Consider the following 57,221-nt stretch of genomic DNA (forward strand, 5'->3'; position numbering starts at 1 on the left):
CGGTGATGCGGCCGTCGAAGAACAGTCCGCGCTCCGGGTGGTCGGGATCCGCCAGCTTCACGGCGTCGCCGATCTTGTAGAAGCCTTCCTCGTCGAACGCAGCAGCGGTGATCTCCGGCGCCTTCCAATAGCCCGGCATCACATTCGGCCCGCGGACGCGAACTTCGAGCTTCTCGCCGGTGGGGACCAGCTTGAGCTCGGTGCCGGGAATCGGCACGCCGATATTGCCGGCGCGCTCGGCAAAGAAGTGGCAGTCGGTCGCGAGCGGCGACGTTTCGGTCGCGCCCCAGGCCGAGACCAGCGGGGCAGGGCGGCCGACCGTGGCCAGGCTCATCTCATTGAGCGCGTCCCACAGATTCTGCGGCAGCGCCGCCGCCGCATAGAGGATGCATTTCACGCCGGAGAAGAATTTCTTTCGCAGATCGTCGTCCGCCTTGAGCGCCGCGACCAGCATGTCGAAGCCGCGCGGCACGTTGAAGTAGATCGTCGGCACCATGCTCCTGAGATTGGCGAGCGAGGTCTCGAACAGGCCGGGCGCCGGCTTGCCGCCGTCGATATAGATCGAGCCGCCATGGGCGAGCACCAGGTTGAAATTGTGGTTGGCGCCGAAGGTGTGGCTCCAGGGCAGCCAGTCGACGATCACGGGGCCGCCTTCGACCTCGCCCAGGAAGGTCCACAACTGGCTTTTGGCCTGCTGGCTCATCGTCAGCATCCGGTGCGTGTTGATCACCGCCTTCGGCTGTCCGGTCGAGCCGGAGGTGAACAGCAGTTTCGCGATCGTGTCCGGCGTGACCGCGGCGAAGGCACGATCGACCTCCGGGCCGGGCTTCGTGTTGAGCACCACCTGCAACGGCACCGAGTTCGTCCCCTCGCCATCCCCGCTGATGATCACCGCGCGGTGCAAGCCGTCGATCGCCGCCAGCGCGCGGGCGAACGGGCCGTGCCGAGCCACGAAGATGACGCCGGGATCGAGCAGGCGGATCATGGCCCTGATCTTCTCGTGGTCGGTCGACATCAACGAGTAGGCCGGCGAGATCGCACAGACGGGAATGCCGACATGCTGCGCGGCGAGCGCCAGCACCGCATGCGCAATGCTGTTGTCGGAGAGGATCGCGAGCGGACGCTCGGCGCTGAGGCCGTGCGCCAGCAGCCACGCCGCGGCGGCGCGGACCTGCGTCAGCGTCTCGCCATAGGTGAGCCAGGTCCAGGTCTCGCCGCGGCGCTCGGCCAGGAATGTGCGGTCCGGCGCGCTGCGTGCCCAGTGCTCGAGCCATTCGCCGGTGCAACGGGCCGTGGGCTGCAGCTTCATGCGCGAGCGCAGAATGATCGCGCCGTCATCGCGCCTGATTGCCTCGATCGAGGGCGCGGCGAACATTGCAGGTTCAGAATCGAGGCGGCGCTCGGCGTTACCCATGGCGTGCCTCCGTCGCGTGAGCAGGAGCGCTGCCTGGCGATGTGGACGTCCACGATCCGATTCGGAAGGCGCCGCGATCAGCTGGGTTGCGCCGCCGCATTGCTGTCGCAGTGCTGGCAGCGCTCGTCATCGATGACGGCATGGCCTTTTCCTCCCACCTGTATTTGTTGTCCGCGAGACTAACAGAATAGTTGTAGTTTGCAATTATTGTGGATGTGACCAATTGCGACGGCTTGTGCTCGCGATGACATCGGTCTAGGCAGAAGCGTCTCATCCAGCGAGCCAGCATGTCCAAGAGCGCACGGGCGCAACCAGACGGAGCCGGGCAGGACGAGGGAATCCGCCTCGGCGAGCTCGAGAACCATCTCGGTTATTTCGTCCGTCGCCTGCAGCACTGGATCTTCCGCGACGCCAACGCGGCGCTCGCTTCTGTCGATCTCGACGTCATCCTCTATTCGATCCTGGAGACGATCGCGGCCAATCCGGGCGCGACGCAGATCGCCGTCGCCGGCGCGCTCGGCATCGAGCGCGCGCGCATGGTCGCGCTGCTCGACGATCTGCAGCAGGCCGGGCTGATCGTCCGCGCGCGGTCCGAGCAGGACCGCCGGGCGCATGCGCTCGGGCTGACGCCACGCGGACGAATGATCCTGAAGAAGGCCAATGCGCTGGTGGCCGCCCATGAGAAGCGCGTGGCGCGCCGGCTCGGCGCCGACAATTATCGCCGCGCGCTGGCGGCGTTGGCGCAGTTCGAGAGCGATTAGACGCAGACCGATTGGACTCTTCGCTGACGGCATTGTCGCGAGCCTCCTGCCGCACCAATGCGCATCGGCAACACGCAGCCAGCACGCGAACGCGGTACTGCGGTAAGTCTACCTCAAGGCAGGAAAAAGAAAAGATACATCCTTGGGGTGTTGCCCCGTAGGCGACGCCGCGCCCACGTCGGAATGGGATGCGAGATGCGCGGAGGAGGTCTCAGCTCGCCGCTTCCAGCCGCTCTTCCGTCAGCAGCCGCATTGCGGCGTCAGCGTCCATCGGCTCGCCGAAGGCGTAGCCCTGGGCGTATTCGCAGCCGAGCTGATAGAGCTCGACCGCATCGGAATCCGTCTCCGCGCCTTCCGCCACCACGTCCATGCCGAGGTCGTGGGCGAGTGCGATGATCGATTTGAGGATCACCGGCCGGGTGCCGCGCGCGGTGGTGCGGACGAAGGACTGGTCGATCTTCAAGGTGTCGAACGGGAAGCGCTGCAGATAGGCAAGCGACGAATGGCCGGTGCCGAAATCGTCGATCGAAAGCCCCACGCCGAGCTCGCGAATGCGGGCCAGCATCTGCGCGGCGTGCTCCGGGTTCTCCATGACCAGCGATTCCGTCAGCTCGATCTTGAGCGAGCCGCGCGCCACCGAGGAGCGCGCCAGCACCGAGCGGATGTCGTGGATCAGATCGTGGCGCAGCAGCTGGCGGGAGGAGACGTTGACGCTGGCAAAGATCGGTTCGCGCAGCCGCGTCGCGCGCTGCCATACCGAGAGTTGGCGTGCGGTCTGGTCGAGCACGAAGGTGCCGAGATCGACGATAAGGCCGATCTCTTCGGCAATGGTGATGAACTCGTTCGGCGACATCCGGCCGAGCTTCGGGTGATCCCAGCGCGCCAGGGCCTCGAAGCCGGCGATCGAGCGATCCTCCAGCCGCACGATCGGCTGGTACAGGATGGTGATCTCCTGGCGCTCGATCGAGCGGCGCAGCTCGCTCTCCAAGGTCAGCCGGTCGTTCTTGCGCGCGCGCATCGCCGGCTTGTAGACGTCGATGCGGTCGCCGCCGATGCGCTTGGAGTGATACATCGCAAGCTCGGCATCCTTGATGATGTCCTCCGACAGCTGCGTCTGCGGATCGGACAGCGCCAGCCCGATCGAGGCGGTCAGGAAGATCTCGCGCTCGTTGAAGGCGATCGGCGCGCGGATGGTCTTGCGGATCGTCTCGGCGAAGGCGGTGATGCGGGCGGGGTCCTGCTCGGACAACAGGATCAGGCCGAACTGGTCGCCGGCCAGCCGCGCCAGCGTGTCCTGGGGCTTCAGGATGCGCGACAGCCGCCGCGCCAGGGTCAGCAGGATGGAATCGCCGACCGCGATGCCGACGGAATCGTTGACCTGCTTGAAGCGATCGAGATCGATCACCATCAGGGTCGGCCGCAGGGTCGGCATCGTCTTGGCGAAATTGGCGACGGCGGCGAGACGGTCGATGAACAGCTTGCGGTTGGGCAGGCCGGTCAGGTTGTCGTGCACGCTGTCATGGAGCAGGCGCTCCTCGGCATTCTTGAACTCGGTGACGTCAGTCAGCGTGCCGACGACGCGCGAGACCTCGCCGTCAGAGCCGACCACCGGCCGTGCCTTCAGCGCGAACCACATGAAGTGGCCGTCGGGCGTGCGCAGCCGGAAATCCTGCACCAGGCGGCCGCGGCGCTGGTCGAGCACGCTGTCGAGCGCGGCGCGGAAGCGATCCTGATCGAGCGGATGCAGCACCTCGAGCCATTTCGCGGCCGGGCCTTCCAGCGTGCCGCGCTTGAGCCCGAGCAGGCTCTCGGTCTCCGGGCTGGTGAACACCTTGTCGGCGGAGACGTCCCAGTCCCAGATCAAATCGCCGGAGCCGGCCAGCGCCAGGGCGCGGCGCTCGACGTCGGAGACGATGCCGGTGGTGGCGCCGCCGCCGGCGAAGGCGTGCTGCATCACCGTGAAGCCGATCAGCATCACGATCAGCACGAGGCCGCCGAGCAAAGCCGGGCCGACGATGTCGTTGGTGACCTGGCCCGCGACCGTCATGCTGGCGGCGCCGACCCACACGGTCAGCAGGAACCAGGTCGGGATCAGCAGCACCGCGCGGTCGAAGCCGTGGCTGGAGAGATAGACGATCAGCGCGAAGCCGAGCACCGCGATCAAGAGCAGCGAGATGCGCGCGATGCCCGAGGCGACGGCCGGATCGAACAGCGCCACCGCGACCAGGGAGCCCAGGAAGAACAGCCAGCCCAGCGTGATGTGCGAGTAGCGCACGTGCCAGCGCGACAGATTGAGATAGGCGAACAGGAACACCAATAGCGTCGCCGCCAGGATCGCCTCGCCGGAGGCGCGCCAGACGCGCTCGGCATTGTTCGACATGTCCAGGACCTTGCCCCAGAAGCCGAAATCGACGCCGATATAGACCAGCACTGCCCAGGCCAGCGCCGCGGCGGCCGGAAACATGATGCTGCCCTTGACCACGAACAGGATCGTCAGCACTAGCGCAAGAAGTCCGGAGATGCCGATCACGATGCCCTGGTACAAGGTGAACGAGTTGACCTTGTCCTTGTAGGCCTCGGGCTCCCACAGATAGAGCTGCGGCAGCTTGTCGGTGCGCAGTTCGGCGACGAAGGTGACGACCGATCCGGGATCGAGGGTGACGCGGAAGACGTCGGCGGTCGGGCTCTCCTGCCGCTCTGGCAAATCGCCGATCGAGGGGGTGATGGTGGCGATGCGCGACAGGCCGAGATCAGGCCACAGCACGCCGGAGCCGACCACGCGGTAATGCGGCGCCACGATCAGACGGTCGAGCTGGTCGTCGGTATTGTTGGCCAGCGCGAACACGATCCAGTGCTGGCCGCCCTCACGCGCGCGCACCTCGATGCGGCGGACGATACCGTCGGTGCCGGGCGCGGTGGAGACCTGGATGCGGTCGTTCTCGCTGCGCTGGTGATCGAGGATGCCCGTCAGGTCAATGGCAGGCGCGTCGCTGCGAACGCTGACGGCGTCAACGGCCTGAGCGGGGGCAGCGGCACCACACATCACGAGGCCCAGCGCCACCATGGACGCCAGGCACCTGATCAGACGCAATGTCAAATCTCCGCGTTCGACACCAAACCACAGCGAAACAGTTCAAACTTAAAGCGACGTTCGCAAAGGATTTGGAGCCGTTCCAGGCACGGTTCAGATGTGCGCGATCATTGGCACGAAAGCGAGGAAAATCAAAGAGTTTCCAAACACGCTCTGTTTAGAGAGCGACTAGATTTCCAACACAATTTTGCCAATATGTTGGCTCGTCTCCATGCGTGCATGGGCTTTTGCTGCATCCACCAGTGGAAAGCTCGAGTCCATCAGGGGCTTGATGCGGCCCTCGCGCAGGAACGGCATCACCTTGGCCTCGATCGCCGCCACCATCGCCGCCTTGTCGGCATTGCTGCGGGGACGCAGGGTCGAGCCGGTGTGGGTGAGGCGCTTCACCATCAGCTTGACGAAGTTGACGGTGGCCTTGGGGCTGCCGAGGAAGGCGATCTGCACGATGCGTCCGTCTGTCGCCGCCGCGTCGTAATTGCGCTCGATGTAGTCGCCGCCGACCATGTCGAGGATGACATTGGCGCCCTTGCCGCCGGTCGCTTCCTTCACGACGGCGACGAAGTCCTCGGTCCTGTAGTTGATGGCGCGGTCAGCACCCAGCTTGACGCAGGCGTCCGCCTTGTCCTGCGAGCCAACCGTGACCAGCACCTTGGCGCCGAACGCCTTGGCGAGCTGGATCGCCATGGTGCCGATGCCGGAGGAGCCGCCATGCACCAGCAGGGTCTCGCCGTCCTTGAGGCCGCCGCGCTCGAATACGTTGTGCCAGACCGTCATCAGGGTCTCGGGCAGGGCGCCTGCCTCTTTGATGGACAGCGCCGCTGGCACCGCCATCGCCTGGGCGTCCTGTGCGATGCAATATTCGGCGTAGCCGCCACCGGCGACCAGCGACATCACGGCGTCGCCGAGCTTGTGCCGGACAGCACCTTCGCCGAGCGCCACCACTTCGCCGGCGACTTCCAGCCCCGGCAGGTCGCTGGCGCCGGGCGGCGGCGGATAGCTGCCGGAGCGCTGCGCGACATCGGGACGGTTCACGCCGGCGGCCTTCACCTTGATCAGGATCTCGCCCGGACCGGGCTTCGGCACGGGCCGGGTCTCCGGCTTGAGCACCTCGGGTCCGCCCGGCTGGCTGATGGCGACCACGGTCATTTGCGCGGGCAGCTGTTCCATGAGAAATCCTTAACGGAGTGATCAAGCGGGTGCTGCGGCGTGCTTAAGCCAGCCCGGGCCCCGCTGGCAACCGGGAGAGGGTGAAGATGGCAAACGAGGATGACGACCGGCCGCGCAAGGCCGTCTCGCACGAGATCGGCCAGGACCTGTCGATGCTCTCGGTCGAGGAGCTGACCGGCCGCATCGCGCTGCTGCGCGGCGAGATCGAGCGGATCGAGCAGGCCGTGGCCAAGAAGCGTGCTTCGCGCGACGCCGCCGCCAGCATCTTCAAGTCCTGACTCGTTCCGCGGCACGTGGAAATACGGTCGGCCAGTGGCCGACATGGCTAACGAAGTTTGAAAAATTTCCGCCATTTACGGTTGATTAAGCTTTCGCGTTTACAACCGGGACTGTCCTCGTTTGGACACCGAGTGGCTCCTGTCCACTCTGTTTGACGCCTCCCTGTTATCAACTTCAAAGCCGCCGGCAACGGCGGCTCTTTTTTTTGGGGCCCGGTCAGCATCGCCGGCCGTGAGAGGTTGTTAACCCATCCAACGACGATGAGGCGGCCGTCTGTCAGCGCGAGGAACGACGCGTGCCGGTCCGTCTTGAGAGACCGTCTCAGTCTTCCATCGGCCAATACCGGCACAAAGCTTGGGAGCGGCGGCTTGGGACAATGTCGTTCTCCGCCGACCGCACACTATTGCCGTGATTGTGTTTGCTAGTTGATCGCGTGTGGCGACTCAGCGCGATCAGCCGTGCTGCAGCCGCAAGTGGTACGAGGGCACGGTACGTCCCACGCCGTGGAAACCATAAAAGCCGTTGCTGCTGGACTCTCGAAACCGGCCGCGCAATGATTTGTTCATCATACCGGCGCGGTTGCCGGATTGCGTAATCAGTCGCGTATAAGAGGCGTTAACCATGTCGGACCGTTTGCTGGGCGATGGCGCTCTTGTTCAGTTCAATGAGCGGCTCACCAACTCAGCTGCATTCGGCGCGCTGTTCCGGGAAGGCATGGATCTGGTCGAGGAGACCGCCGCCTATCTCGACGGTGAGGGCCGTAACGAAGCCAAGGCGCTGGACCGGGCCGTCAGCCTGACCTACGCGACCGAGAGCATGCGGCTCACCACACGGCTGATGCAGCTTGCCTCCTGGCTGCTGCTGCACCGCGCGGTGAAGGAGGGCGAGATGACCCTCGGCCAGGCCAACCGCGAGAAGACCAAGGTCAAGCTGACCGCCGCCGATCCCGGCCCGGCCGATCTGCTCGAGAAGCTGCCGCAGCAGCTCCAGGACCTGATCGCCCGCTCGATGAGCCTGCAGGCCCGGGTGCGCCGCCTCGACGCCACCATCCATTCGCCGCCGCCGGACCAGAGCGCGATCGGCAATCCCCTGGTTCCGCATCTCAACCGGCTGAAGGCTGCGTTCGAACAATAAGCCGCAGACCCGCGGCTCGGCCTCGGCCGGGCCGACTGTTCACCGCAACACTCCGGTCCAAACAAAAAAGCCCAAACAAAAACGCCCCCGTTTCCGGGGGCGTTTTGCTGTGAGGGTTTGTCGAAGGGCCTTGGGGAGGCGCCTTCGGGGAGCCTCGGGCCGCGCGAAGCGGCCCCGCAGGCATCAATCCTTCTTGAGGAAGCCCTGGAACTTCTTCTGGAAGCGCGAGACGCGGCCGCCGCGATCCATGAGCTGCTGGGTGCCGCCGGTCCAGGCCGGGTGCGACTTGGGGTCGATGTCGAGGTTGAGCTTGTCGCCCTCTTTGCCCCAGGTCGAGCGGGTCTGGTACTCGGTGCCATCGGTCATTACGACCGTAATCGTATGATAATTCGGGTGAATGTCGGCTTTCATGGCAGATCCTAGCGAGTGATGCGAAGACATGACGCGGCGCAGCCGCGCCTGATCCTGTCGTCACTGAAGGGGGACAATTGGCGCGCTCTATAGCCCAAGGTCCCGCCCAAAACAAGCCAAGGTCGCCAAACAAGCCAGGGTCTCAGGTCTCTTACCTTGGTATGTTTCCGGATTTGCCAAGGCCGGTCCGGCAGGCCTATCACGACGTCAGATTGGATGAATTCTCAGGTGGCCCCAAGGTGATCGCATGAGTGCAGTGGAACGGCTTGACGAGCGGCAGAACGCTGGCCCCTCGGCGCAGGACGTGGTCGAGGATGCCGTCGCCGCCGTCGAGGCGCTGACCGAGCCGGATGCCCCGGCCCGCCGCTCCAAGCTGCGCCCGCTGCTCGCACTGGCTCCCTACATTGCCCGCTACCGTGTCCGCGCCTTCCTCGCTTTGATCGCGCTGACGGTCGCCGCGCTCACGACGCTGCTGGTGCCGGTCGCGGTCCGCCGCATGATCGATTTTGGCTTCACCCCGAAGGGCATCGAGCTGATCAACAGCTATTTCAGCGTCATGATCGCGGTCGTGGCCGTGCTCGCGCTGGCCAGCGCCGCCCGCTACTACCTGGTGATGACGATCGGCGAGCGCATCGTCGCCGACATCCGCCGCGACGTGTTCGCGCATCTGATGTCGCTGTCGCCATCCTTCTTCGATTCCGCGCGCTCCGGCGAGCTGGTGTCGCGGCTCACTGCCGACACCACCCAGATCAAGGCTGCCGCGGGCGCCTCGGTCTCGATCGCGCTGCGCAATCTGCTGCTGTTTGTCGGCGCAACGGCGATGATGGTGTTCACCAGCCCGAAGCTGTCGCTGTTCGTGCTGCTGGCGATTCCGCTGATCGTGCTGCCGCTGGTGGCGTTCGGCCGCTGGGTCCGCCGTCTGTCGCGCAATGCCCAGGACACGCTGGCCGATGCGTCGGCTTACGCGTCCGAGCTGGTCGGCGCGATCAGGACGGTGCAGGCCTATACCAGCGAGAAGCTCGCGGCGGGGCGCTTCGGCGGCGAGGTCGAGCAGGCCTATGAGGCCGCGCGCGTCTCGACCCAGGCGCGCGGCGTGCTCACCGCGATCATCATTTTCATCGTGTTCTCCAGCGTGGTCGCCATCCTCTGGGTCGGCTCGCACGATGTGCTGACCGGCAACATCAGCGCCGGCCGGCTTGGCCAGTTCGTGCTGTACGCGGCCTTCGCCGCGGCGGGCCTCGGCCAGCTCTCCGAAGTCTGGGGCGAAGTCTCGGCCGCCTCCGGCGCCGCCGAGCGGCTGTTCGAGCTGCTGCACGTGCGGCCGCAGATCACCGCGCCGGCGCATCCGACGGCGCTGCCGGAGCCGGCGCGCGGCGACATCGGCTTCGACCGCGTCAGCTTCGCCTATCCGAGCCGGCCCGATGTGCGTGTGCTCGAGGATGTGTCGTTCGCGATCCGCGCCGGCGAGAAGGTCGCAATTGTCGGTCCCTCCGGTGCCGGCAAGAGCACTCTGTTTCATCTCTTGCTGCGCTTCTACGATCCGGCCTCCGGCTCGATCGCGGTCGATGGCGTGCCGGTGCGCGCCGCCGACCCGCGCAAGGTGCGCGAGCGGATGGCGCTGGTGCCGCAGGAATCCGTGGTGTTCGCCGCAAGCGCGCGCGAGAACATCCGCTTCGGCCGTCCCGAGGCGACCGATGCCGAGGTCGAGCGCGCCGCCGATCTCGCCCATGCCAGCGAGTTCATCCGTCGGCTGCCGGAGGGATTCGAGACCCAGCTCGGCGAGCGTGGCGTGACCTTGTCCGGCGGCCAGCGCCAGCGCATTGCGATCGCCCGCGCCATCCTGCGTGACGCGCCGCTGCTCTTGCTCGACGAGGCGACCTCGGCGCTCGACGCCGAAAGCGAGACCCTGGTGCAGACAGCGCTCGAAGGGCTGATGAAGGACCGCACCACCCTGGTGATCGCCCATCGGCTCGCGACCGTGCTGTCCTGCGACCGAATCCTGGTCATGGACCGCGGCCGCATCGTCGAGCAGGGCACGCATTCGTCGCTGGTTGCGGCCAACGGTCTCTACGCGCGGCTGGCGCGGCTGCAGTTCGAGACCGTGTAGTTTCAGCAACACACGTGGGCTGCAGGCAACACCGCGAATTCTCGTCGCAGGGCCTGCAACCTTTCTCCAGCTTTGTACGTTCCCTGCGCGAAACTTCACGGCGCCATTCATGCTGTGGCGCCTATCGCACAGGATGAATCACCATGCCCTATCGCCGCGGCAGCTTTGCCCTCACGCCCCCGTCCTTCGTGATCTTCGCCATCGCACTCGTGCTCGCGCTCGTCGCAATGCTCGCCCACTACATGCACGCTTCGGTGCCGCTGCTGTCGGCCGCCCACGCCTTCGACGCGCTGGCGATCGCCTTCGTGGTGCTGACCATCGGCGTACTGTTTCGCGGCGTGTAGTTGGCATTCTCGGCTTGCTCGGTGTCGCCCCTGCGAACGCAGGGGCCCATAACCCCGGTCGACGATGTGGCGGGACAACCTCGCCACATCGTTCTTCGCGAAACACCTGCTGCGGCGTATGGGTCCCGGATCTGCCCTCGCTGCGCTCGGTTGTCGGGGACGACAGCGGTCGGTGGGGCCGTGTGCCCGGCCATCAACAACTAAGGCGTCCACGCCATGCGTAGCACAGGTCGACCCGACGTCGGGTTGACGTCCTCGCCGGCGTCGACGAAGCCAGTGCGCTTGTAGAAGCTAATCGCGCGCGCGTTGTCTTTGTTGACCAGCAACGTGATGCCGCCAGGAGACCGCTGCTTGGCAGCGTCAACAAGCTGTGTCGCAAGCGGTGAGCCCCAATGCCGCGGCGACACCACCAGCTGATCGAGATAGCCCGTTGCGTCGATCGTGACGAACCCGACCAGCGTGCCGTCGGTCTCCGCGACGATCACCTCAGCCTTCGGCACCAGCTCGCTCCGCCACCGCTCACGCCACCACGGCACCCGCGCGGCGAAGTCGATCGCGGGGTAGGCGAGCTGCCACGTCTGCTGCCACAGCGCGATCGCCGCGTCCTCGTCCTCGGCGCGATAGGCTCGCAGGGTGAAGGTCGACGTCACCGCTCCGTCAGCTTCAATTCGATGCGACGGTTGCGGCGGAAGGCCTCTTCCGTGTTCGCCGCGTCGAGTGGCTGGAATTCGGCGAAGCCGGCGGCGACGAGGCGCTGGGCGGGGACGCCGAGCGAGATCAGATATTGCACCACCGAGATGGCGCGTGCCGAGGACAGCTCCCAGTTCGACTTGAACACCGGGCTGTTGATCGGCCGGACGTCGGTATGGCCGTCGACGCGCAGCACCCAGGAGATCTCGGTAGGGATCTGCTTGTCGAGATCGACCAGCGCCGTCGCCACCGAGTTCAGCTCCTGCTGGCCCTCGGGCAGCAGCGTCGCCTGTCCGGTGTCGAAGAACACCTCGGACTGGAACACGAAGCGGTCGCCGACGACGCGGATGTCGGGGCGGTTGCCGAGGATCGCGCGCAGCCGGCCGAAGAACTCCGAGCGGTAGCGCGTCAGCTCCTGTACCCGCTGCGCCAGCGCGACGTTCAGACGCGAGCCGAGATCGGCGATACGGTTCTGCGATTCCTTGTCGCGCTTCTCGGAGGCGTCGAGCGCATCCTCCAGCGCGGCGAGCTGGCGGCGCAGCGCGCTGATCTGCTGGTTGAGCACCTCGATCTGCGCCAGCGCCCGCGCGGTGACCTGCTTCTCGGAGTCGAGCGCGCGATTGAGCTCGGTAGCACGGCCGGCGGCATTGCTGCCGGCATTGGCGAGGCCTTCATACAAGCCCTTGATGCGGTCGCGCTCCGCTTCGGCGTTGGAAAGACCGGCACGCAGCTGTGCGACCTGGTCGTCCAGCGACAGCTTGCCGAGCTTCTCCAAGGACAGCATCTCGTTGAGCTGCGCGATCTTGGCGTTGAGCTGCTCCAGCGCCTTGTCCTTGCCTGTGACCTCCTGGGACAGGAAGAACTGCACCACCAGGAACACGGTCAGCAGAAACACGATTGACAGAACGAGCGTCGACAGCGCGTCGACGAAGCCGGGCCAGTAGTTCATGCCGGAGTCGCCCCGGCGGGAACGGGCAAGCGCCATTCAGTGTCTCCTCGCTCGTCTCAAGCCAGCTGATCGAGAGGTCAACTCTTCTCCGGCTGCCGGGCCAGGCGCTCCAGCAGCCGCTTGATCTCGCGGTTCTGTTCGCCCTGGCCGTCGGCCCATTCGCGGATCATCTGCTGCTCGGTGCGCATGTGCGCGACCAGGCCCTGAATCGCCTCGGCGAGGTTGGCCATGGCCGCGGTGGCGCCGCGGTTGGAGCCTTCCTCCATCGCCGTGCGCAGCCGCTCGATGGCCACCGAGAGATCGGCGCTCGTGTCGCCGGTGCCGCCATATTCCCGAACCGTGCCGGCCAGCCAGTCCTCCAGGTCGGTATAGAAACGGTTCTGCGCCTGGCTCGACTGCAGGTCGAGGAAGCCGAGGATCAGCGAGCCGGCGAGGCCGAACAGCGAGGACGAGAACGAGATGCCCATGCCGCTCAGCGGCGCGGCGAGGCCGCCCTTGAGCGTGTCGAACAGCGCGCCGGCATCGCCGCCGACCTTGAGCCCGTCGATCACCTTGCCGACCGAGCCCACGGTCTCGATCAGGCCCCAGAAGGTGCCGAGCAGGCCGAGGAACACCAGCAGCCCGGTCATGTAGCGCGAGATGTCGCGGGCCTCGTCCAGGCGGGTGGCGATGGAGTCGAGCAGGTGCCGCATGGTCTGCTGCGAGATCGACATCCGCCCGGTGCGCTCACGGCCGAGGATGGCCGCCATCGGCGCCAGCAGGACCGGGTGGCGGGGCACCGCCAGGCCGGGATCGGCAATGCGGAAATTATTGACCCAGGAGACCTCGGGATACAGCCGGACGACCTGCCGGAAGGCCAGGATGACGCCGATCAGGAGCACAGCCCCGATCAGGGCGTTGAGGCCGGGATTGGCGAAGAACGCCATGATGATCTGCTTGTAGAGCACGATCCCGACCAGGCCGCACAGCACCAGGAAGACCAGCATCCGCACCAGGAAGATCCGGGGCGTCGACAATTTGGTCGGTTCGACTGACATCGCGGAGCGGGGAGGGGAGCCTTGAGGCATTGTCGATGACATCCGTTGCGGGGGACCGGTCCCGAAAATTCACTATGGCATAGCACGGTCGGGAGAACAGCTGCGAACGGCGCTCTCCTCATCCCTGCACGGAACCATGGCTGAAACCGGCGGGCTTCCGCGGCGTAGTTAGTCCCGTGGACCATTTCTAGCGGGAATGCCCGGGCTTTGTCATGACCGTCGTTGAATATCTGCAGGCGCTGCTGGCGCTGGCACTGGCGCTCTCCCTGCTCATGGCCATGGCCTGGGTGGTGCAGCAGCGCACCGGGAATTCCGGCTGGGTCGACACGATCTGGACATTTTCCGTCGGCCTCGTCGGGGCCGCCGGCGCGATCTGGCCCGTGGACGGTGCTGCCCCCAACGCGCGGCAATGGCTGGTTGCGATCCTGGTCGCGATCTGGTCGCTGCGGCTGGGCGGCCATGTTGCGGCGCGCAGCCGCGGCATCTCCGATGACCCGCGCTATGCCGAGTTCGCCCGGCAATGGGGCGATACCGCGCCGCGGCGGATGTTCGTGTTCCTGCAGCAGCAGGCCTGGGGGGCCATTCCCCTGGTGTTCGCGATGTTCGTCGCCGCTCATGTCCCTGCGCCCGAGCTGCGCCTGCAGGACTATCTCGGCATCCTCGTGCTGTTCGTGGGCATCGCCGGGGAGGGGCTGGCCGATGCCCAGCTCAAGGCATTCCGCACCGACCCGGCCAACAAAGGCAAGGTCTGCGACATCGGCCTGTGGCGTTGGTCGCGCCATCCCAACTACTTTTTCGAGTGGATGTGCTGGCTCGCTTACCCCGTCATCGCGTTGTCACCCGACAATCCCTGGGGGCTCGCCAGCCTGCTGGCGCCGCTACTGATGTACTACATCCTGGTCCACGTCACCGGCATCCCGCCGCTGGAACAACAGATGCTGCGCTCGCGCGGCGACCGCTACCGGGCCTATCAGGCGCGCACCAGCGCCTTCTTTCCCTTACCGCCGCGCAACGGAGCCACCGCATGAGCTTCATCTCGACCATCATTGGCGCCGCCGAGCGTGTGCCGCTGCCCGACGCCGTCATCCGCGCCGCGATCTACGAATTATGCGCGCGCACCGCGGCGCGGCTTGGCGGGGTCAATGCGATGGGCGATGCGGAGTTCGCCCGCCTGCTGACGACGCGCCCGATCGCGGAACATACCGACGCCGCGAACAGCCAGCACTACGAAGTGCCCGCCGCGTTCTTCGCCCGGGTGCTCGGGCCGAACCGAAAATATTCCTGCTGCTTCTACAAGGAGCCGGTCTCGACCCTGCAGGAGGCGGAGGAGGAGGCGCTGCGGCAGACAGTGGCCAATGCCGATTTGCAGGACGGCCAGAGCATCCTCGAGCTCGGCTGCGGCTGGGGCTCGCTGTCGCTGTTCATGGCCCGGCAGTTTCCCCATGCCAAGATCACGGCGGTCTCCAACTCGCACTCTCAGCGCCGTGCGATCGAGGAGATGGCGGCCGCGCGCGGCCTGCTCAATCTGCGCGTGATCACTGCCGACATGAACGCATTCGCGCCCGACGGCCGCTTCGACCGCGTGGTCTCGGTGGAGATGTTCGAGCACATGATGAACTGGCGCGAGCTGTTGTCGCGCGTCCGGTCATGGCTGGTGCCGGACGGCCGGCTGTTCATGCACATCTTCACCCATCGCTCCGGCTCCTATCTGTTCGACCGCAACGATCGCGAGGACTGGATCGCGCAGCACTTCTTCACCGGCGGCATCATGCCGAGCCACACCTTGATCCGACAGTTCAACGATCTGTTCGCGGTCGAGAAGGAATGGCGCTGGAGCGGCACGCATTATCAGCGCACGGCCAGGGACTGGCTCGCCAATTTCGACGCCGACCGCGAGCGCGTCCTCGGGACGCTGCAGCCGGTGTATGGCGATGACACCGCGCTTTGGATGCGCCGCTGGCGCTGGTTCTTCCTCGCAACTGCTGGCCTGTTCGGCCATGACGAGGGCCGCGAATGGGGCGTCAGCCACTATCGCCTGCGGCCGACGAGCTGATTAGGCGAACTGATGAGATCGGCCGGGAACAACAGCGGGATTCGCGTTTGACCGCGCGGAACCTGCGGGAACAGCGCCGCCACAATGCGCTCACAATCGGGTGAGCCTCAAAAAACTGTTTGAGATCAGCAGTCTAACGGCTGTGACATACGGCCGCCCGGTTGCTGCATTGCGTCGCAGCAGCACGCTTTTATGGTGCGGCCACGCTCGGCACCAGAATGGCGCCATGTCCCGGTCATCCGGTCGACTGCTTCTTAACATGATCGAGGGGCTCCATTGTCCACGACCCGTTTTCGCGCGCCGTTGCTCGGCACCGCATTGATATTCGTCGCGGCCCTGCCGCTCGCCGGCTGCAACGAAACCGCGCCGGCCCAGGCTTCGGCCAACGAGCAGGTCACCATTCCCGACGTCGGCATCATCACGGTCGAGCAGAAGGCGCGGGCGATCGTGCGTGAGCTGCCGGGCCGCATCGCGCCGACCCGCGTCTCCGACGTGCGGCCGCGCGTCTCCGGCATCATCGTCGAGCGGCTGTTCCGCCAGGGCAGCGAGGTCAAGGCCGGCGATCCGCTCTATCGCCTCGACCAGAAGCCGTTCGAGGTCGAGATCATGTCGAGCCGCGCCGCGCTCGCCAAGGCCGAGGCCGTGCATGAGCGCGCGGTGCAGCAGGCGAACCGCATCGCGCAGCTGTTCAAGGAGCGCGCGGCCCCCGCCGTGGAGAATGAGAAGGCGATCTCTGGAGAACGCGAGGCCGCGGCCGACATTGAGGCGCGCAAGGCCGATCTCGCCCGCGCCCAGCTCAACCTGGACTACGCGACCGTTCGCGCGCCGATCGATGGCATCGTCGGCGCGGCCCAGCTCAGCGAGGGCGCGATTGCCGTGCAGAACGAGACCTCGCTGGTGACGATCCAGCAGCTCGACCCGATCTATGCCGATTTCACCCAGTCGGTGAGCGAGCTCCACCGTCTGCGCCGCGCCTTCGAATCCGGCGATCTCGATCAGATCGCGCCGGATGCGATCAAGGTCCGCCTCGTGCTCGACGACGGCACGCCGTATTCGATTCCGGGCAAGCTCTTGTTCTCCGACGCCAAGGTCGATGCCGCCACCGGCCAGGTGACCTTGCGCGGCGAGTTCGCCAATCCGAAGCGCGAGCTGCTGCCGGGCATGTATGTCCGCGTCCGCATCGAGCAGGGCATCGACAGCGATTCCGTCGGCGTGCCGCAGCAGGCGGTGCAGCGCAACGCGGCCGGCGGCTCCGAGGTCTATGTGATCCGCGACGACAACCGCGCGATCGCGCGTCCGATCCGCACCGGTCCGGTGCAGGATGGCCTGGTGCTGATCACCGACGGCCTGCGCGCCGGCGACAAGGTCGTCGTCGACGGCTTCCAGAAGTTTGCCGCCGGCGACAAGGTTGCGCCGCAGGCCTGGACCGAGGTCAGCGCCGCGACGCAGCTCGAATCCAAATCGGCGTCGCGGTAAGTCCTGATGCCGAGCTTCTTCATCGACCGGCCGATCTTCGCCTGGGTCGTCGCGCTCTTCATCTGCCTGATCGGCGCGATCGCGATCCCGCTGTTGGCGGTCGCGCAATATCCGATCATCGCGCCGCCCTCGATCTCGATCTCGACCAGCTATCCCGGCGCGTCGCCGGAAAATCTCTACAACAGCGTCACGCGGCTGATCGAGGAGGAGCTCAACGGTGCCTCCGGAATCCTCAATTTCGAATCGACCAGCGACTCGCTGGGCCAAGTCGAGATCACCGCCAACTTCGTGCCGGGGACGTCGACCAACGACGCCTCGGTCGAGGTGCAGAACCGTCTCAAGCGCGTCGAGGCGCGGCTGCCGCGCGCGGTGATTCAGCAGGGCATCCTGGTCGAGGAAGCCTCCGCCGCGGTGCTGCAGATCATCACCTTGCAGTCGACCGACGGCAGCCTCGACGAGGTCGGCCTCGGCGACTTCATGATCCGCAACGTGCTCGGCGAAATCCGGCGCATCCCCGGCGTCGGCCGCGCCACGCTGTATTCGACCGAGCGCTCGCTGCGCGTCTGGCTCGATCCGGCCAAGCTGATCGGCTATGGCCTCACCGCCGACGATGTCACCAAGGCGATCGGCGCGCAGAACGCGCAGGTCTCCTCCGGCAGCATCGGCGCCGAGCCGGCCACGACCACGCAGCGCACCTCGGCGCTGGTGCTGGTCAAGGGCCAGCTCGATTCGCCGGACGAGTTCGGCGCGATCATCCTGCGCGCCAATGCCGACGGCTCGACGGTGCGGCTGCGCGACGTCGCGCGCATCGAGATCGGCGGTCTCAGCTATCAGTTCAACACCCGCCTCAACGGCAAGCCGACCGCGGGCCTCTCGGTGCTGCTGTCGCCATCCGGCAATGCGCTGGCGACTGCCAGCGCGGTCGAGGCCAAGATGAAGGAGCTGTCGCGCTTCTTTCCGTCCACCATCGCATATGAAATCCCCTACGACATCACGCCCGTCGTGAAGGCCTCGATCAAGCGCGTGCTGATGACCCTGGTCGAAGCCGTCGTGCTGGTGTTCGTGGTGATGTTCCTGTTCCTGCAGAACATCCGCTACACCATTATCCCGACGATCGTCGTGCCCGTCGCGCTGCTCGGCACCTGCGCCGCCCTGATGCTGGTCGGCTACTCCATCAACATGCTGACGATGTTCGGCATGGTGCTCGCGGTCGGCATCCTCGTCGACGATGCCATCGTGGTGGTCGAGAACGTCGAGCGCATCATGAGCGAGGAGGGGCTGTCGCCGAAGGAGGCGACACGCAAGGCGATGGGCCAGATCACCGGCGCCATCATCGGCATCACCCTGGTTCTGATGGCGGTGTTCGTGCCGATGGCGTTCTTCCCGGGCTCCGTCGGCATCATCTACCGGCAATTCTCGGTCACCATGGTCGCCGCCATCGGCTTCTCCGCGCTGCTCGCGCTGTCGCTGACCCCCGCACTGTGCGCGACGCTCTTGAAGCCGGTCCAGGCCGGTCACGGCCACGCCAGGACCGGCGTGTTCGGCTGGTTCAACCGCTTCATGGATGTCAGCCGCACCAAATACACCGGCGTGGTCGGCGGTGCGCTGAAGCGCACCGGACGGCTGATGATGATCTACGCGATCTTCATCGTCGGCCTGTCCTGGGCCTTCATCCAGCTGCCCGGTGGCTTCCTCCCGGTCGACGACCAGGGCTTCATCACGACCGACGTGCAGACGCCGGCGGATTCGTCCTACGCGCGGACGCAGGCCGCCGTCGAGGCGGTCGAGAAATATCTCGCCAAGCGCGCTGGCATCGACGACGTCACCTTCCTCACCGGCTTCAGCTATGCCGGCCAGGGCGTCAACACCGCGCAGGCCTTCATCTCGCTGAAGGACTGGTCGGAGCGCGGCAAGAACGACAGCGCCGCGGCGCTGGTCGCCGACATCAATCGCGATCTCGCTTCGCTCCGCGATGCCAAGATCACCGCGCTGCAGCCGCCGCCGATCGACAATCTCGGCAACTCCTCGGGCTTCAGCTTCCGCCTGCAGGACCGCGGCCAGAAGGGCTACACCGCGCTCGTTGCGGCCGCTGACCAGCTGATCGCCGAGGCCAATGCCAGCCCGGTGCTGCAGAAGGTCTATGTCGAAGGCCTGCCGCAGGGGCCTCAGGTCAATCTGACGATCGACCGCGAGAAGGCCGGCGCGTTCGGCGTGACCTTCGAGGACATCAACAACACGATCTCGACCAATCTCGGCTCGAACTACGTCAATGATTTCCCCAATCGTGGCCGCATGCAGCGCGTCGTGGTGCAGGCCGACCGCATCAGCCGCATGAATGCGGACGACATCCTCAACTACAGCGTCAAGAACGCTAGGGGACAGCTGGTGCCGTTCTCGTCGTTCGCGACCATCCAATGGGCCAAGGGACCGACCCAGATCGCGGGCTTCAACTATTATCCGGCGATCCGCATCTCCGGCGAGGCCAGGCCGGGCTTCACCTCGGGTGACGCGCTCAACGAGATGGAACGCTTGGCTGGCAAGCTGCCGCGCGGCTTCGGCTATGAGTGGACCGGGCAGTCGCTGCAGGAGAAGCTGTCAGGCTCGCAGGCGCCGCTGCTGCTCGGCTTGTCCGCGCTGGTCGTGTTCCTGTGTCTCGCCGCGCTGTATGAAAGCTGGACCATTCCGCTCGCGGTGCTGCTGACCGTGCCGCTCGGCATCCTCGGCGCCGTGGTTGCCGCAAATGTGCGTGGCCTCTCGAACGACGTCTACTTCACAGTGGCGCTGATCACGATCATCGGCCTCGCGGCGAAGGATGCGATCCTGATCATCGAGTTCGCTAAGGATCTGCGCGCACATGGCAAGCCACTGGTGGCAGCGACGATCGAGGCCTGCTCGCTGCGCTTCCGCCCGATCATCATGACCGGCCTCGCCTTCGTCTGTGGCGTGCTGCCGATGTCGATGGCATCAGGCGCCGGCGGCGCCAGCCAGCAGGCGCTCGGCACCAACGTGATGGGCGGCATGATCGCGGTCGTGATCCTGGCGCTCTTGATGGTGCCGGTGTTCTTCGTCTCCGTGCAGCGCGTGCTCGCGGGCGATCGGGAGAAGGCGGAGGTGACGGAGCGTGAGGCATATGGGCCGCCGGCTCCGGTGAAGCCGTAAAGGGGGCGTGACGCTTCGTGCAGTAGTTCGAGCCCCAATCTCGCCGCACCAGCGGTGCGCACCCCTCCCCCTTGCGGGGAGGGGTCGGGGGTGGGGGGTCTCCGAATTCCGCTCGATGCGATGAAATTCATCCCCATCGCGCGATGCACTGGATCCGGGTGAGCGAGAACGAACCCGTTTCCTCATGGGTTGGCGCACGAAGATGTGTGCCTTCCACGACATTCGGAGTTCGCGGACCCCCACCCCCGACCCCTCCCCGCAAGGGGGAGGGGAGCGCACCGCCGGTGCGGCGGACATGCTGCTTCAATCCGCGCGACTGGAGTTTCTCGACCCGTACATGTATGCTCCGCTGACCTGTAACGGGTACGGCATGTCGATGTTCGCTCGCAAATCTGCTCTCGCATTCGCGCTTGTCGCGCTTGGCTCCGGCGCTTCCACGGCTCAGGCCCAGTCCGGCCCCGTCAAATATTGGCTCCCCGGCTGGCCGGTCGGCTTCACCGAGTCCGGCAGGCTCGACTCCTACGGCAATTTTCCGAGCTTCACGGCCGATGGTCGCGACAGTGGCTTCTTCGCACGGCGCTATAGCGTGGCGAACAACTGGTCGAGCCTGTCCGGCGTCGGCCTAAGCCCGAGCCTCGTCAACCGCTACGGCTCGCTCGGCACCTATACCACCGAAGGCGCGCAGTACGGCTACACGTTCAAGAGCGGCGTCAGCTTCTACGGCGGATTCGAGGCGTTGAAGGTCACGCCTGGCCTCGGCGGTCCGTTCGCGACCTTCGACGGGCGCTCCACCTCGACACCCGCTTACGCGATCAATGGCGGCGTCGAGTTCAAGCCGACCTCCAATGTCAGCCTGTCGCTCGGCTTCAGCTATGCCGGCCAGTCCTCGGACCGCACCGACAGCGACATCAACTCGCCGGCGCTGCCCGGCGCCACGCCGCAGGCGTTCACCAGCGGACGCAGGTAGTCTGCTGGCGATAGACTCTGGCCGCCAACCCCACCGACGGTGTCGTCCTGGACAACCGCGCGTACGCGCGCGCAGATGCGGGACCCATAACCCCAGAGAGATGTTTGAGGCATATTGGCCGACGCATCTCGCCCAATGACGACAGCCGGTGGTTATAGGTCCCGGCTCAAGGCCGAGACGACACCGTGTGTGAGGCGCGAGTGGGGCTAAGCCGCCGCCTTCAGCACCTTCACCAGCTCGCGGTGGATCACCTCGTTGCCGCAGACGACGTGCCCGGTGGCCAGCGCATCCTCCTTGCCGTCGATCCCAGAAACCGTGCCGCCGGCCTCGCGCACCATGATCATGCCGGCGGCGATATCCCAGGGCTGCAGGTCGCGTTCCCAATACGCGTCGAAGCGGCCGGCAGCGACGAAGGCGAGGTCGAGCGAGGCGGCGCCGAAGCGGCGCAGGCCTGCGACCTTGACCTGCAGCGAGGTCATCTCGCGCAGGAACTGCTGGCGGTCGCCGCGGCCGATATGCGGCAGGCCGCAGGCGATGACGCATTCGTGCAGCTGCTTGCGCGCGGCGACGCGCAGCCGCTGGTCGTTCAGGAACGCGCCCTTGCCGCGCTCGGCGATGTACAGCTCGTCATTGGCCGGGTTGTAGATCACGCCGGCGATCACGGTGTCCTCCCGCTGCAGCGCGATCGAGATCGCGAATTGCGGGATGCCGTGCAGGAAGTTGGTGGTGCCGTCGAGCGGATCGACGATCCAGGTGTGCGACTTGTCGCTGCCTTCGCGCTTGCCGCCTTCCTCGCCGAGGAAGCCATAGCCAGGACGGGCCTTGGAGAGATCCTCGTACAGCATCTCCTCGGCCTTCTTGTCGGCGCGCGAGACGAAATTCGCCGGGCCCTTGAGCGACACTTGGAGATGCTCGATCTCGCCGAGATCGCGCTTGAGGTTGCGGCCGGCGCGGCGCGCGGCCTTGACCATGACATTGATGAGGGCGGAATGAATCATGTGCTCGATGCGCTGGGCTGACCGCACCTTGCGGTGCGCGCCTCGTCCAAGGCGGGAGAGGCGGTTGAAAAGGGCTGGCTGTGGGTGCCCTGAAGGGGCCGCCGCGTCAAGGCCGGATCAGGCGCTGGCTCATGTCCAGCTTACTTGTCTCGGTTACTTGATCGTGCCGAGCCAGCGCTTGGCGGCCGCTTCACCCTTGGCGCGGTCCTCGGGCGGCATGTCGGCGAACTTCTCCTCCAGCTTGGGATCGCCCTTGCCGGCGGTCTTGGCCACCAGGTGCCACTTGTACGCCTCGATCTTATCCAGCGGCGTGGAAATGCCGTACCAAAGCACCCAGGCCAGCCGGTTCTGGGCCACCGGGCTGTTCTGCCGAGCGGCCCGGCGCAGCAGCGCAATCGCGGCGGGCTGGTCCTTCGGCACCCCGGTGCCGTTGAACAGCGCGATGGCGTATTCCACCTCTGCATCGAGATTGTCGGCGAGGGCTGCGGCCTGCAGCAGGCGCGCGGCCTTCTCCAGGTCCTTCGGCACGCCGGTTCCCTCTTTGTAGAAGGTGGCCAGCGCATATTGCGCCTCGGGATTGCCGGCATCTGCCGCCACGCGCAGCAGCTCGGCCGAGCGCCTGAGGTCCTGCGGGAAGGTCTGACCGTCGAGATAGAGCAGGGCGAGATTATAGGCTGCCTTGGGTTCGCCGAGCTTGGCGGCAGAGGCGAGCAGCTTGACCGCCTCCGCCTTGTCGACCGGGCCGCCGCGGCCCGCGAGCCGCATCATCGCGAGCGCGAACATCGCCTCGCGGTCGCCGGCTTCGGCAGCCCGCTTGTACCAGATCGCCGCCTTCTCATAGTCGCGGCGGATCCCCTGGGCGTTCTCATAGAGCTGCCCGAGCATGGCCATCGCCTTGGGATCGCCGGCCTGCGCGCGCGGAGTCGCCAGGTCGAAGGCGGTCTTGTACTGGCCGCGCTGATAGGCGCCGTAGACCAGGTCGACGTTGGGGTCGTTGGCCGCCGGCTGCTGCGTCGGGACAGGGGCCGGCGCGGCCGGCTTGGCCGAGGGAGCCGGGGCCGGCTTTTTGGCCGCGGCGGCGGGGGCGGGCGGCTTCGGTTTCTCGGCAGCTTTTTCGACAGGCTTCGGCTTCTCGGCGGGCGCCGGCTGCAGGGCCGGTGGCGTCAACGAGATCTGCGCGCGCGCACCGGCTCCCACGACCAGGAACGCAGCAACCAGGCATGTCAGGCGCAGCATCGTCATGGTCGGCCGTTCAGCTTCCGGCGATGGCGACGGGGGCGGCCGCATGGGCCTGCCGGATCGTCGCGCCGATCTCGGCCAGCGCGGCCGCCGGGCCGCGTGCATCGTTCCAGACGAGATCGTCCACCAGCACGAAATCCGCTCCTGCGGCGACGAAGTCGGCCGCTTCTTTCAGCGAGATCGCATAGCCGACGCAGGGCGGCTCGAACAGCTCGGCCCACCAGGCCAGGCGCTCATTGACCGCATCCGGCGAGGGCCGCCGGCCCTGCGCATCGCGCTCGCCGAACAGCACGTAGTCGGCGCCGACCTCACCCGCGCGCATCGAATCGTGCCGCGTCGACAGACCGCCGCCACCGGCGATGCGGTCCGGCTTGAGGCCCGGCAGGGCCTCTTCCAGCGCGGCGATGCCGGTCAGATGCGCACCATCGGCACCGGCGCGCGCCACGATATCGGGATGGCCGTCGATCAGCAGCGCCGCGCCCGTGCCCTGGATCGCCGGCGCCAGCGTCTTCACCGTCGTGATCATGCTGCGGGGATCGCTGTCCTTGAGCCGCACCAGCACCGCGGCGACGTCGGCGCTGGCGAGGATCGCGGGCAGGCTGGCGGCGAGCGCGGCGGCGTCGGTCACGACCGGCGTTGCCAGGTAGAGGCGCGGCTCGGGCCGCGCGGGAGTGGTCTTGCCGGACAATTTATGCAGCCTTCTTGTCGCGCCGCGCCATCAGGTAGCGGGGAATCCTGTCATTGTCGATGCAGTGAGCCACGGCGCGCCCGGGTGCAGGGCGTGCGCTCTGCGGGTAAACCGTGGTGCGATGATCCGCAAGCCCGCCGGCGCCTGCCGCTCGGGCGGCAGGCATGGCCGTGCCGGGTGCGGCCGTCGCAGGGGCGACGGGGTTCAGTGCGAAGATGTCCATCATCTGCTCCAGACCGCACCTGCCCTGCCCGTCAAACTAGACGGTTCTCGGGCGGCTGCCGAGCAAACATTGGCCGCAGCTGAGGCAGGCTCTCACAGAGGTGAACGGGGCGTTGCCAATCCGGCGATCTCCTTAACCCCAGCGGCAGCCGGCCGGCCCTCCACCCTAGGGCAATCGCAGGAGAGACACGGGCCGTCGCGACGAGCGATCCTGGAGCTTAGTTACTCCGTCATGCCCGGGCTTGACCCGGGCATCCACGTCGTTCTCCGGATGCCGGTCGACGTGGATGGCCGGGACAAGCCCGGCCATGACGATGTGGAGAGAGACGAGCGCAAAGCTGCGATCGTCAAATGCGATAGCCGTGCCACAACAGGAAGGGGAGCTGACCGCCGTCGCGGCGGCCACTGAAGTCCACCAGTCTGGATGTTGGCCAGCTCACGCCACCTTCGGGTCGAGCTCGCCGCCGGCGTAGCGCTTGGCCATCTCGGCGGTGGTCAGCACGCGCTTGATCTTGCCGGCCTGGCCGGCGGTGTTGAACTCCTCGAAGCGCTGCTTGCAGAGCTTGGTCATCGCTTCCATCGCCGGCTTCAGATACTTGCGCGGATCGAACTCTTCCGGGTGCTCCGACAGCACCTTGCGGATCTGGCCGGTCATCGCCATGCGGTTGTCGGTGTCGATGTTGATCTTGCGCACGCCGTTCTTGATGCCGCGCTGGATCTCGGCGACCGGCACGCCCCAGGTCGGCTTCATCTTGCCGCCGAACGAGTTGATGATCTCCTGCAGATCCTGCGGCACCGACGACGAACCGTGCATGACCAGATGCGTGTTCGGCAGCTTGCGGTGGATCTCCTCGATCACGTTCATGGCGAGGATGTCGCCGTCCGGCTTGCGCGTGAACTTGTAGGCACCGTGCGAGGTGCCCATCGCGATCGCGAGCGCGTCGACCTTGGTCTCCTTGACGAACTTCACGGCCTCGTCGGGATTGGTCAGCAGCTGGTCATGCGACAGCTTGCCCTCGGCGCCGTGGCCGTCCTCCTTGTCGCCCATGCCGGTCTCGAGCGAGCCGAGCACGCCGAGCTCGCCCTCGACCGAGATGCCGCCGAGATGCGCCATCGTGGTCACCGTCTTGGTGACGCCGACATTGTACTCCCAGTCACCCGGGGTCTTGCCGTCGGCCTTGAGCGAGCCGTCCATCATGACCGAGGTGAAGCCCGACTGGATCGCGGTCATGCAGGTCGCCGGCTCGTTGCCGTGGTCGAGATGCACGCAGATCGGGATCTGCGGATAGATCTCGGTGAGCGCGTCCATCATGTGCTTGAGCATGACGTCGTTGGCGTAGGCGCGGGCGCCGCGCGAGGCCTGAATGATGACCGGCGCGTCGGCGGCGCTTGCCGCCGTCATGATCGCCAGCGCCTGCTCCATGTTGTTGATGTTGAACGCCGGGACGCCGTAATCATGCTCCGCCGCGTGATCGAGCAATTGACGCAAGGTAATGCGGGCCATGGATGGAACTCCCTGATCAAGAATTGGACCGTGCAGCGGCTGATGCACGCGTCGAAACGGCTGCACCGTGCATAACGCGGTGATCGGCGGAATCCAAGGGTGGCGGCGACGCAGGCGGCTGGCTGAGGTGAGCAGCCGGAGCGAGCGCTGTTGGCTCAGGCGTCATGGGCGCCAGCTCAGGTCTTCGCCTCAGGTTTTCCTGGCTTCGAGAGCCGCGATACGTTCCTCGACCGCACTGACACGCTCGTCGAAATCGCTGGCTGCCGCGCGCATCATGACCAGCATGCCAGCGGAATCACGGCGCTGCTTTCGGATCAAGGTTTCCATCCGCTCGTGATCGGCTCGGTTGTCCTGCCTGAACTGTCCGACCTCCATCCGGAGCGCAGCAATGCTCTCCTGAATCTTGATCAGGATCGAATGAACAGCATCTGCCGGGGTGTCAGCCATGGATGGAACATAACAGAAACATCCATGGCCGACAAGCTCCGTGTCTCAGGATTTCAGCACCTCAACGCCCGGCAGCGGCTTGCCTTCCATCCATTCGAGGAAGGCGCCGCCGGCGGTCGAGACGTAGCTGAAATCGCCGGCCACGCCGGCCTGGTTGAGGGCCGCGACGGTGTCGCCGCCGCCGGCCACCGAGATCAGTTTCTTGGCCTTGGTGCGCTCGGCCGCATGCTTGGCGGCGACCATGGTGCCGCGGTCGAACGGCGTCAGCTCGAAGGCGCCGACCGGGCCGTTCCAGACTAGGGTCGCCGCGTCGTCGATCGCGGCATGGATGCGCGCGGTGGATTGCGGGCCGACGTCGAGGATCATGCTGTCAGGCGGGATCGCGTCGAGGCCGTAGGCGAACGACGGCGAGTTGGCCGCGAAGTGGAACGACACGGTGGCGTCGACGGGCAGGATGATGGCGCAGTTCGAGACCTCCGCCTTCTCCATGATCCGCAGCGCGGTCGCGGCGAGATCCTTCTCGGCCAGCGACTTGCCGATCTGCACGCCCTGCGCATGCAGGAAGGTGTTGGCCATGCCGCCGCCGATGACCAGCGCATCGACCTTGGTGACAAGGTTCTCCAGCAGGTCGATCTTGGTCGAGACCTTGGCGCCGCCGACGATCGCGATGACCGGCTTGGCGGGACGTCCCAGCGCCTTGTCGAGCGCGTCGAGCTCGGCCTGCATCGTGCGTCCTGCATAGGCCGGCAGCTTGTGGCCGAGGCCTTCGGTCGAGGCATGGGCGCGGTGCGCGGCGGAGAACGCGTCATTGACCCAGATATCGCCGAGCTTGGCGAGTTCGGCGACGAACGACGGATCGTTCTTCTCCTCTTCCTTGTGGAAGCGTGTGTTCTCCAGGCACAGCACGTCGCCGTCCTTCATCGCGGCGATCGCCTTCGCCGCCGGTTCGCCGATGCAATCATCGGCGAACGCGACCGGGCGCTTGATCACTTGCGACAGCGCAGAGGCGACCGGCTTCAGCGAGTCCTTGGCATCGCGGCCCTTCGGCCGGCCGAAATGCGCAAGCAGGATCACCTTGCCGCCCTTGTCTGCGATCTCGTTGATGGTCGGCGCGACGCGCTCCAGGCGCGTGGCATCGCTGACGTGGCCATTCTCCATGGGAACGTTGAGATCGACGCGCAGCAGCACGCGCTTGCCTTTGACGTCGACGTCATCGAGGGTTCGGAATTTTGTCATTGAAGCCACCTTGGAACGAGGGACTGAACGTGACGCGTCGTAGTTGGATCAAGTGGCGATCGCGGAGCCCGGTTCACCTCTCCCCATCGGGGAGAGGTCGGCGCGCAGCGCCGGGTGAGGGGACTTGGCTCTGTCGGAAGATTGTCCGGAACCCCTCACCCGGATTGCATCTGGCGATGCAATCCGACCTCTCCCGATGGGAGAGGTGAAGTCCTCCGTTGACGCACCATCGAACCCGGATTCTCGAAATTCCGGGTTCGATGCTTTGCATCGCCCCGGAATGACTGAGAGAGTTAGTTAAAGCAGCTTGCCCATCGCGACGGCGGTGTCGGCCATGCGGTTGGAGAAGCCCCACTCATTGTCGTACCAGGACATCACGCGCACGAGGTTGCCGTTCATGACCTTGGTCTGGTCCATGTGGAACGTCGAGGAGTGCGGATCGTGGTTGAAGTCGATCGAGACGTTCGGCGCGGTGGTGTAGCCGAGCACGCCCTTGAGCTCCTGCTCGGCGGCGCGCTTGATCGCCTCGTTGATCTCCTTCGGCTCGGTGTTGCGCTTGGCGACGATCTTGAGATCGACGACCGAGACGTTCGGCGTCGGCACGCGGATCGCCACGCCGTCGAGCTTGCCCTTCAGCTCCGGCAGCACAAGCCCGATCGCCTTGGCGGCGCCGGTCGAGGTCGGGATCATCGACATCGCCGCCGCGCGGCCGCGATAGAGATCCTTGTGCATGGTGTCGAGCGTCGGCTGGTCGCCGGTGTAGGCGTGGATCGTGGTCATGAACCCGGTCTCGATGCCCACCGTGTCGTTCAGCACCTTGGCGACCGGCGCCAGGCAGTTCGTGGTGCACGAGCCGTTGGAGACGACGAGATGATCCTTGGTCAGCGTGGTGTGGTTGACGCCGTAGACGATGGTGGCGTCGGCGCCGTCGGCCGGAGCCGAGACCAGCACGCGCTTGGCGCCGGCGGCCAGATGCGCGGAGGCCTTGTCCTTGGAGGTGAAGATGCCGGTGCATTCCAGCGCGATGTCGACGCCGAGGTCCTTCCACGGCAGCTTCGACGGATCGCGCTCGGCGGTGACCTTGATCTTGCCCTGGCCGATATCAATGGTGTCGCCGTCGACAGTCACGGTGTGGGGAAAGCGGCCATGCACGCTGTCGAAGCGCAGCAGATGGGCATTGGTTTCGACCGGGCCGAGATCGTTGATGCCGACCACCACGATGTCCTTGCGACCCGATTCCGCGATGGCGCGCAGAACGTTGCGGCCGATGCGGCCAAACCCGTTGATCCCGACCCGGACTGCCATTTTCGTCTCCTTCAATGACGTTTCTCGTCCCCGTCTGCGTCCTCCTAACAGGGCGCCACGAGGGTTTTGGAACTGATGCCGACCGGTTCTGCCGGGCGGGAGCGGACGATAAGGGCCTTTTGGTAGACCTTTTTCGCGCAAACCTCAACTGTCTGGCGGCGATCCTGCTCCTGCGGAGCGCGCAGCATTGATCAGCGCCAGCAACTCGTCGCCGTAATGCTCGAGCTTCTTGTCGCCGATCCCTGGTATATCGCGCAGCTGGCCCAGCGTCGCCGGGCGGGCGCTGGCGATGCCGTCGATGGTGGCATCGTGCAGCACCACATAGGCTGGTACACCACGCTTGCGCGCGATCTCCGAGCGCCACGCCCTGAGGCTTGCGAGCAGCGGCGCATCAGCGGCCGCGGCGGGCCGCGCCACCAGCTCGCCACGTCGTGATTTGCTGCGGATGGCGCGGGTGCTGGCGGTCTCCTCGCGCAGCATCACCGGCGTTTCGCCCTTCAGCACGCCGCGCGATGTCTCCGTCAGCTTCAGCGCGCCATAGGCCTCGGTGTCGGGCGCCAGATGCCCCATCGCCACCAGCTGGCGCAGCGCCGCGCGCCACTGCTTCTCATTCATCTCTCGGCCGATGCCGAACACTGACAATTGATCATGTCCGAACTGCTTGACGCGCTCGGTGGCGCGCCCGACCAGCACGTCGATCAGGTGCATGGCGCCGAAGCGCTGGCCGGTGCGATAGGCGCAGGACAACAGCTTCTGCGCGATCACCTTGCCGTCGCGCATCTTCGGTGGCGACACGCAGTTGTCACAATTGCCGCAATTCTCGCCCGCCGGGCTCTCGCCGAAATAGCTCAGCAGCAGCTTGCGCCGGCAGCCCGCGGTCTCCGCGAGCGCGACCAGCGCGTCGAGCTTGCGGATCGACATCCGCTTGAACGCTTCTGCGCCGGTGGATTCGTCGATCATGCGCCGCTGCTGCACGATGTCGGAGAGACCAAAGGCCATCCACGCGGTCGAGGCCTTGCCGTCACGCCCGGCGCGTCCCGTCTCCTGGTAGTAGGCCTCGATGCTCTTGGGCAGATCGAGATGCGCGACAAAGCGCACGTCCGGCTTGTCGATGCCCATGCCGAAGGCGACGGTGGCCACGACCACCACGCCGTCCTCGTTGATGAAGCGGTCCTGGTTGCGCGAGCGCACAGCCGGGTCGAGCCCGGCATGATAGGGGATCGCGGTGATGCCGGCCTCGGTCAAAGCTGCCGCGGTGTCCTCGACCTTGGCGCGCGACAGGCAGTAGACGACGCCCGCGTCCCCCGGATGACGCTCCCTTATGAACGCCTTCAGCTGCGCCGGGCCATTGTGCTTGTCGACGATCTCATAGCGGATGTTGGGACGGTCGAAGCTCGCGACGAATTGCGGCGCGTCGGTCAGGCTGAGCCGCTCGGCGATCTCCTTGCGCGTCAGCTCGTCGGCGGTCGCGGTGAGCGCGATGCGCGGCACGTCGGGAAAGCGCTCGGCGATGACCGAGAGGCCGATATATTCCGGGCGGAAGTCGTGCCCCCATTGCGATACGCAATGCGCCTCGTCGATCGCGAACAGCGCGATGTCGGCGCGCTCCAGGAGCGACAGGCAGCGCGGCGTCACCAATCGTTCGGGGGCGACATAGAGCAGATCGAGGTCGCCTGCGATCAGCCGGCGCTCGACCTCGTCGGCCTCCTCGCGTGACAGCGTGGAGTTGAGCACGGCGGCGTTGACTCCGGCCTCGATGAGGCCGGCGACCTGGTCGCGCATCAGCGCGATCAGCGGCGACACCACGATGCCGCAGCCTTTGCGCAGTAGAGCCGGCAGCTGATAGCACAGCGACTTGCCGCCGCCGGTCGGCATCAGCACCAGGCAATTGCCGCCCTCGGCGACATGCCAGATCACCTTTTCCTGCGCACCGCGAAAGCCCGGCAGCCCGAACACCGAATGCAGCACCGCCAGCGCGCGATCGGCCGTGTCGGTCGTGGCGTTGGGGGTTGTGGACATGCTGGGAGACTACGCGAACCAGGTCATCTGATCAGACGATTTTAGAGGGTCTCAGCCTGCTGAACAGCGCAATGTTTGGATCGAGCCGCCAGCGACCAACTCCGTACACCTCTCCCCACCGGGGAGAGGTCGGCGCGCAGCGCCGGGTGAGGGGGCTTGCGCCGACAGATAGACCGTAATCCCTCACCCGGATTGCATCTGGCGATGCAATCCGACCTCTCCCGACGGGAGAAGTGGACCTCCGTTGCTGCCACAATGGAGGCTTCCAACGGAAGATCACCCCAGCCGCTTCACCGCGGCGTCCACCGCCGCCTCGGCGGTGATGCCGAAGTGCTTGTACAGCTCCTTGGCCGGGCCGCTCTCGCCGAACGAATGCATGCCGATGAAGATGCCGTCCTGGCCGATCACGGCATCCCAGCCCCAGCGCACGGCGGCCTCGATCGCGATCTTGACCGGCGCCTTGCCGATGATCGCGGCCTTGGTCTCTTCCGGCTGCTCGAGCAGCAGTTCGAGCGAAGGCACCGAGACGACGCGCGCAGGGATGCCGCGCTCGGCGAGCTGCTTCTGCGCGGCCACCGCGATCTCGACCTCCGAGCCGGTGGCGAACAGCGACACCTTGGCCTCGCCCTGGGCGGCGACCAGCTCATAGCCGCCATGGCTGCAGGGATTGTCGGATGGAGCCGAGGTGCGCAGCTGCGGCAGGTTCTGCCGCGTCAGCGCCAGCACGGTCGGGCCGTTGGTGCGGTTGAGCGCCAGCTCCCAGCACTCCGCGGTCTCGATCGAATCGCACGGTCGGAACACGCGCATGTTGGGGATGACGCGCAGCGCCGCCAGATGCTCGACCGGCTGGTGCGTCGGGCCGTCCTCGCCGAGGCCGATCGAATCGTGGGTCAGCACGTAGACGACGCCCGCACCCATCAGCGCCGACAGGCGCATTGCGCCGCGGGCATAGTCGGAGAACACCAGGAAGGTGGCGCCGTTCGGCGCGAAGCCGCCATGCAGGAAGATGCCGTTCATGCACGCCGCCATGCCGTGCTCGCGGATTCCGTAATGGATGAAGCGGCCCTTCGGCGTCTTGGCTGAGAACGAGGTCGCCGACTTCGCCTTGTTGTTGTTGGAGCCGGTGAGGTCGGCCGAGCCCGCGACGAACTCGAACGGCATGGCCGCTGCGATCGCCTCGATCGCGGCCTCCGACGATTTGCGGGTGGCGACGTTGAGCGGATTTTCCAGCAGCGCCTTCTTGTGGTCCTTTAGCGCCTTCGACAGCGCGGCGGGACGCTCATGGCGCAGCCGGCGTTCGAACTCCGCACGCTTGCGCGGGCCCATCTCGGCAAGCCGTGTCTCCCACTCGGTCCTGACAGCTGCTCCGCGGCGGCCGGCCTCGCGCCAGGCGGCGAGCACGTCGTCCGGCACAGAGAATGCTTCCTGCGAGATGCCGAGCTTCTCCTTGGCGCCCTTCAGCTCCTCGGCGCCCAGCGCCTCGCCATGCACCTTGGAGGTGCCGGCCTTGGTCGGTGCGCCATAGCCGATCGTGGTCTTGCAGGCGATCAGGCTCGGCCGCGAGGATTTCTGCGCCCGCGCGATCGCAGCGGCGATGGCTTCGGGATCATGGCCGTCGATCAGCTCGGCGGCCCAGCCGGCCGACTTGAAGCGCTTCACCTGGTCGACCGAATCGGCGATCGACAGCGGGCCGTCGATCGAGATGCCGTTATCGTCCCACAGCACGATCAGCTTGTTGAGCTTCCAGTGCCCGGCCATCGCGATGGCTTCCTGGGAGATGCCTTCCATCAGGTCGCCGTCGGAGGCCAGCACATAGGTGTGGTGGTCGACGATCTTCTTGCCGTATTCCGCCTGCAGCATCTTCTCGGCGAGCGCCATGCCGACCGCGGTCGAGATGCCCTGGCCGAGCGGGCCGGTGGTGGTCTCGATGCCCTTGGTGCGGAAGTTCTCCGGATGGCCCGGGGTGAGCGAATCGACCTGGCGGAAGCGCTTGATCTGGTCGAGCGTCATCTCCTCGTTGCCGGTCAGATACAGCAGCGCATACAGCAGCATCGAGCCGTGGCCGGCCGACAGCACGAAGCGGTCGCGGTCCGGCCAGGCGGGCGCGGCGGCATCATATTTCAGCACGCGGGTGAACAGCACGGTGGCGACGTCGGCGGCGCCCATCGGCAAGCCGGGATGCCCGGATTTCGCCTTTTCGACGGCATCCATTGCGAGCGCGCGGATGGCGTTGGCCATGCGGGAGTGATCGACCTGCGTCATGCTGGAATCCGTCCAAACGTGAAATGCTGATGACAGGAGAGCCGCCGGTATCGCTGGCGGGCCGGGATTTTGCGGGCTGATTAGCACCTCAGTTCCGGGAATCAAAGGCAATGCAACGTCGTTTGCGTCCCAAAAGTTGCTTAGTAGTGCATAGTTTCCGCCGAGCGTTGCGCTTGGCTCGCCCAGCACGTAAGATTCTGCCCGTAAACGCTTGCCGGACAGCGGCTTTTGTCGCTATCCCCAGGCGGTATAAGGGCCTCGCATCCGCGTCATGAACGATCACCCTGCCAACCTTGCCGGCCAGGTGGAACCCGGCGCCGCCGATCTGGAGGCGGCGACGCGGCGCCTGATGACCGCGCTCGACGCGCTGGAGAGCGCGGTCGAGCGGCGGCGCGAGGCCGATCGCGACGAGGACGAGTTGGCGACTCGCATCCAGGCGCTCGGCGCCGACCGCTCGCGTCTCGCCGACGAACTCGACGGCTCGCTGATGAAGACGCGCCGGCTGGAGCGCACCAACCGCGAGATCGCCGAGCGGCTGGACACCGCGATCGGCACCATCCGCGCGGTGCTCAATGGCGCTGGCCAAGATGGCGCAAATGACGATGAGGATGACGAATGAGCCACATCAACGTCACCATCAACGGCCGCCAATATCGCATGGCCTGCGAGGAGGGCCAGGAGCTTCGCCTGTTGAAGCTCGCGGAAAGTCTCGAGACCCGCATCACCAATCTGCGCGGTAAGTTCGGCGAGATCGGCGACGCCCGGCTGACCGTGATGGCCGCGCTCACTGTCTGCGATGAACTGATCGATGCCAATCAGCGTGTGCAGATGTTGGAGCAGGAGCTCGAAGGCTTGCGCAACGTCCGCAGCCAATCCGTCGACCGCGCCCGCGCCACGCAGGTCGCGGTGGCGAAGGCCCTCAACGCCGCGGCCGAGCGCATCGAGCGCACGACGCAGGTGCTGAACCGTACCATCGGTGGCGGCGTGGCGATCGGGTAGAGCACATCCAAGCTCGCAGGCCCTCGCGCGATCTCATCGTGATTGTGGTGCGGTCCTGCATGCAAGAGTGTTGCACGAGTGTTTGGCAAGCTCGCCGCTCCATTACCGGTGTCGTCCCGGCCTTGAGCCGGGACCCTTACCGCGTGATCTCTCCATCGGGCAGGGTGGTCGACACCGAGCGCAACAACAAGCAGCGGTGGTTATGGGTCCCTGCTTTCGCAGGGACGACAGCGGTGAGCTTGGCGACGGCTCGATCTACGTCATAGTTGTGCGTCGCCTACAGCGCTCTTGCTCATAGCTGCGCCTCGATCGCCGCCTTGTCGATCACCGACCACACTTCCGCAATCCGGCCGTCGCGAAATTCGTAGAACACGTTCTCGCTGAAGACGACACGCCGGCCGTTCACCGGCAGGCCGAGAAACTCACCCTTCGGCGTGCAGTCGAAGTCCAGCCGGCACGCAACATGCGGCGGGTCCGCCACCAGCAAGCCAATGTTGAAGCGAAGATCGGGAATGGCGGCGAAGTCGCCGATCAGCATGTCGCGATAGTCCGCCAGTCCAAGCTGCCGGCCGTTATGCACGACGTGCTCGTGCACGAAATCCCCGAGCGCGGGCCAAGCCTGCGCATTCAGGCAGACAATGTAGGCGCGATAGTGATTGGCGAGCTCGGCTGCGGTCATCGGCTGTGCTTGGTTTGGAACGAGAATCGGCCAACCTCGCGCAAGGGCAACGGTTCCGAAGACCTGATCAGAGACCCTCCAGGATCAGCCCGATCGTTTCCAACGGAAATGCTGCGGCGAGGGCGCCGATGATCAGGCCGACAATGCCCAGCGCCACCGCGCCGATCCAGCCGCCGGAGTGGAGGCCAACGGCGACACCCACGAATGTCCCGGTCGCCATCGCACATACAGCCCAGATCGTGTGAACGATCAGTCCGATCGCCTTCAGCATGCGTGACCTCGCGCAGCAGCGGTCTCACCCATCCCCAATCATTCGTCGTGCCACGCGGTGATTGTGCAGCAGCGAACGCGATCACGTCGTCGCGATGCAACCGTGTTGCGAGCGCTTGTCGTTCGCTGCGTGCTGCCCTACTGCTGGGGCAGGCGGACATCACCGAATCCCGCGCCGACAAGCGGGATCGTGTTCGCATCAGGGAGGTGTTCTTGAACAGACTGATTTTCGCGGCGGCCGCCGCAGCCTTCACCGCGCTCGCGACTCCGCTCGTCGCCGCGCCGCTGCCCGAAGCCAAGCCCGACGAGGTCGGCTTCTCGCAAACGGGCCTCACCCGCATGGACGATTTCTTCGCCCGCGAGATCGCCGCCAAGCGCGTGCCCGGCGCAGTGGTCGCGATCGCCCGTGACGGCAAGCTCGTTCACTACAAGGCCTATGGCCAGCTCGATCCGGTCAAGGGCACGCCGATGCCGCTGGATGCGATCTTCGCGCTGGCCTCGATGACCAAGCCGATGGCCGCGGTGGCCGGGCTGAGCTTGATGGAGCAGGGGCGGCTGCCGCTGCAGGCGAAGCTCGCCGACTACTATCCGGCGTTCGCCGACATGAAGGTCGGCTTGGTGCAGGAGAACGGCGCGCTGCAATTGGTGCCGCAGGCGAGGCCGATCCTGATCCACGATCTCTACCGCCACACCTCGGGCCTGATGTATGGCGGCCGGCCCGACAGCGCGAGCCCGGTGGCGCGGCTCTATCCCGACGGCATTGCGCCGGCGATCGAGGGCGACACCCAGTCCTTCATCGAGCGCCTCACCAAGCTGCCGCTGGCGCATCAGCCCGGCACGCAGTTCGAATATGGTTTCTCCATCGACGTGCTCGGCGCCGTCGTCGAGAAGGTCAGCGAGCAGCGGCTCGGCGAGTATCTCTCCAACAACGTCTGGAAGCCCCTCGGCATGCAGGACGCGACCTTCGCGCCTTCAGACGCGCAGCGGTCGCGACTGGCGCGGCCGTTCCCGAACGATCCGCTCACCGGCAAGCCGCAGGCGATCAGGCTGCTGGATACGCCGACCAGGTCCGACTGCGGCGGCGCCTGCTCCTTCGCCACCATCGGCGACTACATCCGCTTCGGCCAGATGCTGCTCAACGGCGGCGAGCTCGACGGTGTGCGCATCCTCAGCCCGAAGACGGTGCATCACATGACCTCCAACCATCTCGGACCGGAGATCAAGAACACCGTCGCCACCGTCGAGCCGCATCGCGCGGGCTTCGGTTTTGGACTGAGCGTGGCCGTGCGCACCAGCGAGGGTCTGTCGGCGGTGCCCGGCAATCCCGGCGAGTTCAGCTGGAACGGCGCCTTCGGCACGCAGTTCTTCTGCGATCCCAAGGAGCGGCTGGTCGTGGTGGTCGGCACGGCGGCGCCAGGAGACCTGCGCAAATATTATCGCGAGCAGGTGCAGGACATCGTCTACGGCGCGATGGTGAAGTGATCGCGACGGCGCTCGTTTGCATCGGTGCAGACGAGCGCCGCAGCCATCGCATGGTCCGGACTACTTGACCTCGATCTCGGCCATCATGCCTTTGTCTTCGTGCTCCAGAATGTGGCAGTGGAACACGAAGCGGCCGCCGACCATCTGCTCGTTGAAGTCGATCCGGATACGAAGATAGCCGCCGGTCGGGACCGGGTAGCTGTCGAACCGCCGCTCCTTGAGCTTGCCGCGCGGCATCGTGATCCGGCCGGTGGGATCGAACAGGTCGATCACCTCGAACTTCATTTGATGCACATGGAAATTGTGCGTCTCGTGATTGCTGTCCAGCGGATCGTTGACGATGGTCCAGGTCTCGGGACGGCCCGCGCGTGCAGCAAGCACGACCGAGTTCTTGCCGAACGATGCGGCGCTTGCCTCGGCGGCCTTGATGTGCGCCGCCCAGTCGGCGCCTTTGAAGGTCGCGCAGTCGGCCCCGATCTTGAAGTCCTCGATGTTCTTGGCCGTATCGACATGGATGGCGAGCGCAATGATCCGATCCTCGTGGCCGGCCTGTTCGGCGCAGGCATCCTTCGCGGGCGGCTGCGGATGCTCGTCGGTGCCGCCGCCGTGAGCGTGCTCTGAAGGCCGTGCCGCCGGCATCGGCTCGTTGCGGTCGGGCGCCACGGCGCGCGCCATTTCGGAGCCGGGTTGCCAGGGAGAGACGATGAAGGGCTGGAACTGGCGTACCGCGCCGAGGACGGTCTTGGGTCGGTTGAGCCGCGCCTGGGTCGTGGACAGGGACTCGAGCGCCGCCGGTGGGGTGGTGGGTTCGGCCGCGAACGACACCGCGGCGAGGTCGACCGCCGGCCAGGAGTCGCCGAACCCCGCGGTCTCGCCGGTGAAGAAGCCGTAGCTGCGCAGCCGCGCCTCGAGCGGCTGGCTGCCGTCGAAGCGGCCCTCGGCGGTGGCGCGGTCCACGCCGATCTCGATCCGGGAGCCCGGCATCAGCAGCACGCGATCCGCCATGACGGGGGTGGAGGCTCCGCCGCTCTGCGCGACCACGGCGACACCATCGCGGGCCAGGATCTGCACGCGCAGCGGCCGGCCGGTGGTCGTCTCGACGAGGGCGAGATCGTAGGTCATGTCCGCGCTCGCATTGGCGATGCGCCAGATCTGCTGCTCGCCGGAGCCGAGCGAGATCTGGGGGAACACCTGACCATTGACCGTGAACAGCCAGCCCTGGGTGAGCTTCTGGCCGGCGTGGTCGGGATCATCGATCTGCGTGAAGCAGGCCCCGAGCGGCGGCGCATCGCCCGGGCCGGGGCCGCAGAGATCCGACTTGTGGCTCGGGCTATCGACCGGCAGGAAGCGCGCGTTAAGCGTTCCCGGCGACGCCTGCGTCACCTGGTCGATCTGAATGTCCTTCAGCATCATGAATTTTTCGATCGAGGCGACCGGCTTGGCCGGATCCTGCGGACGGGCGCCGCCGGAGGCGCCGGCGCCATTCGCCGCGGGCTTTCCCTTGATGAAGATCAGACCGGACAGGCCGGCGCCGACCTGTGTCCGCGCATTGCCGTGCACGTGCGGGTGATACCAGAACAATCCCTCCGGATGAGCGTCCGGCAGCGCGATCTGGTAGTTCATCTCGTCGCGCTTCTCGCCGAAGAACAAGCGTGCATGCGTGGCCGCGGCCGCGCCGCCATGGTTCGTGCAGCGCTTCTCGCCTTCGCTGCCGGCAGGCTGGCCGGACGGCAGTGTGCAGACATAGACGGTGTCGCCCACGGGCTCGGCAGCGATGGCTTCGGCCGGATTGGCGGGATTGGGCTTGGTGTCGAGGTCGGGACTCACCAGGAGCCCGTGAGTGTGCAGATTGGTGGCAGCGAAATCGCCCGGCGTGAGCTGGTTCCTCAGCTTGATGTCCACGACGTCGCCGGCATTCAGCCGCCACACCTCGGGGATCAGCTTGCCATCGTAGAGCATGAGGTCGTCGACCCGCAGGGTGGCGCCGGCGGGAAGCTTGGCGCCGCCCACCGTGAGGCCGTCCGGCAGATCGAACGTGACCGCGCCCTGCGTCGCGACCAACAGCGCGCTGCGCCGCGTGTTGCCGGCGGGGGCCTCGCAGGCCACGTCGACCTTGCCGGCATTGGGTGCGCAGGGGTCGCTCGGTGCGATGGCCTTGAGCTCGGTCGCATGAGCGTCCGCGCCGGCTAGAATGGCGAGGGTGAGGGCGAGCAGCAGACGTCCTGGAGAGCAGTGGCGGTTCATGACGCGCATCCTTCCGCATTTTCGCGGCCAACGGCCGCAGGCCCGGACATGCGTCTCATTGAGGTTGATGTCGGTTCAAAAAACAACCTTGCAAGAGACCGCCGGCGGTCACCGGTCGGGCGGCCAACGGCAATTGCGACGCATATGCGTTGCGGATTGTCGCGTGCCGCTCTCTGCCGCTACATTGCAGGCGACATCATTGCTGTCTCGTCGTCGTTTCGAAAGTCGCCATGCTCACCGTTCATCATCTCGGCAAATCTCAATCCGAACGCATCGTCTGGCTCTGCGAGGAGCTGGAGATTCCCTATGAGTTGAAGTGCTACGCGCGCGACGCCAGGACGATCCTGGCGCCCGCGGAGTACAAGGCGCTGCACCCGATCGGTGCCGCGCCCGTCATCACCGACGGCGAGCTGGTGCTCGCCGAATCCGGTGCTGTCGTCGACTACATCATTGCAAAGTACGGCCAGGGCCGCTTGCGGCCCGGGCCTGACGATCCCGACTTCGCGCCGTTTCTCTATTGGTTTCACTTCGCCAACGGCACCTTGCAGGCGGCGATGGGACGGCTGATGATCCTCAACCGGCTCAATCTGCCGGATGACAATGCCATGCTCGGGGCGATGCGGGCGCGGCTCGACCGTGCCTTCGCCGCCGTCGAGGCGCGCTGCGGCGAGGCCGACTATCTCGCCGGCAACGCGCTGACCGCGGCCGACATCATGACGGTGTTCTCGCTCACCACCATGCGCTACTTCCAGCCCTATGATCTCGCGCCATATCCCAACATCCGGGCCTATCTGTCGCGCATCGCCGCCCGCCCGGCCTATCAGCGCGCGATGGCCAAGGGCGATCCGGGGATGGCGTTGTTGTTGAGTTGATCACCGTGTAGCCTCGACGGCGGTGCAAACCTCTCCCCGCTCTTTGCGGGGAGAGGTCGGATTGCGCAGCAATCCGGGTGAGGGGCATGGCACATAGCGTGCCTAGAGCTGAAATCCATCGGACGGGCACGACGGGTCAGCGCCGATCAAACCGCGCGAAACAACTGCACCGCCCGTGCGGCTGCCCCTCACCCCGACCCTCTCCCCGTGAAGAACGGGGAGAGGGAGCAGACTGCCCGTGCCGTGATGGACACTCCTGTCATCGACTAATTAGTCGGCAGGGCCGCGTGCGCACTTTCTGGACTCACTCACTTCTGCCGCTTCCGGCTCCATTCCAGGAATGAGCGATACAGCTCCTCCTTTTCCGCCTTCGACGGCGGCGCCTTGGCTTGCGACGCGAGGAAGGCCTCGAAGCGCTCCTGCTGGGTCAGGCTGCCGGTGGCCGCCGGCGGCAGGCCGATGTCGGCTTCCTTCTTCATGCGCTCCAGCACGGTCTCGACATAGGGGTAGCGCTGCCAGCCCGGCACCTGGGCGTCGAGGTTGAGATCCTTCCATCCGGGGTGGAACGGCGGCTGCTGCAGCCGGGCGAGGTTGCTGAACAGCGTGTCGACGAAGCGGTTGACGCGGTCGGCGCGGTCGCTGCCGGGCTTCCAATTGTACACCGCGAGCACCGAGGGCACGGCGATCGTCTCCACCGCCGTGTCGGGTGCCACCAGGCCGGGATAGGTGTCGGCCTTGATGCTGGTCGGATAGTAGAAATCGGAGAATTGCTGCGTGTACGGCACCGGCACGAAGTGGAATCCCGGATCGGCCTTCTTGCCGGCGAACAGTTCGCCGGGCTTGGAGGCGACATACACCATCGCCGCGATCTCGCCCTTGTGCAGCTTCTCCAGCGCCACCGGCCCGCCGACCGCGACCGGCTCGATGTCGATGCCGAGTCGGCGGAAGATCAGCGGCCCGGTATGCGCGGCGGCGACGCCCGACGTGCCGATCGCGACCTTCTGCCCTTTGAGGTCCTGCAGCGTCTTGAACTCGTCCCGCGCATAGATGTGCACGTCGGAGATGAAGAAGCGCAGCACGTAGCGGATGCGATCGTTGATGTTCGAAAGGCCGGCCTGCTTGGCGTAGAAGTCGAAGGCATCGGCATAGGTGATGGCGACGTCGACGCCGCGCAGATACAGGAGGTCGGCGATGTTCGACGTCGTCCCGCGCGTCACCATCGGGATCAGGCGCATGTTGTCGCCGTCATCCATCGTCCGCGCCATTTCGCTGGCGAAGCGCACGAAGCCGCCATCGGGCAGGCCGGCGGCAAGGCCGACGGTCCACTGGTTCATACGCGCCTTGATGGCAAGCTCGTCCGAGGCGCCGCGCGGCTCGGGCGCGCGGGTCTCCACCACCCGGACCTCGGCGGCGCGCCGCTCCGGCGCACGCGCCGGCCTCAGGGAGAGCGGGGCTGCGGGCTGCTCTTGCGCCCACGCCGTGCTGTTGAAGGTGAAGAAGGCAGCAGAGATCGTTGCCAGCGCCATCAGCGCTGGGCTCGCGAGCGTTCGACGCATGACGATAGTCCCCCGATCGCGTCTGCCCTCGTGTCCCCGTGGGCAGACTGATGTGACCGCTTCAATCCAAGGTCGTATCGTTGTGCGACTTAAACCGGGCGGATTTGCGGCGGCGACTACCTAAGGTTTTAGATAGCTCCAGCCGCTCTCTTGTAGTTCCATCAGCCGGACGGCGCCCGACGGCACGAGGCTCGCCTCGGAGACGATCGCGATCGGATGTCCCTCGCGCTTCTCCATGCCGCGCTTGGTGATGTTGCAGGCGGAGAATCTGATCTTGGCGGGAAAGCTGAGCTCGGAAATCTGCTTCAGCCGGTCCTTCACCGGCGAGGTGTCCTCGCGCAGCATGTTCAGCCCGGGCCCGTAGGTGACGAGCTCGATCTCGACCTCCTCGCCCTTCTCCTTGAACGTCTCCATGATGTTGGAGGCGTTGTTGAGCGCCAGGTTCATGATCGCCGGATCGTTCTGATCGACCTGGATGGAGACGCGGTGAATCTTGACGTCGGCGGCGAGGCTCGCGGTAGCTGATGTCATCAGCAGCGCGCAGGCGGCCGCAGCAGTCTTGAGAGGGAAGCGCATGCCTGGACTCCAATGTACGCGGATACGCGGCAGGTATGTACGGTGTAGGGCATTGGGTGTGGTCGTGTTCCACCACAACCCCAGCTCCATTGGATGGGCCCCAATCATGGCGAGACTATGCGCTGCGGGCGCGGCGCCGCCGCGCGAGCGCCGCGATGATGCCGGCTCGGATCACCCGCGCCAGGACTGCGGTCTCGTGTGGGCCACCCCCGTAGCCACGCCCACCGCCGTCGTCCCGGCGAACGCCAGGACCCATAGCCACCGCTGTTAGTTGGTTGCGCTCGTTGACTGCCGTCGTGCCCGATGATGGACCTAGCGGTATGGATCCCGGGGTTCGCCGGGATGACGACGGAATGCTGGGATGCGTCACGGCTAATCGATGCACGCAACTGTTGTCAGCAACGACACGACGGGCAATCCGCGCATGTCGCGCATGCGCAAACTGCCCGTCGCGTTACGATGTCGCAGGCGGCATCGCTTGTCGTGTCGGGCAAATCAGGCCGATGCTTCCGCTCGTCCTGCTGCCGCATGAGGGGCGTGTCGCGACCGTCACGAGACGTTGGCAGTGGGATGCGATGGGCGTGTGTCGACGCAGCGTGAAGCGATTTGCGCGGACGAACGGCGAGACACGACCGGTCAAGTCGCGTGGTCCTGACACCCCGAAGCTGGTGTTACCCGCGCAACGCGCGTGAGCGCGTTGCGCGACATGGTGGCCAACAAGCCCGGCGCACCAGGGAGATCGCGAAGCAGCCGTTCAAACCGTCGCGCAGGGAGGGCCGGGCTGTCCCGGCTGCACCTGTGGTACCTGCCGCCTGCATTTTTTCTCGCAGGCGGGCCATGGGCGTCAGCCGACGCCCGGCCTTCCCTGCGCCCTCTGTTGACGAGGGCGATCTCGATGACCAACTCGGACGCCGTGCGCGCCGCGAGGATGCGAAGCCATGTCTGAAAGTGGATGGCCCCCGCCGCCGGAGAATTCCGGCAAGCCCAAATGGGACCCGTGCCAAGTCCGACGATGGGCGCGCCAGCAGGGGCCTCATGGTTCGAGACGCGCCGAAGTCGGCGCTCCTCACCATGAGGGTCAAAGCCGGGGCGGCACTGCACACTGGACCATGAGCACACCGAGAGAGGTGTTCATGGGGAGGGTCAAGACCCGGGGGCACTGCACATCGACCATGAACACGCCAAGAGGCCTGTTCATGGAGAGGATGGGCTGTGGCGATCGGAGCGGCACATTGGGCGTGGGTGGCGGGCCCATCCGAGGGGATTGAATTCTCCAGGGGGCAGACCTCGTCCTGAGGAGCACGCCGCAGGCGTGCGTCTCGAAGGACGGCCGCAGAGCGCGATCGCTCCGCAATTCCGTCCAATGGCCGCGCGCCCGCTGGCAAAATCGTCCGGCCATAGTTACATTGCCTTGGCGAGGCTGCGACGCGCGTCCGGAACCAACATATCCCCGGGGCCTTATCGATCCTTAAGGGAACTGTCCCTGGCCAGGTCCGTGGACCTGGACATATGGTGCCCACCTACTTTCGTAGGGAACTCCGGGATCGAGCGTTTCAACGGCGATTGCGGCTTCGCTCTTCTCTCTGTCTCACCCTACCCAAGCGCGTCGCTATTCAAGTCTTCCCCTGTTGACGTCCGGTTGCTCGCCTGCCGCGTTCCTGCAACGTTCGAGGCCCCGCGTCCCGCGGGCCGCCAGCGGAGGTAGCCTCGCATGCCGATGAAGGCCGCTCAGCACACCAAGCAACAATTGCGCACGGCCGCGCTCGCTGCCCGCGACGCGCTCAGCGAGAATGCCAGGAGCGCAGCCGCGCAGGCCATCGCCGCGCGCGGCCTGCCATTTCCTCTGAAGCCGGGCGCGGTGGTCTCCGGCTATGCGCCGATCCGCAACGAGCTCGATCCGATGCCGCTGCTGCACGCGCTGGCCGGGCAGGGCGCACGATTGGCGCTGCCGGTCGTGCTGGCGCGTGGCCATTCGCTGTCGTTTCGCGCCTATGCGCCCGGCGACCGGCTGACGCTCGGCGCGCTGGGGATTCCCGAGCCGTCGCCGGTGGCGGCCGAGCTGGTGCCCGACGTCATGCTGGTGCCGCTCGCCGCCTTCGATCGCACCGGCCATCGCATCGGCTATGGCGGCGGCTACTACGACTACACCTTCTCGCACCTGCGCAAATCGCACCACGTCATCGGCGTCGGCCTCGGCTTTGCGGTTCAGGAAACCGAGGAGGTCCCGGCCTTGGCCCACGACGCGGCGCTGGATTATGTGCTAACCGAAGGCGAGATCTTGGATTTCCGGAGCCATTGAGTTGCGCATTCTCTTCGTCGGCGACGTCGTCGGCCGTGCCGGCCGCAGCGCCGTCACAGACCATCTTCCCGGCCTGATCCGCGACTGGCGGCTCGATCTCGTCATCGTCAATGGCGAGAACGCGGCCGGCGGGTTCGGCATCACCGAAGCGATCTACCAGGAGCTGGTCGATGCCGGCGCCGATGCGGTGACGCTCGGCAACCATTCCTGGGATCAGCGCGAGGCGCTGGTGTTCATCGAGCGCGCGCCGCGGCTGGTGCGGCCCGCGAACTATCCGCCGGGCACGCCCGGCCGTGGCGCCGCGCTGGTCGAAACCAAGACCGGCGCCCGCGCGCTGGTCGTCAACGTGCTCGGACGCGTGTTCATGACGCCGTTCGACGATCCGTTCGCGGCCATCGCGCGCGAGATCGGCGCCTGCCCGCTGCGCGAGGCGGCCGACGCCATCGTGGTCGATGTGCATTGCGAGGCCTCCAGCGAGAAGCAGGGTTTTGGCCATTTCTGCGACGGCCGCGTCAGCCTCGTCGTCGGCACCCACACCCATGTGCCCACGGCCGACCACCAGATACTGCCCGGCGGCACGGCCTACATGACCGATGCCGGCATGACCGGCGACTACGACTCGATCATCGGCATGCAGAAGGACGAGCCGCTGCGCCGCTTCCAGTCGGGGATTCCCTCGGCGCGCTTCGAGCCGGCGATGGGCGAGGCGACCTTGAGCGGCGTCGCGGTCGAGACCGACGACGCGACCGGGCTCGCCGAGCGGATCGCGCCGGTGCGCATCGGCGGCCGGCTGTCCCAGGCCAAGCCGACATTCTGGGGAGCGTGAGACGAACGCGTCAGGCCTTGATGCGGAAGCCCATGCGGAACGCGCCCCAATGCCGGCCCTTGATGACAATCGGCGCCGACAGGTCCTTCATCAGCACGAACTGGCCGCCGCCCATGTAGCGGCGGTAGGTCTGCAGCAGGAACGGCTTGTTGCCGGCGGCGGCGACCTTCTTCACCGCGCGGTCCTCGAACAGCCGGCGGTTGCGACAGTTGGCGTTGTTCCAGACCGGGTCGGGCCCCTGCGGCTTGCGGTAGTTCGGATTGTGCGTCGGCAGATAGCCGCCGCGCGCCCAGGCGACGCAGAACACGATGCGCGGGTCGCTGCCCTGGATCGGGTCCTGGATCGCGGGCAGCACGCGGTCGGTGAACTCGACGTAGCGGGTAAGATATTGCTTGGGGTTGGTGCCGGGAATCTCGCGGTAGTTCTCGTCCATCAAATCGGCGAGCGAGATCTCGCCGCGGTCGACCGCGGCCTCGAACACGGCCGAGATCTGCCGTGCGGTCTCGACCACGGTGCGGATCAGCGGCGCATCGGCGGTCTCGACGCCGCTCTCGGCGATCAGTCCGATCAGCGCCTCGGAGTGGTCGAGCAGCTTGGCGATGCGGCTGTCGGCCTGCTTCAGCTCGATCGACGACTGGTCGACGCCCTTGGCAAGCTCGGCGAGCTCGGTGATGACCGCGTCGCAATGCGCGAGGTTGGAGGTCGCGGCCTTCGCCACGCCGTCGATCTCCTGGCCGACGCTGGTGAAGCCGTCCTGGACGCGGACGATGATGCCGCCGATCTGCTGGGCGCCTTCGCCCGCCGTCTTGGCCCGCGAGGACGCCTGGCCGCTCTCTCCGAGCAGGCTCTTCACCTGCGAATCCAGCCCGCGCAGGGTATCGCCGATCTGCTGCGTCGCCTGCCGTGTCGCCTCGGCCAGCGACTTCACCTCGCTCGCGACCACCGCAAAGCCGCGGCCGGCCGAGCCGGCGCGGGCCGCCTCGATGGTGGCGTTGAGCGCGAGCAGATTGGTCTGCTTGGCGATCGCCTCGATCGCGACCGAGACCTTGGCAACCTGCGACAGGGCATCGCCGACCGAGCCGAGCCGCTGCTCGATTCGCTCCACCGAATCGACCAGCTCGGAGATGTGCCGCACCGCCGTCTCGACCACGTTGCGCGACTGCGCGATGTCGCCGACGGCGGCGGTCGTCGCCGATTGCACCGCCTGCGAGGCGGTGGCGATGTCGTGATTGGCCGCGACCATCGTCTTGGCGGTGGCCTGCAGGTGGCCGAAGCGTTGCGACTGGTAGCTGACGCGGTTGGCGACCTCCTGGACGTTGCCGGCGACGTCGGCCAGTTCGACGCCGAGACCGCCGATGCGGTCGGCGATCTCGTCCATCAGCCGTTCGGCGCCGGTGCGCGCATCGTGATTTTCCAGAATGGCGCGTTGCGCGACGGACATGTCCAGGCTCCCGTGATCGTAGACTTCAGCAGGTCACCGCTCGGCTCACAATTTGTAGGCGGTGCGGAAGCCGCCCCAATGCCGGCCGCGGACGCGGATCGGCACGTCGATCTCGCGCATCATGACGGTGTTGCCGTTGCCCATGTCGCGCGCGTAGCTCTGGATCAGATAGGGCCGCTGGTTGCGGCCCGCCGCCAACCCCGCCGGATCGTTGAAGATGCGGCGGTTGCGGCAGTTGGCGGTGTTGAAGGCGACATCGCCCGGCCGCTGCGGATGCGAGTAGATTTTGTTGTGCACTGGCAGATAGCCGTTGCGATCGATCGCGACGCAGAACGCCATCCGCTGATCCCTGGCCAGGAACGCCTCCTGAAACGACGGCAGCGCACGCTCGGCCCAATCGAGAATCCGGCTGCGATGCTGCTGCGGATCGGTGCCGGCGATCTCGACATAGCTGGCGTCGAACATGTCCTCGAGCGTGATCTCGCCGCGGGCAACCGCGCTCTCGAACATCCGGTTCAGCTCGGTGCCGGCCTCCATGGCCCGGGTGACGAACTCGTTGTTCTCCTCGTGCAGCGCCCAGAGCTTGTCCTCGATCTTCTCGCGCAGCTCCGCGCTCGGCGCATCGAACCGCGCCTGGGCGCCGGCCTTGACCTGCTCGGTGATAACAAGCCGGCAGGGGCCGACATCCTCGAGCACGGCGTCGAGGCGCTCGTTGGTGGCGAGGCGGCTGGCGTCGGGACCGGTGATGAGGATGCCGTCGTTGGAGATCTCGTAGACCGGCGCGGTGATTGCGCGCGCGCCCGATTTGAACTCGAGCTTGAGATGACAGGGCAGGCGCTCGCTGCCGCTGCGCGCGGTGCGATCGCCCTGGCGCAGCAGCACGGCGCAGCGCGCCTTCAGCTTCTGGGCATACATCGTCACCGCGCGGCCAGCGCTGGTGACGCGCTCGCCATAGCTCTCGGCCTGCTGGGTGGCGCTGCCGATATCGGCGGCGCTGTCGACCACGGAGGAGATGAATTGCGAGGCCTGCGCCGCATTATCAGACATCTCGCCGGTGGTCTGGTTCTGCTCGGCGACCGCGCCATTGACGTTGGTGAACACCGGCCGGATGGCCTCGATCGCCTGGGCGATGCGATGCACGGCGTCGGCGGAGCCGGCGGCGTCCTTCTGCAGCGCCTCGATCTTGCGGGTGATCTCCTCGGTCGCGTTCTGCGTCTGCACCGCCAGCGCCTTCACCTCCGTCGCAACCACGGCGAAGCCGCGGCCGGCTTCTCCCGCGCGGGCCGCCTCGATGGTCGAGTTCAGCGCGAGCAGCGTGGTCTGGCGCGCGATCTGGGAGATCAGATTGACGACGTTGCCGATCGCCGCCGACGAGTCGCGCAGCCGGTCGACGTTCTCACGCGCTTCCTGGGCGGCGGCGCTGGCCTGGTCGGCGAGCTGGCCGGCGTCCTGGACCTGGGCGCGGATGCCATGGGCGGATTGGGTCACCTTCTCGGCCGCCTGGGCGAAGGTCGCGGCCGTGCCTTGGGCTGCGCTGCTGCGCCCGCTCAGCGCGTCGGCGCGCTGGCGGATATCGGTCAGCGTCCCCGCCGTCGCCTCGGCGCCGCTGGCGACCGCATTGGCGGCCCGCTCCAGCTGGCGGATCATGCCGCCGAGTTCGAGTTCCAGGAGATCGAGAATGGCCTTGGCCGAATCATCGGGCGTCGCCGACGGCTCGGGCGCAGCGACCGGCTGCGGCTCGACCACCGGCGCGGGCGTGGGGGCCCGTCTTGCAAGGAAACCAAACGCCATTGGGGTGGACCCCTGGTCGCGCGTGAGAAGGTGCAGAAGGCCGGTATCCTTGCACTTGACAGTGAAGCCATGGTTAACATTTGGCTTATGAGGGCAGGCGGTGCGGCGGCCCCGAATACCGCTCGCCCCCCTTGAAACCACCCCAAATCTTTGATTTTGACGATTCCCGGCCTATAAGGCCGCGCTTCCCGCAACTGACCTCCAGACGATTGCAAGAGACCTCGCATGGCCGGCCATTCCCAATTCAAGAACATCATGCATCGCAAGGGCCGGCAGGATGCGATGAAGTCCAAGCTGTTCGGCAAGCTGGCGCGCGAAATCACCGTCGCGGCCAAGCTCGGTACGCCGGATCCGGCGATGAACCCGCGCCTGCGCGCCGCCGTGGTCGCCGCCCGCGCCGAGAACATGCCGAAGGACAATATCGAGCGCGCCATCAAGAAGGCGCTCGGCGGCGAGGGCGAGAACTACGCCGAAATCCGCTACGAGGGCTACGGCCCGGGCGGTGTCGCCGTGATCGTCGAGGCGCTGACCGACAACCGCAACCGCGCCGCCTCCGACATCCGCTCCTACTTCACCAAGTCCGGCGGCAACCTGGGCGAAACCGGCTCGGTCTCGTTCATGTTCGACCGCGTCGGCATCATCGAATTCGACAGCAGCGTCGCCTCCGACGACGCGGTGCTGGACGCCGCGATCGAGGCCGGCGCCGACGACGTCATTTCGGGCGAGGGCGGCCACGAGGTCTATGCCTCGCCGGACAGCTTTCACGAGGTCGCCAAGAACCTCGAAGCCAAGTTCGGCGAGCCGCGCAAGGCGGCGCTGACCTGGAAGCCGCAGAACACGGTGGCCGTCGACGACGAGACCGGCGAGAAGCTGGTGAAGCTGATGGATCTGCTCAACGAGCACGACGACGTCCAGAACGTCTACGCCAATTTCGAGATTTCCGACGCGCTGATGGCCAAGATGGGCGGTTGACGGACGGTTAACCACGAAGCTCCGGCCGTTCCGTTTATGTTTCCTCCGGGGCGGCGCGAGGCTATCTCTAACCCATGAAAGCCCAGCCGATTCGCGCAGCAATCCGCATCATCGGGATCGATCCCGGCCTCCGCCGCACCGGCTGGGGCGTGATCGAAAGCGAGGGCAACCGGCTGATCTATGTCGGCTGCGGCTCGGTCGAGCCGCCCGACGACCTGCCGCTGGCCAGCCGCCTGCTCGCGATCCATGAGGGACTGGCGAAGGTGCTGGCTGACTTCCAGCCGCTGGAGGCCGCGGTCGAACAGACCTTCGTCAACAAGGATGGCGTCGCCACCTTGAAGCTCGGCCAGGCCCGCGGCATCGCCATGCTGGCCCCCGCAATGTTCGGAATTTCGGTGGCCGAATACGCCCCCAACCAGGTCAAGAAGACCGTCGTCGGGGCAGGGCATGCCGACAAGGGGCAGATCGCGGTGATGCTCAAGATCCTGCTGCCGAAGGCCGAGCCGCCGTCGGCCGATGCGGCCGACGCACTGGCGATCGCGATCACCCACGCGCATCACCGCCAGGGCCAGGCGCTGCGCATGAAGGTGGCCGGCCTATGATCGGCAAGCTCAAGGGCCTGATCGATTCCTATACCGAGGATTTCGTGATCCTCGATGTCGGCGGCGTCGGTTACCAGGTGCACTGCTCGGCGCGGACGTTGCAGGCCTTGCCGTCACCGGGTGAAGCCGCCACATTGTCGATCGAGACCTATGTGCGCGAGGACCAGATCAAGCTGTTCGGTTTTCGCTCGGATGTCGAACGGGAATGGTTTCGTCTTTTGCAGACCGTGCAGGGCGTCGGCGCCAAGGTCGCTCTTGCCGTGCTCGGCACCTTGCCGCCGGCCGATCTCGCCAACGCGATCGCGCTACGCGACAAGGCCGCGGTGGCGCGTACCCCGGGCGTCGGCCCGAAGGTCGCCGAGCGTATCGTGACCGAGCTGAAGGACAAGGCGCCGGCCTTTGCCGATGTCGATCCCGGCGTGGTGCGGTTGTCCGGTGCGATCGAGGAATCGCGCGCGCCGCAGCCGATCGCGGATGCGATCTCCGCGCTCATCAATCTCGGCTATGGCCAGCCGCAGGCGGCCGCGGCCATCGCCGCTGCCTCGCGCACGGCCGGCGACAAGGCCGAGACCGCGCAACTCATCCGCCTCGGCCTCAAGGAGCTGGCGAAATAGCCGCGCGCCGCTGTGACGGACGCGCAGAAGGACAACGATCTTCCCCATGGTGAGCAAGAAGGACAAGGAGCTGATCGAGGCGGCGACTTTGGCGGTGAAGAACCGCTACCGCAACGATTGGCAGGAGGTCGGCGCGGCCATGCGCACCCGCGACGGCCGCATCATCACCGGCGTCAACATCGACGCCTATCTCGGCCGCAACGCCGTCTGCGCGGAGGCCATCGCCATCGGCCGCGCCATCACCGAGCACGGCGACCATGGTATCGAGACCATCGTGGCGGTGCGCCATCCGAAGCCCGGTGAGCCGGGTGAGGTCTCAGTGGTGTCGCCCTGCGGTACCTGCCGCGAGCTGATCCATGACTACGACGCGAAGGCGCGCGTCATCGTGCCGTCGAACGGCAAGGGGCCTGACGTCGTGACCATCGGCGAGTTGCTACCGAACAAGTACCGGCGCGGCAACGAATGAAGCCGCCTGCGCGCATGGTGAGCCCGGAGCGGCGCTCCGACGATGTCGGCGACACCGCGCTGCGTCCGCAGCAGCTGTCGGAGTTCGTCGGCCAGCAGCAGGCGCGCGCCAATCTGTCGATCTTCATCGAGGCGGCGCGCAAGCGCGGCGAGGCGCTCGATCATGTGCTGTTCGTCGGTCCTCCGGGTCTCGGCAAGACGACGCTGGCGCAGATCGTCGCGCGCGAGCTCGGCGTGGGTTTCCGCGCGACGTCGGGTCCTGTGATTGCCAAGGCCGGCGATCTCGCGGCGCTGCTGACTAATCTCGAAGAGCGCGACGTGCTGTTCATCGACGAGATCCATCGCCTGAGCCCCGCGGTCGAGGAGGTGCTCTATCCCGCGATGGAGGATTTCCAGCTCGACCTCATCATCGGCGAGGGCCCCGCCGCGCGCTCGGTCAAGATCGATCTGTCGAAGTTCACCCTGGTGGGCGCGACGACGCGCGCGGGCCTGCTGACCAATCCGCTGCGTGACCGGTTCGGCATTCCGATCCGGCTGAACTTCTATACTGTCGAGGAGCTCGAAGGCATTGTCACCCGCGGTGCCCGCGTGCTCGGGATTGGCATGACCCCCGATGGCGCCAACGAGATCGCCCGCCGCGCTCGCGGCACGCCGCGCATCGCCGGTCGGCTGCTGCGCCGTGTGCGCGACTTTGCCTCCGCTGCCGACGCCAGCGCGATCGACCGAGCCATCGCGGATCACGCGCTGAGCGCGCTGGAGGTGGATGCAGCCGGACTCGACGCGATGGACCGGCGCTATCTCTCGACCATTGCGCTGAACTACGGCGGCGGCCCGGTCGGCGTCGAGACCATGGCGGCGGCGCTGTCGGAGCCGCGCGATGCGATCGAGGACATCATTGAGCCTTATCTGATCCAATGCGGCTATCTGCAGCGTACCCCGCGCGGCCGGCTGCTGACCTCGCATGCCTTCAAGCATCTCGGCATGGCCGAGCCCGCCAACCGCGATCAAACCCAGATCGGCCTGTTCGGCAATGACGACGATGATTAACGAATCTGCTGACAATCTGCACAGACGCACCCGAAATCGGTTGCAATGAACGAGGAAAAGGATTGCGTGCGAGGAGTTCGTCCATGCTGTCACGCCGCCGCTTTCTGAAATTCTCGGGCGCTTTCGCCGCCACCGGTTTTTCCACCGCCACCTATGGCGTCGGCATCGAGCCGCTCCGCCTCGGCGTCACCGACTATCACATCCGTCCGCGCAACTGGCCGGCCGGGCTGACACTGAAGATCGCGGCGATCGCGGACATCCACGCCTGCGATCCCTGGATGTCGCTGATGCATATCGACGGCATCGTGCAGCGAACCAATGCGCTGAAGCCGGACCTGATTGTCCTGCTCGGTGACTACGTGGCCGGTCACCGTCATCATCTCGGGCGCATCGACGCCGCGGAGTGGGCGCCGGTGCTCGGCGGCCTCAAGGCGCCGCTTGGCGTCCACGCCATTCTCGGCAATCACGACTACTGGGACGACCGGACCGTGCAGCGCGACGGCCATGGCGCGCCATACGCCCAAAAGGCGCTCGAGACCGCCGGGATTCCGGTCTACGAGAACGAGGTCTTACGACTCACCAAGAACGGCCATGCCTTCTGGCTCGCCGGTCTCGGCGATCAGCTCGCCTATATGCCGGCGCGACGCTTCCGGCCGGTGCCGCGGATCGGCGTCGATGATCTCAAGGCCACGCTTCAGAAGGTTACCGACAGGGCACCGGTGATCCTGCTTGCTCATGAGCCCGACATCGCGCTTCGCGTGCCGGCGCGCGTGTCGCTGCAGTTGTCCGGCCACACGCATGGCGGCCAGGTCCGCGTGCTCGGCTGGTCGCCTGCGGTGCCCACGCGCAACGGCGTCAACCTCGCTTACGGCCATATCCGCACGCAGTGCGACGTGATCGTCTCGGGCGGGCTCGGCTGCAGCATCATGCCGGTCAGGATCGGCATGCCGCCGGAGATCGTGCAGGTCACGATCTCCGGGGAACAAATGGAGGTGACGTCTTAAGCTTGCGCCCGCGGCTCACTTGCGCGAAACGATTGCCATTTCCGGCGATCGAGGATTTCCAATGACCGCAAAGCATCTCGACGGCGAGATCCGCGATGGCCGTCATCACATGCAGGTCCGCGTCTATTACGAGGACACCGACTTCTCAGGTATCGTCTACCATGCCAACTACCTCCGCTTCATGGAGCGCGGCCGCACCAATCATCTGCGGCTGATGGGCGCCGAGCAGCACGCGCTGTTCGCGGAAGCCGCCAGCGAGGCCCCGGGCTTCGCCTTCGTGGTGCGCTCGATGATGCTCGATTTTATGCGGCCGGCCCGCATGGATGACGTGCTCGACGTCGTCACCTGGCCGATCGCGGTCAAGGGCGCCTCGATCACGCTGGCGCAGGAAGTCCGGCGCGGCGAGGACGTGCTGGTCAAGGCCGACGTCCGCGTCGCCTTCATCAGCGGCGGCAAGGCCCAGCCGATCCCGAAGGCGCTGCGCGACCTGATGAAGGCCGACCTTGCCTAGCCGTCAAGCCGGCGCGGTGGGCGAGATCTCCTGCGGCTTCGTCAGCAGCATTCCCTCGCGGCGCAGGCTTCCTTCGTCCAGAAGATCCTTGAGGCTGCTCTGCACGGCCTCGCGCAACGCCGCACTTGTCGTTCCAAAGCCAAACAGGCGGGCGACCGCCTGGATCAACTGGTCCTCCTCGGCGCCAAAGTTCTGCTCGACGACCTGCATGATGGCCGCCTTGATCTCCTCCGGCGGCAGCATCTCGGGCTTGCGCAAGGTCGTCGATTGCACGTCCTCGCGGTTGCGCACGACGATCGTCTGGCCGGGCACGACATAGAACGGGCCTCCAGCGATCTGCTCTTTCGCCACCGCCGCGTTCAGCGCCGCCTTTACCGCATCGCGGATGCGATTGCCGGCGCGGGCAAGGCCCCAGGCCGATCGGATGCGGACGATGATTTCCGATTCATGCACCGGCCCCTCGACGGCGACGATCTCGACGACATGCTTCGTCATCGTTGCAAGCGACGTCTCGTGCGGCTCGGTCTCCCGACGCACCCGCAGTCTGGCCTCCTCGTAGGGCGCCATCGTTGGCCTTGGGGCCAGGACCGCGGGAGGGCGGTCGTAGGTCGGCTCCGGCGCGGCGACATCGGCTTTGACTGAGGGCTCGGGCTGCTTTGCAGCAGTCCCTTTGTCGATCTCCCGCCAATGCGCCTTCGCCGCCTCGATCGCGCGCAGCACCTTCTCAGTCTCCTCGTTCGGACGGAGAAACCAGTCGGTCGACCAGATGCGATGCAGCACCCAGCCATGGGATTCGAGCACGTTCTGCCTCAGCCGATCGCGATCGCGCGCCGAGCGGGATGCGTGATACTGCGCGCCGTCGCATTCGATGCCGAGCAGGAAGCGGCCGGGCTTGTCAGGGTCGACGATCGCAAGATCGACGAAGAATCCGGCGGTGCCGATCTGGGTCTTCACATCGTGGCCGAGCGCCCGCAGCTTCGCGGCGACCTGCTCCTCGAACACGGAGTCGGGATCGCGGCCGGTCTCCTGCGCAACGCCGAGCTGTCCGGTCTGGGCGAAGGTGAGGAACGTCTTCAGTGCCGCAATGCCGCGGCCCTTGGCGCGCGACAGATCGATGTCGTCGCCTGTGATCGAGGAGAACACCTCGGAGCGCAGCTTGGCACGGGAGATCAGCACATTGAGGCGGCGTTCGCCGCCGTCCGAATTCAGCGGGCCGAAGCTCATCGAGACGAAGCCTTCCTTCGTCCGGCCGTAGCCCATCGAGATGAAGATGACGTCGCGCTCGTCGCCCTGGATGTTCTCCAGGTTCTTGACGAAAAACGGCTCGCTGGTCCCGCGGGAGAAGAACTCCTCGGTGTCGGGGCTCTCCTTCCGCAAGACTTCGAGCTGGTCCTGAATCGCTTGCCGCTGGGCCACGGAGAAGGTCGCGACGCCCAGGCTCCGTTCCGGGGTCTCGCGCGCGTGACGCATGACGGCCTCGGCCACGAGTCGCGCTTCCCTGGGATTGGTCCGGCTACTGCCGCGCTCGTAATGCGCATCGGGGTTGTAGTTGAACTTCAGCCCCATGCCGGCGACGGCGTCATACGGGCTCGGTACGATGAACAAACGATTGTCGTAGAACTGCTTGTTCGACACCGCGATCAGCGACTGGTGCTTGCTGCGGTAGTGCCAGTTCAGCATCCGATGCGACAGACCTTTGGCCAGACAGAGATCGAGAATGCTCTCGGCATCCTTCACCTGGAAAGTCGGCTGATCGTCGTCGTCACTGTCCTCCTCATCGTTTCCTGTGAGCTTTGCGAAGAAGCGCGTCGGCGGCAGCTGCCGCTCGTCGCCGACCACCACCATCTGCCGGCAGCGCGCGACTGCGCCCAACGCATCGACCGGCTCGATCTGCGAGGCTTCGTCGACGACGAGCAGGTCGAACGCCATCCCGCCGGGCTTCAGGAACTGAGCGACGGACAACGGGCTCATCAGGAAGATGGGCTTGATCTGCTGGATGACCGGACCCGCGCGCTCCAGGAGCTGGCGAATGGGAAGGTGGTTGCGCTTCTTGGCCAGCTCGCCATTGAGAACGCCGAGCGGGCCGATGCCCCCGGCGTTGCGCGGCAGCGCAGCGGCATGCTCATGGGCGATCTGGTCGCGGGCGAGCTGCATGCGTTCGAGGTCGAGCTTGCGGAAGCCGTCGACGAGCCGGTCGTGCGATTCGCCGTCGAAGCGCTTGAGCTGCGGATGCTGGGCGAAGATCACGCCGCGCATGGCGTCGTAGTAGGAATTGTCGAAGGTCTGTACCAGCGCCTCGCCCGGCAGCGTGCCATCCAGCGTGCGGTCGGCCAGCGCTGCGAGACCGTCCGCGCGGGCGAGCCGGACGCGCTCCATGAAAGCGATCCAGCGGGTGAGGCGCTCCGTCGAACTCTGCCACTCGAATAGCGTCTGCGATAGTTCGTCCACGCGAAGCTGATCGCCGGGGTCGAGCGGAATGCGGTCCCCCTCCATCTGCAGAAAATCGATCAGACGCTGAAGGCTGGACCGAAGGCCGGTGAGATCGTTCTTGAGTTCATCGATCGCCTGCCGGTCGTCAGCGGACAGCGTCAGCTGCGTCAGGCGTTGACGTGTCTCGTCATTTGCGAATGGTTTCGGAAAGGTGTTCCACCAGGCTGTCAGCTTCGCAAGCGCGTCCCAGTCCGACTGCTCCTTCTGCCAGGCAGTGCCGAAAGCCGCGCTGCCGGCGCTTTCAACGGCTTCGAAGGATTTGCGTGCTGCTTGCGCAGCGATGAGACCGTCGATCAGCAGCAGGCGCTGGTCGAGCGATTTCGGCATCGGCACCTTCAAATAGGAGGCCAGCAGCCGCATCTGTGCGCGATAGCTCGTGCTTAACACGCGAAGCCAGGAGCTGCCCTTTTCGGCGATCACCTTGCGGCAATCGGTCATCGACGCATCCCAGGCGGACTCGACGAATGCCGACTCGAATGCGGCCTTTAGTTTGGCGTAGCGGACTCCTCTGTCGACGACATCGGCAACCTCCTGCGGCCGGCTCCAGATCGGATCGCGAAGAGCAGCCTTGTCGCTCTCCGGCATCGCCGCGGCGGCTTCGGCTAGCGCCTGCAGGCCCACAGCATCTGCCAACGTCAACGGCAGCGGCACCTCCAGCAGTGCGCCGATGCGTGAGGTGCCCGTCACGACGCGTCCGAGCAGGCTTGAGATGTCGTCCAGCAGCTTGCGCAGCTCCGCCATCTCGGCAGGATCCAGCGCGTCACGGCCGACACCGCGCCACGGGTGGTGATGCGGGGGGCCGTCGGCGGCAACCCGCTCGGCAAGTTCTGCGATCAGCTCGCGCCGTCGTTCCAGGTCCAGCGGTGTCCACGACGGTGCGCCCTGCAATGGCAGCGCCGGGTGGGCGGATATTTCGCCGCAGCGGACGAGGTGGCCAAGCAGCCGGAAAGGCGTGAGCTCGCTCGGCTGATGCGGCTCGTGCATCATGTCGGCATGGTGATTGAGAGCGTTGCGACTGTCGGTCAGGCGCTGCACCAGGGTCGCCTCGCCACGCGGCATCGGCACGGTAGCGGATTTGCTGCGCTTCAGCTCTTCGAGCAGCACGCGCTTGTTCGCCTTGTTGGAGTGCAGCTCGAGCGCGAGGGAGCCAAGGCCGACGGCCTTCAGCCGCCGGTGCACGACGTCCAGCGCTGCCATCTTCTCCGCGACGAACAGCACTGTCTTCCCCTCGGCCGCAGCAGAGGCGATGATGTTGGTGATGGTCTGCGACTTGCCGGTGCCCGGTGGTCCCTTCACGACGAGGTCGCGGCCGCGAACCACTTCCTCGATCACCACGGCCTGCGATGAATCGGCATCGACGACGTGATTCATCGCGATCGGCTGGATCACGGGATCGATCTTGCCGTTGTCGGGAACGATCGGCTCGCTTGCTTCGAAACCATTCTGCAGCAGCGCCGTGATCAGCGGATGCCGGTCCAGCGCGCCGTCGCAAGGCCAGTTTTCCGGATCGAGGTCGCGATAC

General features: G+C 66.2%; 48 protein-coding genes and 1 other RNA gene (2 of these 49 running past the window's edge). 24 read left to right on the forward strand and 25 right to left on the reverse strand.

Going from position 1 to position 57,221, the window contains the following annotated elements; translation table 11 throughout:
* A protein-coding gene (locus tag BRAD285_RS02820) for a feruloyl-CoA synthase (RefSeq protein WP_006614624.1) crosses the window boundary here: on the reverse strand, positions 1–1,414 show its 5' portion. The gene continues 446 nt to the left of window position 1, outside the view; 1,414 of the gene's 1,860 nt are visible here — the first part of the coding sequence; its start codon is at positions 1,412–1,414; the stop codon falls past the left edge of the window.
* A 287-nt stretch (positions 1,415–1,701) separates the two neighbouring features.
* Between BRAD285_RS02820 and BRAD285_RS02825 the strand changes: the two genes are divergently transcribed.
* A complete protein-coding gene (locus BRAD285_RS02825; protein WP_006614623.1) occupies positions 1,702–2,175 on the forward strand; it encodes a MarR family winged helix-turn-helix transcriptional regulator in 474 nt (157 codons plus the stop codon).
* A gap of 211 nt (positions 2,176–2,386) precedes the next feature.
* On the opposite strand, the gene BRAD285_RS02830 is transcribed toward BRAD285_RS02825, so the two are convergent.
* Both BRAD285_RS02830 and BRAD285_RS02835 read right to left on the reverse strand, forming a co-directional pair.
* Complete coding sequence (locus BRAD285_RS02830) at positions 2,387–5,266, reverse strand: EAL domain-containing protein (RefSeq protein WP_035648349.1); 2,880 nt, start codon at positions 5,264–5,266, stop codon at positions 2,387–2,389.
* Between the two features lie 168 nt (positions 5,267–5,434).
* Entirely contained in the window at positions 5,435–6,433 is a 999-nt protein-coding gene (locus BRAD285_RS02835; protein WP_006614621.1) for an NAD(P)H-quinone oxidoreductase, read from the reverse strand.
* An 86-nt stretch (positions 6,434–6,519) separates the two neighbouring features.
* On the opposite strand from BRAD285_RS02835, the gene BRAD285_RS02840 reads away from it, so the two are divergent.
* Both BRAD285_RS02840 and BRAD285_RS02850 read left to right on the forward strand, forming a co-directional pair.
* On the forward strand, positions 6,520–6,711 hold the full coding sequence (locus BRAD285_RS02840; RefSeq protein ID WP_006614620.1) for a DUF1192 domain-containing protein: 192 nt from the start codon (positions 6,520–6,522) through the stop codon (positions 6,709–6,711).
* A gap of 622 nt (positions 6,712–7,333) precedes the next feature.
* Positions 7,334–7,846, forward strand: a complete 513-nt coding sequence (locus BRAD285_RS02850) for a DUF1465 family protein (protein ID WP_006614619.1) — start codon at positions 7,334–7,336, stop codon at positions 7,844–7,846.
* Between the two features lie 183 nt (positions 7,847–8,029).
* Here the strand turns inward: BRAD285_RS02850 and rpmE are convergent, their stop codons facing one another.
* Positions 8,030–8,257, reverse strand: coding sequence for a 50S ribosomal protein L31 (gene rpmE / locus BRAD285_RS02855; RefSeq protein WP_015664357.1), 228 nt, complete (start codon positions 8,255–8,257; stop codon positions 8,030–8,032).
* Between the two features lie 247 nt (positions 8,258–8,504).
* Between rpmE and BRAD285_RS02860 the strand changes: the two genes are divergently transcribed.
* On the forward strand, positions 8,505–10,364 hold the full coding sequence (locus BRAD285_RS02860) for an ABC transporter ATP-binding protein/permease (protein ID WP_006614617.1): 1,860 nt from the start codon (positions 8,505–8,507) through the stop codon (positions 10,362–10,364).
* Positions 10,365–10,507: 143 nt separating this feature from the next.
* Entirely contained in the window at positions 10,508–10,708 is a 201-nt protein-coding gene (locus BRAD285_RS02865) for a hypothetical protein (RefSeq protein WP_006614616.1), read from the forward strand.
* A 200-nt stretch (positions 10,709–10,908) separates the two neighbouring features.
* Here the strand turns inward: BRAD285_RS02865 and BRAD285_RS02870 are convergent, their stop codons facing one another.
* From BRAD285_RS02870 to BRAD285_RS02880, 3 genes are read right to left on the reverse strand one after another with little or no spacing between them, the layout of a single operon-like run.
* A complete protein-coding gene (locus BRAD285_RS02870) occupies positions 10,909–11,358 on the reverse strand; it encodes a GNAT family N-acetyltransferase (RefSeq protein ID WP_006614615.1) in 450 nt (149 codons plus the stop codon).
* Complete coding sequence (locus tag BRAD285_RS02875; protein ID WP_006614614.1) at positions 11,355–12,383, reverse strand: peptidoglycan -binding protein; 1,029 nt, start codon at positions 12,381–12,383, stop codon at positions 11,355–11,357. Before BRAD285_RS02875 ends, BRAD285_RS02870 begins: the two co-directional genes overlap by 4 nt.
* A gap of 41 nt (positions 12,384–12,424) precedes the next feature.
* Entirely contained in the window at positions 12,425–13,414 is a 990-nt protein-coding gene (locus BRAD285_RS02880; protein WP_006614613.1) for a MotA/TolQ/ExbB proton channel family protein, read from the reverse strand.
* Positions 13,415–13,596: 182 nt separating this feature from the next.
* Here BRAD285_RS02880 and BRAD285_RS02885 point away from each other — a divergent pair, with 182 nt between their 5' ends.
* The 5 genes from BRAD285_RS02885 (at position 13,597) to BRAD285_RS02905 (ending at position 21,039) form a co-directional block, all read left to right on the forward strand.
* Positions 13,597–14,412 (forward strand): DUF1295 domain-containing protein, encoded by an 816-nt coding sequence (locus BRAD285_RS02885; protein WP_006614612.1) that lies wholly within the window; start codon positions 13,597–13,599, stop codon positions 14,410–14,412.
* Complete coding sequence (locus tag BRAD285_RS02890; protein ID WP_006614611.1) at positions 14,409–15,437, forward strand: cyclopropane-fatty-acyl-phospholipid synthase family protein; 1,029 nt, start codon at positions 14,409–14,411, stop codon at positions 15,435–15,437. Before BRAD285_RS02885 ends, BRAD285_RS02890 begins: the two co-directional genes overlap by 4 nt.
* A gap of 276 nt (positions 15,438–15,713) precedes the next feature.
* Positions 15,714–16,913: an efflux RND transporter periplasmic adaptor subunit gene (locus BRAD285_RS02895; RefSeq protein ID WP_006614610.1), complete on the forward strand. Its 1,200-nt coding sequence runs from the start codon at positions 15,714–15,716 to the stop codon at positions 16,911–16,913.
* Between the two features lie 6 nt (positions 16,914–16,919).
* Entirely contained in the window at positions 16,920–20,072 is a 3,153-nt protein-coding gene (locus BRAD285_RS02900) for a multidrug efflux RND transporter permease subunit (RefSeq protein ID WP_006614609.1), read from the forward strand.
* A gap of 295 nt (positions 20,073–20,367) precedes the next feature.
* Positions 20,368–21,039, forward strand: a complete 672-nt coding sequence (locus BRAD285_RS02905; RefSeq protein WP_244422359.1) for an outer membrane protein — start codon at positions 20,368–20,370, stop codon at positions 21,037–21,039.
* A 206-nt stretch (positions 21,040–21,245) separates the two neighbouring features.
* Here BRAD285_RS02905 and BRAD285_RS02910 read toward each other — a convergent pair whose 3' ends face one another.
* The 10 genes from BRAD285_RS02910 to tkt all read right to left on the reverse strand — a co-directional run bounded on the left by BRAD285_RS02910 (position 21,246) and on the right by tkt (position 32,959).
* On the reverse strand, positions 21,246–22,037 hold the full coding sequence (locus BRAD285_RS02910; RefSeq protein ID WP_035648347.1) for an inositol monophosphatase family protein: 792 nt from the start codon (positions 22,035–22,037) through the stop codon (positions 21,246–21,248).
* Positions 22,038–22,190: 153 nt separating this feature from the next.
* Entirely contained in the window at positions 22,191–23,279 is a 1,089-nt protein-coding gene (locus BRAD285_RS02915; protein WP_006614606.1) for a tetratricopeptide repeat protein, read from the reverse strand.
* 10 nt (positions 23,280–23,289) lie between these two features.
* Positions 23,290–23,964 (reverse strand): thiamine phosphate synthase, encoded by a 675-nt coding sequence (locus tag BRAD285_RS02920; RefSeq protein ID WP_006614605.1) that lies wholly within the window; start codon positions 23,962–23,964, stop codon positions 23,290–23,292.
* A gap of 1 nt (position 23,965) precedes the next feature.
* Entirely contained in the window at positions 23,966–24,187 is a 222-nt protein-coding gene (locus BRAD285_RS02925; RefSeq protein ID WP_035648374.1) for a hypothetical protein, read from the reverse strand.
* 435 nt (positions 24,188–24,622) lie between these two features.
* Positions 24,623–25,690, reverse strand: coding sequence for a class II fructose-bisphosphate aldolase (gene fba / locus BRAD285_RS02930; protein WP_006614603.1), 1,068 nt, complete (start codon positions 25,688–25,690; stop codon positions 24,623–24,625).
* Between the two features lie 189 nt (positions 25,691–25,879).
* Positions 25,880–26,137 (reverse strand): hypothetical protein, encoded by a 258-nt coding sequence (locus tag BRAD285_RS02935; protein WP_006614602.1) that lies wholly within the window; start codon positions 26,135–26,137, stop codon positions 25,880–25,882.
* A 45-nt stretch (positions 26,138–26,182) separates the two neighbouring features.
* Positions 26,183–27,373, reverse strand: coding sequence for a phosphoglycerate kinase (pgk, locus tag BRAD285_RS02940; RefSeq protein WP_035648345.1), 1,191 nt, complete (start codon positions 27,371–27,373; stop codon positions 26,183–26,185).
* A 297-nt stretch (positions 27,374–27,670) separates the two neighbouring features.
* Entirely contained in the window at positions 27,671–28,678 is a 1,008-nt protein-coding gene (gene gap, locus BRAD285_RS02945) for a type I glyceraldehyde-3-phosphate dehydrogenase (protein WP_006614674.1), read from the reverse strand.
* A gap of 144 nt (positions 28,679–28,822) precedes the next feature.
* On the reverse strand, positions 28,823–30,697 hold the full coding sequence (gene recQ, locus BRAD285_RS02950) for a DNA helicase RecQ (RefSeq protein WP_006614675.1): 1,875 nt from the start codon (positions 30,695–30,697) through the stop codon (positions 28,823–28,825).
* 276 nt (positions 30,698–30,973) lie between these two features.
* Positions 30,974–32,959 (reverse strand): transketolase, encoded by a 1,986-nt coding sequence (gene tkt, locus BRAD285_RS02955; protein WP_006614452.1) that lies wholly within the window; start codon positions 32,957–32,959, stop codon positions 30,974–30,976.
* 271 nt (positions 32,960–33,230) lie between these two features.
* Here tkt and BRAD285_RS02960 point away from each other — a divergent pair, with 271 nt between their 5' ends.
* Together BRAD285_RS02960 and BRAD285_RS02965 are read left to right on the forward strand one after the other, a co-directional pair.
* Entirely contained in the window at positions 33,231–33,578 is a 348-nt protein-coding gene (locus BRAD285_RS02960) for a DUF4164 domain-containing protein (RefSeq protein ID WP_006614453.1), read from the forward strand.
* Positions 33,575–33,958 (forward strand): cell division protein ZapA, encoded by a 384-nt coding sequence (locus tag BRAD285_RS02965; RefSeq protein WP_006614454.1) that lies wholly within the window; start codon positions 33,575–33,577, stop codon positions 33,956–33,958. Before BRAD285_RS02960 ends, BRAD285_RS02965 begins: the two co-directional genes overlap by 4 nt.
* A 292-nt stretch (positions 33,959–34,250) precedes the next feature.
* Here BRAD285_RS02965 and BRAD285_RS02970 read toward each other — a convergent pair whose 3' ends face one another.
* The gene (locus tag BRAD285_RS02970) at positions 34,251–34,637 is read right to left on the reverse strand and encodes an ester cyclase (RefSeq protein WP_006614455.1); all 387 of its coding nucleotides are present in this window, start codon (positions 34,635–34,637) and stop codon (positions 34,251–34,253) included.
* Positions 34,638–34,704: 67 nt separating this feature from the next.
* Positions 34,705–34,908: a hypothetical protein gene (locus BRAD285_RS02975; RefSeq protein WP_006614456.1), complete on the reverse strand. Its 204-nt coding sequence runs from the start codon at positions 34,906–34,908 to the stop codon at positions 34,705–34,707.
* 206 nt (positions 34,909–35,114) lie between these two features.
* Here BRAD285_RS02975 and BRAD285_RS02980 point away from each other — a divergent pair, with 206 nt between their 5' ends.
* Positions 35,115–36,389, forward strand: coding sequence for a serine hydrolase (locus BRAD285_RS02980; RefSeq protein WP_006614457.1), 1,275 nt, complete (start codon positions 35,115–35,117; stop codon positions 36,387–36,389).
* A 60-nt stretch (positions 36,390–36,449) separates the two neighbouring features.
* Here the strand turns inward: BRAD285_RS02980 and BRAD285_RS02985 are convergent, their stop codons facing one another.
* Positions 36,450–38,633, reverse strand: a complete 2,184-nt coding sequence (locus tag BRAD285_RS02985) for a multicopper oxidase family protein (protein ID WP_035648263.1) — start codon at positions 38,631–38,633, stop codon at positions 36,450–36,452.
* Positions 38,634–38,863: 230 nt separating this feature from the next.
* Here BRAD285_RS02985 and BRAD285_RS02990 point away from each other — a divergent pair, with 230 nt between their 5' ends.
* On the forward strand, positions 38,864–39,505 hold the full coding sequence (locus BRAD285_RS02990; RefSeq protein ID WP_006614459.1) for a glutathione S-transferase family protein: 642 nt from the start codon (positions 38,864–38,866) through the stop codon (positions 39,503–39,505).
* A gap of 308 nt (positions 39,506–39,813) precedes the next feature.
* On the opposite strand, the gene BRAD285_RS02995 is transcribed toward BRAD285_RS02990, so the two are convergent.
* Both BRAD285_RS02995 and BRAD285_RS03000 read right to left on the reverse strand, forming a co-directional pair.
* The gene (locus BRAD285_RS02995; RefSeq protein WP_006614460.1) at positions 39,814–41,061 is read right to left on the reverse strand and encodes a TAXI family TRAP transporter solute-binding subunit; all 1,248 of its coding nucleotides are present in this window, start codon (positions 41,059–41,061) and stop codon (positions 39,814–39,816) included.
* A 120-nt stretch (positions 41,062–41,181) separates the two neighbouring features.
* A complete protein-coding gene (locus tag BRAD285_RS03000) occupies positions 41,182–41,637 on the reverse strand; it encodes a DsrE family protein (protein WP_006614461.1) in 456 nt (151 codons plus the stop codon).
* Between the two features lie 1,414 nt (positions 41,638–43,051).
* On the opposite strand from BRAD285_RS03000, the gene ssrS reads away from it, so the two are divergent.
* The 3 genes from ssrS to BRAD285_RS03020 all read left to right on the forward strand — a co-directional run bounded on the left by ssrS (position 43,052) and on the right by BRAD285_RS03020 (position 44,762).
* Positions 43,052–43,213, forward strand: a non-coding RNA gene (ssrS, locus tag BRAD285_RS03010) — 6S RNA.
* 141 nt (positions 43,214–43,354) lie between these two features.
* The gene (locus tag BRAD285_RS03015) at positions 43,355–43,936 is read left to right on the forward strand and encodes a 5-formyltetrahydrofolate cyclo-ligase (RefSeq protein ID WP_006614464.1); all 582 of its coding nucleotides are present in this window, start codon (positions 43,355–43,357) and stop codon (positions 43,934–43,936) included.
* Between the two features lies 1 nt (position 43,937).
* The gene (locus tag BRAD285_RS03020) at positions 43,938–44,762 is read left to right on the forward strand and encodes a TIGR00282 family metallophosphoesterase (RefSeq protein ID WP_006614465.1); all 825 of its coding nucleotides are present in this window, start codon (positions 43,938–43,940) and stop codon (positions 44,760–44,762) included.
* Between the two features lie 10 nt (positions 44,763–44,772).
* On the opposite strand, the gene BRAD285_RS03025 is transcribed toward BRAD285_RS03020, so the two are convergent.
* On the reverse strand, positions 44,773–46,203 hold the full coding sequence (locus BRAD285_RS03025) for a methyl-accepting chemotaxis protein (RefSeq protein ID WP_006614466.1): 1,431 nt from the start codon (positions 46,201–46,203) through the stop codon (positions 44,773–44,775).
* Positions 46,204–46,248: 45 nt separating this feature from the next.
* Entirely contained in the window at positions 46,249–47,994 is a 1,746-nt protein-coding gene (locus tag BRAD285_RS03030) for a methyl-accepting chemotaxis protein (protein ID WP_006614467.1), read from the reverse strand.
* Between the two features lie 225 nt (positions 47,995–48,219).
* Here BRAD285_RS03030 and BRAD285_RS03035 point away from each other — a divergent pair, with 225 nt between their 5' ends.
* The 7 genes from BRAD285_RS03035 (at position 48,220) to ybgC (ending at position 53,209) form a co-directional block, all read left to right on the forward strand.
* A complete protein-coding gene (locus BRAD285_RS03035; RefSeq protein WP_006614468.1) occupies positions 48,220–48,966 on the forward strand; it encodes a YebC/PmpR family DNA-binding transcriptional regulator in 747 nt (248 codons plus the stop codon).
* A gap of 74 nt (positions 48,967–49,040) precedes the next feature.
* Positions 49,041–49,568 (forward strand): crossover junction endodeoxyribonuclease RuvC, encoded by a 528-nt coding sequence (gene ruvC, locus BRAD285_RS03040; RefSeq protein WP_006614469.1) that lies wholly within the window; start codon positions 49,041–49,043, stop codon positions 49,566–49,568.
* The gene (gene ruvA / locus BRAD285_RS03045) at positions 49,565–50,182 is read left to right on the forward strand and encodes a Holliday junction branch migration protein RuvA (RefSeq protein ID WP_006614470.1); all 618 of its coding nucleotides are present in this window, start codon (positions 49,565–49,567) and stop codon (positions 50,180–50,182) included. Before ruvC ends, ruvA begins: the two co-directional genes overlap by 4 nt.
* 46 nt (positions 50,183–50,228) lie before the next feature.
* Positions 50,229–50,648, forward strand: coding sequence for a cytidine deaminase (locus BRAD285_RS03050; RefSeq protein WP_006614471.1), 420 nt, complete (start codon positions 50,229–50,231; stop codon positions 50,646–50,648).
* Positions 50,645–51,694: a Holliday junction branch migration DNA helicase RuvB gene (gene ruvB, locus BRAD285_RS03055; protein WP_006614472.1), complete on the forward strand. Its 1,050-nt coding sequence runs from the start codon at positions 50,645–50,647 to the stop codon at positions 51,692–51,694. The genes BRAD285_RS03050 and ruvB overlap by 4 nt, the downstream gene beginning before the upstream one ends.
* Positions 51,695–51,777: 83 nt before the next feature.
* The gene (locus BRAD285_RS03060; protein WP_035648266.1) at positions 51,778–52,698 is read left to right on the forward strand and encodes a metallophosphoesterase; all 921 of its coding nucleotides are present in this window, start codon (positions 51,778–51,780) and stop codon (positions 52,696–52,698) included.
* A gap of 61 nt (positions 52,699–52,759) precedes the next feature.
* Positions 52,760–53,209, forward strand: coding sequence for a tol-pal system-associated acyl-CoA thioesterase (gene ybgC, locus BRAD285_RS03065; protein WP_006614474.1), 450 nt, complete (start codon positions 52,760–52,762; stop codon positions 53,207–53,209).
* Between the two features lie 3 nt (positions 53,210–53,212).
* Here ybgC and BRAD285_RS03070 read toward each other — a convergent pair whose 3' ends face one another.
* Positions 53,213–57,221: the 3' portion of a DUF3320 domain-containing protein gene (locus BRAD285_RS03070; RefSeq protein ID WP_244422349.1), read on the reverse strand. It continues 764 nt past the right edge of the window; only the last 4,009 of its 4,773 coding nucleotides appear in the window; the start codon falls outside the window, past its right edge — the gene reads right to left on this strand; it ends in the stop codon at positions 53,213–53,215.

This window comes from Bradyrhizobium sp. ORS 285 (assembly GCF_900176205.1).
GTDB lineage: Bacteria > Pseudomonadota > Alphaproteobacteria > Rhizobiales > Xanthobacteraceae > Bradyrhizobium.

What these genes read in the sequence shown, in the direction of transcription:
- BRAD285_RS02960 (WP_006614453.1), top strand. Translation starts at nt 33,231, where the DNA reads ATGAACGATCACCCTGCCAACCTTGCCGGCCAGGTGGAACCCGGCGCC.
- BRAD285_RS02840 (WP_006614620.1), top strand. Translation starts at nt 6,520, where the DNA reads ATGGCAAACGAGGATGACGACCGGCCGCGCAAGGCCGTCTCGCACGAG.
- BRAD285_RS03035 (WP_006614468.1), top strand. Translation starts at nt 48,220, where the DNA reads ATGGCCGGCCATTCCCAATTCAAGAACATCATGCATCGCAAGGGCCGG.
- BRAD285_RS02835 (WP_006614621.1), bottom strand. Translation starts at nt 6,433, where the DNA reads ATGGAACAGCTGCCCGCGCAAATGACCGTGGTCGCCATCAGCCAGCCG.
- BRAD285_RS02970 (WP_006614455.1), bottom strand. Translation starts at nt 34,637, where the DNA reads ATGACCGCAGCCGAGCTCGCCAATCACTATCGCGCCTACATTGTCTGC.
- BRAD285_RS03060 (WP_035648266.1), top strand. Translation starts at nt 51,778, where the DNA reads ATGCTGTCACGCCGCCGCTTTCTGAAATTCTCGGGCGCTTTCGCCGCC.
- rpmE (WP_015664357.1), bottom strand. Translation starts at nt 8,257, where the DNA reads ATGAAAGCCGACATTCACCCGAATTATCATACGATTACGGTCGTAATG.
- BRAD285_RS02875 (WP_006614614.1), bottom strand. Translation starts at nt 12,383, where the DNA reads ATGGCGCTTGCCCGTTCCCGCCGGGGCGACTCCGGCATGAACTACTGG.
- pgk (WP_035648345.1), bottom strand. Translation starts at nt 27,373, where the DNA reads ATGACAAAATTCCGAACCCTCGATGACGTCGACGTCAAAGGCAAGCGC.
- gap (WP_006614674.1), bottom strand. Translation starts at nt 28,678, where the DNA reads ATGGCAGTCCGGGTCGGGATCAACGGGTTTGGCCGCATCGGCCGCAAC.
- BRAD285_RS02990 (WP_006614459.1), top strand. Translation starts at nt 38,864, where the DNA reads ATGCTCACCGTTCATCATCTCGGCAAATCTCAATCCGAACGCATCGTC.
- BRAD285_RS03015 (WP_006614464.1), top strand. Translation starts at nt 43,355, where the DNA reads ATGAAGGCCGCTCAGCACACCAAGCAACAATTGCGCACGGCCGCGCTC.
- BRAD285_RS02935 (WP_006614602.1), bottom strand. Translation starts at nt 26,137, where the DNA reads ATGGCTGACACCCCGGCAGATGCTGTTCATTCGATCCTGATCAAGATT.
- BRAD285_RS02860 (WP_006614617.1), top strand. Translation starts at nt 8,505, where the DNA reads ATGAGTGCAGTGGAACGGCTTGACGAGCGGCAGAACGCTGGCCCCTCG.
- BRAD285_RS03000 (WP_006614461.1), bottom strand. Translation starts at nt 41,637, where the DNA reads ATGCGCTTCCCTCTCAAGACTGCTGCGGCCGCCTGCGCGCTGCTGATG.
- BRAD285_RS02905 (WP_244422359.1), top strand. Translation starts at nt 20,368, where the DNA reads ATGCTGCTTCAATCCGCGCGACTGGAGTTTCTCGACCCGTACATGTAT.
- BRAD285_RS02910 (WP_035648347.1), bottom strand. Translation starts at nt 22,037, where the DNA reads ATGATTCATTCCGCCCTCATCAATGTCATGGTCAAGGCCGCGCGCCGC.
- BRAD285_RS03025 (WP_006614466.1), bottom strand. Translation starts at nt 46,203, where the DNA reads ATGTCCGTCGCGCAACGCGCCATTCTGGAAAATCACGATGCGCGCACC.
- fba (WP_006614603.1), bottom strand. Translation starts at nt 25,690, where the DNA reads ATGGCCCGCATTACCTTGCGTCAATTGCTCGATCACGCGGCGGAGCAT.
- BRAD285_RS02880 (WP_006614613.1), bottom strand. Translation starts at nt 13,414, where the DNA reads ATGCCTCAAGGCTCCCCTCCCCGCTCCGCGATGTCAGTCGAACCGACC.
- BRAD285_RS02900 (WP_006614609.1), top strand. Translation starts at nt 16,920, where the DNA reads ATGCCGAGCTTCTTCATCGACCGGCCGATCTTCGCCTGGGTCGTCGCG.
- BRAD285_RS03030 (WP_006614467.1), bottom strand. Translation starts at nt 47,994, where the DNA reads ATGGCGTTTGGTTTCCTTGCAAGACGGGCCCCCACGCCCGCGCCGGTG.
- BRAD285_RS02985 (WP_035648263.1), bottom strand. Translation starts at nt 38,633, where the DNA reads ATGAACCGCCACTGCTCTCCAGGACGTCTGCTGCTCGCCCTCACCCTC.
- BRAD285_RS03050 (WP_006614471.1), top strand. Translation starts at nt 50,229, where the DNA reads ATGGTGAGCAAGAAGGACAAGGAGCTGATCGAGGCGGCGACTTTGGCG.
- BRAD285_RS02925 (WP_035648374.1), bottom strand. Translation starts at nt 24,187, where the DNA reads ATGGACATCTTCGCACTGAACCCCGTCGCCCCTGCGACGGCCGCACCC.
- recQ (WP_006614675.1), bottom strand. Translation starts at nt 30,697, where the DNA reads ATGTCCACAACCCCCAACGCCACGACCGACACGGCCGATCGCGCGCTG.
- BRAD285_RS02890 (WP_006614611.1), top strand. Translation starts at nt 14,409, where the DNA reads ATGAGCTTCATCTCGACCATCATTGGCGCCGCCGAGCGTGTGCCGCTG.
- BRAD285_RS02915 (WP_006614606.1), bottom strand. Translation starts at nt 23,279, where the DNA reads ATGACGATGCTGCGCCTGACATGCCTGGTTGCTGCGTTCCTGGTCGTG.
- BRAD285_RS02965 (WP_006614454.1), top strand. Translation starts at nt 33,575, where the DNA reads ATGAGCCACATCAACGTCACCATCAACGGCCGCCAATATCGCATGGCC.
- BRAD285_RS02975 (WP_006614456.1), bottom strand. Translation starts at nt 34,908, where the DNA reads ATGCTGAAGGCGATCGGACTGATCGTTCACACGATCTGGGCTGTATGT.
- BRAD285_RS02825 (WP_006614623.1), top strand. Translation starts at nt 1,702, where the DNA reads ATGTCCAAGAGCGCACGGGCGCAACCAGACGGAGCCGGGCAGGACGAG.
- ruvA (WP_006614470.1), top strand. Translation starts at nt 49,565, where the DNA reads ATGATCGGCAAGCTCAAGGGCCTGATCGATTCCTATACCGAGGATTTC.
- ybgC (WP_006614474.1), top strand. Translation starts at nt 52,760, where the DNA reads ATGACCGCAAAGCATCTCGACGGCGAGATCCGCGATGGCCGTCATCAC.
- tkt (WP_006614452.1), bottom strand. Translation starts at nt 32,959, where the DNA reads ATGACGCAGGTCGATCACTCCCGCATGGCCAACGCCATCCGCGCGCTC.
- BRAD285_RS02885 (WP_006614612.1), top strand. Translation starts at nt 13,597, where the DNA reads ATGACCGTCGTTGAATATCTGCAGGCGCTGCTGGCGCTGGCACTGGCG.
- BRAD285_RS02865 (WP_006614616.1), top strand. Translation starts at nt 10,508, where the DNA reads ATGCCCTATCGCCGCGGCAGCTTTGCCCTCACGCCCCCGTCCTTCGTG.
- ruvC (WP_006614469.1), top strand. Translation starts at nt 49,041, where the DNA reads ATGAAAGCCCAGCCGATTCGCGCAGCAATCCGCATCATCGGGATCGAT.
- ruvB (WP_006614472.1), top strand. Translation starts at nt 50,645, where the DNA reads ATGAAGCCGCCTGCGCGCATGGTGAGCCCGGAGCGGCGCTCCGACGAT.
- BRAD285_RS02850 (WP_006614619.1), top strand. Translation starts at nt 7,334, where the DNA reads ATGTCGGACCGTTTGCTGGGCGATGGCGCTCTTGTTCAGTTCAATGAG.
- BRAD285_RS02995 (WP_006614460.1), bottom strand. Translation starts at nt 41,061, where the DNA reads ATGCGTCGAACGCTCGCGAGCCCAGCGCTGATGGCGCTGGCAACGATC.